59 protein-coding genes and 2 riboswitches (2 of these 61 only partly in view) are annotated in these 57,671 nt (G+C 37.6%); of the genes, 41 read left to right on the top strand and 18 right to left on the bottom strand.

All coding sequences use genetic code 11. The features are described from left to right. Together SCI76_RS11620 and SCI76_RS11615 are read left to right on the top strand one after the other, a co-directional pair. Positions 1 to 208, top strand: partial view of a general stress protein gene (locus tag SCI76_RS11620; protein WP_047751706.1) — the 3' end only. The gene continues 284 nt to the left of window position 1, outside the view; 208 of the gene's 492 nt are visible here — the last part of the coding sequence; the start codon falls outside the window, past its left edge; its stop codon occupies positions 206 to 208. A gap of 75 nt (positions 209 to 283) precedes the next feature. Next, the gene (locus SCI76_RS11615; RefSeq protein WP_028414355.1) at positions 284 to 511 is read left to right on the top strand and encodes a hypothetical protein; all 228 of its coding nucleotides are present in this window, start codon (positions 284 to 286) and stop codon (positions 509 to 511) included. Between the two features lie 232 nt (positions 512 to 743). On the opposite strand, the gene SCI76_RS11610 is transcribed toward SCI76_RS11615, so the two are convergent. Further along, entirely contained in the window at positions 744 to 953 is a 210-nt protein-coding gene (locus tag SCI76_RS11610; RefSeq protein ID WP_016762907.1) for an alpha/beta-type small acid-soluble spore protein, read from the bottom strand. A 266-nt stretch (positions 954 to 1,219) separates the two neighbouring features. Between SCI76_RS11610 and SCI76_RS11605 the strand changes: the two genes are divergently transcribed. Together SCI76_RS11605 and SCI76_RS11600 are read left to right on the top strand one after the other, a co-directional pair. Next, positions 1,220 to 1,714 (top strand): prolyl oligopeptidase family serine peptidase, encoded by a 495-nt coding sequence (locus SCI76_RS11605; RefSeq protein ID WP_231099221.1) that lies wholly within the window; start codon positions 1,220 to 1,222, stop codon positions 1,712 to 1,714. Positions 1,715 to 1,851: 137 nt separating this feature from the next. Then, complete coding sequence (locus tag SCI76_RS11600; RefSeq protein ID WP_028414353.1) at positions 1,852 to 2,850, top strand: LacI family DNA-binding transcriptional regulator; 999 nt, start codon at positions 1,852 to 1,854, stop codon at positions 2,848 to 2,850. A 61-nt stretch (positions 2,851 to 2,911) separates the two neighbouring features. Here SCI76_RS11600 and SCI76_RS11595 read toward each other — a convergent pair whose 3' ends face one another. Beyond that, the gene (locus SCI76_RS11595; protein WP_033580688.1) at positions 2,912 to 4,192 is read right to left on the bottom strand and encodes an MFS transporter; all 1,281 of its coding nucleotides are present in this window, start codon (positions 4,190 to 4,192) and stop codon (positions 2,912 to 2,914) included. Between the two features lie 424 nt (positions 4,193 to 4,616). Between SCI76_RS11595 and iolG the strand changes: the two genes are divergently transcribed. The 7 genes from iolG to SCI76_RS11560 all read left to right on the top strand — a co-directional run bounded on the left by iolG (position 4,617) and on the right by SCI76_RS11560 (position 13,294). Further along, a complete protein-coding gene (iolG, locus tag SCI76_RS11590; protein ID WP_407545212.1) occupies positions 4,617 to 5,639 on the top strand; it encodes an inositol 2-dehydrogenase in 1,023 nt (340 codons plus the stop codon). Between the two features lie 79 nt (positions 5,640 to 5,718). Continuing rightward, positions 5,719 to 6,726 carry a 5-dehydro-2-deoxygluconokinase gene (iolC, locus tag SCI76_RS11585; RefSeq protein ID WP_063247693.1) on the top strand — a complete coding sequence of 336 codons (1,008 nt, stop codon included), beginning with the start codon at positions 5,719 to 5,721 and terminating at the stop codon, positions 6,724 to 6,726. 73 nt (positions 6,727 to 6,799) lie between these two features. Further along, positions 6,800 to 8,257 (top strand): CoA-acylating methylmalonate-semialdehyde dehydrogenase, encoded by a 1,458-nt coding sequence (locus tag SCI76_RS11580; protein ID WP_407545211.1) that lies wholly within the window; start codon positions 6,800 to 6,802, stop codon positions 8,255 to 8,257. Between the two features lie 112 nt (positions 8,258 to 8,369). Next, positions 8,370 to 10,304: a 3D-(3,5/4)-trihydroxycyclohexane-1,2-dione acylhydrolase (decyclizing) gene (gene iolD, locus SCI76_RS11575; protein ID WP_063247694.1), complete on the top strand. Its 1,935-nt coding sequence runs from the start codon at positions 8,370 to 8,372 to the stop codon at positions 10,302 to 10,304. Positions 10,305 to 10,388: 84 nt separating this feature from the next. Next, positions 10,389 to 11,285, top strand: a complete 897-nt coding sequence (gene iolE / locus SCI76_RS11570; RefSeq protein ID WP_407545210.1) for a myo-inosose-2 dehydratase — start codon at positions 10,389 to 10,391, stop codon at positions 11,283 to 11,285. A 60-nt stretch (positions 11,286 to 11,345) separates the two neighbouring features. Further along, entirely contained in the window at positions 11,346 to 12,371 is a 1,026-nt protein-coding gene (locus SCI76_RS11565) for a LacI family DNA-binding transcriptional regulator (RefSeq protein ID WP_249887289.1), read from the top strand. Positions 12,372 to 12,505: 134 nt separating this feature from the next. After that, on the top strand, positions 12,506 to 13,294 hold the full coding sequence (locus SCI76_RS11560; RefSeq protein ID WP_034268093.1) for a 5-deoxy-glucuronate isomerase: 789 nt from the start codon (positions 12,506 to 12,508) through the stop codon (positions 13,292 to 13,294). A 242-nt stretch (positions 13,295 to 13,536) separates the two neighbouring features. On the opposite strand, the gene SCI76_RS11555 is transcribed toward SCI76_RS11560, so the two are convergent. The 3 genes from SCI76_RS11555 to SCI76_RS11545 form a co-directional block, all read right to left on the bottom strand. Further along, the gene (locus SCI76_RS11555; RefSeq protein WP_013055227.1) at positions 13,537 to 13,755 is read right to left on the bottom strand and encodes a hypothetical protein; all 219 of its coding nucleotides are present in this window, start codon (positions 13,753 to 13,755) and stop codon (positions 13,537 to 13,539) included. Positions 13,756 to 14,104: 349 nt separating this feature from the next. Beyond that, entirely contained in the window at positions 14,105 to 14,971 is an 867-nt protein-coding gene (locus tag SCI76_RS11550; RefSeq protein ID WP_028414344.1) for a YitT family protein, read from the bottom strand. A gap of 383 nt (positions 14,972 to 15,354) precedes the next feature. Next, complete coding sequence (locus tag SCI76_RS11545) at positions 15,355 to 15,765, bottom strand: Lrp/AsnC family transcriptional regulator (protein WP_028414343.1); 411 nt, start codon at positions 15,763 to 15,765, stop codon at positions 15,355 to 15,357. 195 nt (positions 15,766 to 15,960) lie between these two features. Beyond that, a riboswitch (PreQ1 riboswitch) is annotated at positions 15,961 to 16,005 on the top strand. Between the two features lie 9 nt (positions 16,006 to 16,014). Between SCI76_RS11545 and SCI76_RS11540 the strand changes: the two genes are divergently transcribed. From SCI76_RS11540 to SCI76_RS11525, 4 genes are all read left to right on the top strand, one after another. Beyond that, positions 16,015 to 16,503: a QueT transporter family protein gene (locus SCI76_RS11540; RefSeq protein ID WP_407545209.1), complete on the top strand. Its 489-nt coding sequence runs from the start codon at positions 16,015 to 16,017 to the stop codon at positions 16,501 to 16,503. Positions 16,504 to 16,939: 436 nt separating this feature from the next. Then, positions 16,940 to 17,389, top strand: a complete 450-nt coding sequence (locus SCI76_RS11535) for a hypothetical protein (RefSeq protein WP_407545208.1) — start codon at positions 16,940 to 16,942, stop codon at positions 17,387 to 17,389. 69 nt (positions 17,390 to 17,458) lie between these two features. Beyond that, positions 17,459 to 17,704, top strand: a complete 246-nt coding sequence (locus SCI76_RS11530; RefSeq protein ID WP_028414340.1) for a hypothetical protein — start codon at positions 17,459 to 17,461, stop codon at positions 17,702 to 17,704. Positions 17,705 to 17,731: 27 nt separating this feature from the next. Then, positions 17,732 to 18,079 carry a hypothetical protein gene (locus SCI76_RS11525; RefSeq protein WP_028414339.1) on the top strand — a complete coding sequence of 116 codons (348 nt, stop codon included), beginning with the start codon at positions 17,732 to 17,734 and terminating at the stop codon, positions 18,077 to 18,079. Positions 18,080 to 18,135: 56 nt separating this feature from the next. Here SCI76_RS11525 and SCI76_RS11520 read toward each other — a convergent pair whose 3' ends face one another. After that, positions 18,136 to 18,669 carry an MFS transporter gene (locus SCI76_RS11520; protein ID WP_257042061.1) on the bottom strand — a complete coding sequence of 178 codons (534 nt, stop codon included), beginning with the start codon at positions 18,667 to 18,669 and terminating at the stop codon, positions 18,136 to 18,138. A 276-nt stretch (positions 18,670 to 18,945) separates the two neighbouring features. Between SCI76_RS11520 and rluF the strand changes: the two genes are divergently transcribed. Then, a complete protein-coding gene (rluF, locus tag SCI76_RS11515; protein WP_014461744.1) occupies positions 18,946 to 19,662 on the top strand; it encodes a 23S rRNA pseudouridine(2604) synthase RluF in 717 nt (238 codons plus the stop codon). Between the two features lie 37 nt (positions 19,663 to 19,699). Here rluF and SCI76_RS11510 read toward each other — a convergent pair whose 3' ends face one another. Further along, complete coding sequence (locus SCI76_RS11510) at positions 19,700 to 20,653, bottom strand: TRM11 family methyltransferase (protein WP_033580681.1); 954 nt, start codon at positions 20,651 to 20,653, stop codon at positions 19,700 to 19,702. Positions 20,654 to 20,913: 260 nt separating this feature from the next. Between SCI76_RS11510 and SCI76_RS11505 the strand changes: the two genes are divergently transcribed. The 5 genes from SCI76_RS11505 (at position 20,914) to SCI76_RS11485 (ending at position 25,469) form a co-directional block, all read left to right on the top strand. Continuing rightward, complete coding sequence (locus SCI76_RS11505) at positions 20,914 to 21,072, top strand: hypothetical protein (protein WP_013081614.1); 159 nt, start codon at positions 20,914 to 20,916, stop codon at positions 21,070 to 21,072. A 167-nt stretch (positions 21,073 to 21,239) separates the two neighbouring features. Then, positions 21,240 to 21,629: a tautomerase family protein gene (locus SCI76_RS11500; protein ID WP_063247697.1), complete on the top strand. Its 390-nt coding sequence runs from the start codon at positions 21,240 to 21,242 to the stop codon at positions 21,627 to 21,629. 359 nt (positions 21,630 to 21,988) lie between these two features. Continuing rightward, entirely contained in the window at positions 21,989 to 22,993 is a 1,005-nt protein-coding gene (gene ftsZ, locus SCI76_RS11495) for a cell division protein FtsZ (protein WP_014461739.1), read from the top strand. A 2-nt stretch (positions 22,994 to 22,995) separates the two neighbouring features. Then, a riboswitch (cobalamin riboswitch) is annotated at positions 22,996 to 23,186 on the top strand. 144 nt (positions 23,187 to 23,330) lie between these two features. Further along, positions 23,331 to 24,872 carry a nickel ABC transporter substrate-binding protein gene (gene nikA / locus SCI76_RS11490; protein ID WP_407545207.1) on the top strand — a complete coding sequence of 514 codons (1,542 nt, stop codon included), beginning with the start codon at positions 23,331 to 23,333 and terminating at the stop codon, positions 24,870 to 24,872. Between the two features lie 69 nt (positions 24,873 to 24,941). Then, the gene (locus tag SCI76_RS11485) at positions 24,942 to 25,469 is read left to right on the top strand and encodes a GNAT family N-acetyltransferase (RefSeq protein WP_053074075.1); all 528 of its coding nucleotides are present in this window, start codon (positions 24,942 to 24,944) and stop codon (positions 25,467 to 25,469) included. Positions 25,470 to 26,043: 574 nt separating this feature from the next. On the opposite strand, the gene SCI76_RS11480 is transcribed toward SCI76_RS11485, so the two are convergent. Beyond that, positions 26,044 to 26,487 carry a YfmQ family protein gene (locus SCI76_RS11480; protein ID WP_028414332.1) on the bottom strand — a complete coding sequence of 148 codons (444 nt, stop codon included), beginning with the start codon at positions 26,485 to 26,487 and terminating at the stop codon, positions 26,044 to 26,046. Between the two features lie 187 nt (positions 26,488 to 26,674). On the opposite strand from SCI76_RS11480, the gene SCI76_RS11475 reads away from it, so the two are divergent. Then, complete coding sequence (locus tag SCI76_RS11475; RefSeq protein ID WP_013055244.1) at positions 26,675 to 26,812, top strand: lmo0937 family membrane protein; 138 nt, start codon at positions 26,675 to 26,677, stop codon at positions 26,810 to 26,812. A 32-nt stretch (positions 26,813 to 26,844) separates the two neighbouring features. On the opposite strand, the gene SCI76_RS11470 is transcribed toward SCI76_RS11475, so the two are convergent. After that, positions 26,845 to 27,615 (bottom strand): TatD family hydrolase, encoded by a 771-nt coding sequence (locus SCI76_RS11470; protein WP_063247699.1) that lies wholly within the window; start codon positions 27,613 to 27,615, stop codon positions 26,845 to 26,847. Positions 27,616 to 27,677: 62 nt separating this feature from the next. Then, positions 27,678 to 28,598 carry an EamA family transporter RarD gene (gene rarD / locus SCI76_RS11465; protein ID WP_063247700.1) on the bottom strand — a complete coding sequence of 307 codons (921 nt, stop codon included), beginning with the start codon at positions 28,596 to 28,598 and terminating at the stop codon, positions 27,678 to 27,680. A 335-nt stretch (positions 28,599 to 28,933) separates the two neighbouring features. Between rarD and SCI76_RS11460 the strand changes: the two genes are divergently transcribed. After that, positions 28,934 to 29,329, top strand: a complete 396-nt coding sequence (locus tag SCI76_RS11460) for an SET domain-containing protein (RefSeq protein ID WP_028414329.1) — start codon at positions 28,934 to 28,936, stop codon at positions 29,327 to 29,329. A gap of 35 nt (positions 29,330 to 29,364) precedes the next feature. Here the strand turns inward: SCI76_RS11460 and SCI76_RS11455 are convergent, their stop codons facing one another. Then, the gene (locus SCI76_RS11455) at positions 29,365 to 30,507 is read right to left on the bottom strand and encodes an AI-2E family transporter (RefSeq protein WP_013081622.1); all 1,143 of its coding nucleotides are present in this window, start codon (positions 30,505 to 30,507) and stop codon (positions 29,365 to 29,367) included. Positions 30,508 to 30,634: 127 nt separating this feature from the next. Between SCI76_RS11455 and SCI76_RS11450 the strand changes: the two genes are divergently transcribed. Continuing rightward, complete coding sequence (locus SCI76_RS11450; protein ID WP_048020643.1) at positions 30,635 to 30,904, top strand: hypothetical protein; 270 nt, start codon at positions 30,635 to 30,637, stop codon at positions 30,902 to 30,904. A gap of 248 nt (positions 30,905 to 31,152) precedes the next feature. Here the strand turns inward: SCI76_RS11450 and SCI76_RS11445 are convergent, their stop codons facing one another. Beyond that, positions 31,153 to 31,683 carry an IseA DL-endopeptidase inhibitor family protein gene (locus SCI76_RS11445; protein WP_407545206.1) on the bottom strand — a complete coding sequence of 177 codons (531 nt, stop codon included), beginning with the start codon at positions 31,681 to 31,683 and terminating at the stop codon, positions 31,153 to 31,155. A gap of 414 nt (positions 31,684 to 32,097) precedes the next feature. Between SCI76_RS11445 and SCI76_RS11440 the strand changes: the two genes are divergently transcribed. Beyond that, positions 32,098 to 33,090: a zinc-binding dehydrogenase gene (locus SCI76_RS11440; protein WP_063247702.1), complete on the top strand. Its 993-nt coding sequence runs from the start codon at positions 32,098 to 32,100 to the stop codon at positions 33,088 to 33,090. 97 nt (positions 33,091 to 33,187) lie between these two features. Here SCI76_RS11440 and SCI76_RS11435 read toward each other — a convergent pair whose 3' ends face one another. Both SCI76_RS11435 and SCI76_RS11430 read right to left on the bottom strand, forming a co-directional pair. Further along, complete coding sequence (locus SCI76_RS11435) at positions 33,188 to 34,768, bottom strand: lactate permease LctP family transporter (protein ID WP_407545205.1); 1,581 nt, start codon at positions 34,766 to 34,768, stop codon at positions 33,188 to 33,190. A 62-nt stretch (positions 34,769 to 34,830) separates the two neighbouring features. Further along, a complete protein-coding gene (locus SCI76_RS11430) occupies positions 34,831 to 35,787 on the bottom strand; it encodes an L-lactate dehydrogenase (RefSeq protein WP_013081626.1) in 957 nt (318 codons plus the stop codon). A 332-nt stretch (positions 35,788 to 36,119) separates the two neighbouring features. Here SCI76_RS11430 and SCI76_RS11425 point away from each other — a divergent pair, with 332 nt between their 5' ends. Then, on the top strand, positions 36,120 to 36,995 hold the full coding sequence (locus tag SCI76_RS11425; protein ID WP_407545204.1) for a cation diffusion facilitator family transporter: 876 nt from the start codon (positions 36,120 to 36,122) through the stop codon (positions 36,993 to 36,995). Positions 36,996 to 37,136: 141 nt separating this feature from the next. Beyond that, the gene (locus SCI76_RS11420) at positions 37,137 to 39,155 is read left to right on the top strand and encodes a methyl-accepting chemotaxis protein (protein ID WP_407545203.1); all 2,019 of its coding nucleotides are present in this window, start codon (positions 37,137 to 37,139) and stop codon (positions 39,153 to 39,155) included. A gap of 37 nt (positions 39,156 to 39,192) precedes the next feature. Here SCI76_RS11420 and SCI76_RS11415 read toward each other — a convergent pair whose 3' ends face one another. Continuing rightward, a complete protein-coding gene (locus SCI76_RS11415) occupies positions 39,193 to 40,104 on the bottom strand; it encodes an RluA family pseudouridine synthase (protein ID WP_048020635.1) in 912 nt (303 codons plus the stop codon). A gap of 155 nt (positions 40,105 to 40,259) precedes the next feature. Between SCI76_RS11415 and SCI76_RS11410 the strand changes: the two genes are divergently transcribed. From SCI76_RS11410 to SCI76_RS11360, 11 genes are all read left to right on the top strand, one after another. Continuing rightward, positions 40,260 to 40,652, top strand: a complete 393-nt coding sequence (locus tag SCI76_RS11410) for a YhcU family protein (protein ID WP_407545202.1) — start codon at positions 40,260 to 40,262, stop codon at positions 40,650 to 40,652. 61 nt (positions 40,653 to 40,713) lie between these two features. Beyond that, positions 40,714 to 40,911: a hypothetical protein gene (locus SCI76_RS11405; RefSeq protein ID WP_165635921.1), complete on the top strand. Its 198-nt coding sequence runs from the start codon at positions 40,714 to 40,716 to the stop codon at positions 40,909 to 40,911. A 168-nt stretch (positions 40,912 to 41,079) separates the two neighbouring features. After that, on the top strand, positions 41,080 to 42,072 hold the full coding sequence (locus SCI76_RS11400) for a Gfo/Idh/MocA family protein (RefSeq protein WP_028412595.1): 993 nt from the start codon (positions 41,080 to 41,082) through the stop codon (positions 42,070 to 42,072). Positions 42,073 to 42,331: 259 nt separating this feature from the next. Next, entirely contained in the window at positions 42,332 to 43,126 is a 795-nt protein-coding gene (locus tag SCI76_RS11395) for a SurA N-terminal domain-containing protein (RefSeq protein WP_033580669.1), read from the top strand. A 189-nt stretch (positions 43,127 to 43,315) separates the two neighbouring features. After that, complete coding sequence (locus SCI76_RS11390; protein WP_033580668.1) at positions 43,316 to 44,086, top strand: L,D-transpeptidase; 771 nt, start codon at positions 43,316 to 43,318, stop codon at positions 44,084 to 44,086. Between the two features lie 340 nt (positions 44,087 to 44,426). Further along, positions 44,427 to 45,965, top strand: coding sequence for a carbon-nitrogen hydrolase family protein (locus SCI76_RS11385; protein WP_013055260.1), 1,539 nt, complete (start codon positions 44,427 to 44,429; stop codon positions 45,963 to 45,965). Between the two features lie 113 nt (positions 45,966 to 46,078). After that, positions 46,079 to 46,633, top strand: a complete 555-nt coding sequence (locus tag SCI76_RS11380; protein ID WP_033580667.1) for a glycerol-3-phosphate responsive antiterminator — start codon at positions 46,079 to 46,081, stop codon at positions 46,631 to 46,633. 178 nt (positions 46,634 to 46,811) lie between these two features. After that, positions 46,812 to 47,639, top strand: a complete 828-nt coding sequence (locus tag SCI76_RS11375; RefSeq protein WP_048020631.1) for an MIP/aquaporin family protein — start codon at positions 46,812 to 46,814, stop codon at positions 47,637 to 47,639. A 67-nt stretch (positions 47,640 to 47,706) separates the two neighbouring features. After that, positions 47,707 to 49,197: a glycerol kinase GlpK gene (gene glpK, locus SCI76_RS11370; RefSeq protein WP_048020629.1), complete on the top strand. Its 1,491-nt coding sequence runs from the start codon at positions 47,707 to 47,709 to the stop codon at positions 49,195 to 49,197. A 186-nt stretch (positions 49,198 to 49,383) separates the two neighbouring features. After that, entirely contained in the window at positions 49,384 to 51,063 is a 1,680-nt protein-coding gene (locus tag SCI76_RS11365) for a glycerol-3-phosphate dehydrogenase/oxidase (RefSeq protein WP_048020627.1), read from the top strand. Positions 51,064 to 51,228: 165 nt separating this feature from the next. Further along, positions 51,229 to 52,983, top strand: a complete 1,755-nt coding sequence (locus SCI76_RS11360; RefSeq protein ID WP_407545201.1) for a phospho-sugar mutase — start codon at positions 51,229 to 51,231, stop codon at positions 52,981 to 52,983. A 34-nt stretch (positions 52,984 to 53,017) separates the two neighbouring features. Here the strand turns inward: SCI76_RS11360 and SCI76_RS11355 are convergent, their stop codons facing one another. After that, positions 53,018 to 53,626 (bottom strand): biotin transporter BioY, encoded by a 609-nt coding sequence (locus SCI76_RS11355; RefSeq protein ID WP_014461709.1) that lies wholly within the window; start codon positions 53,624 to 53,626, stop codon positions 53,018 to 53,020. 210 nt (positions 53,627 to 53,836) lie between these two features. Next, on the bottom strand, positions 53,837 to 54,088 hold the full coding sequence (locus SCI76_RS11350; RefSeq protein ID WP_013055267.1) for a YhdB family protein: 252 nt from the start codon (positions 54,086 to 54,088) through the stop codon (positions 53,837 to 53,839). 321 nt (positions 54,089 to 54,409) lie between these two features. On the opposite strand from SCI76_RS11350, the gene SCI76_RS11345 reads away from it, so the two are divergent. From SCI76_RS11345 to SCI76_RS11335, 3 genes are all read left to right on the top strand, one after another. Beyond that, positions 54,410 to 55,819 carry a SpoVR family protein gene (locus SCI76_RS11345; protein WP_033580662.1) on the top strand — a complete coding sequence of 470 codons (1,410 nt, stop codon included), beginning with the start codon at positions 54,410 to 54,412 and terminating at the stop codon, positions 55,817 to 55,819. Positions 55,820 to 55,945: 126 nt separating this feature from the next. Beyond that, positions 55,946 to 56,275: an antibiotic biosynthesis monooxygenase family protein gene (locus SCI76_RS11340; RefSeq protein WP_407545200.1), complete on the top strand. Its 330-nt coding sequence runs from the start codon at positions 55,946 to 55,948 to the stop codon at positions 56,273 to 56,275. A gap of 66 nt (positions 56,276 to 56,341) precedes the next feature. Next, positions 56,342 to 56,773 carry an Rrf2 family transcriptional regulator gene (locus tag SCI76_RS11335; RefSeq protein WP_013081642.1) on the top strand — a complete coding sequence of 144 codons (432 nt, stop codon included), beginning with the start codon at positions 56,342 to 56,344 and terminating at the stop codon, positions 56,771 to 56,773. A 52-nt stretch (positions 56,774 to 56,825) separates the two neighbouring features. Here SCI76_RS11335 and SCI76_RS11330 read toward each other — a convergent pair whose 3' ends face one another. After that, on the bottom strand, positions 56,826 to 57,671 hold the 3' portion of the coding sequence (locus tag SCI76_RS11330; RefSeq protein ID WP_028412585.1) for an acryloyl-CoA reductase. It continues 150 nt past the right edge of the window; 846 of the gene's 996 nt are visible here — the last part of the coding sequence; the start codon falls outside the window, past its right edge; its stop codon occupies positions 56,826 to 56,828.

Here is a 57,671-nt window from a genome sequence, read left to right as displayed (position 1 = left end):
TCAATTAACCGAATATGGTGTACCTGCTGCGGAAGCTTCCTCGTATGTATCTGATCTTAAAAACGGAAAAGTTTTGCTGATGGTAGACGCAGTTGAGCATGATAAACACAATTCAGCTCTAGGACAAACCGTGACACCTGCTGAAAAATCAGCTGACCCAATGAATGAAAAAATGTTATACGGCAATCACGAAAATAAAATAAGGTAATGTTGAAGGAACTAAATAAGATAATAAAAGACTGCGTTCTTAAATAAAAGCTAGTTAACGAAAGGAAGGGGACCGATGAGAAATCTAGAAAAAACGGAATATGAACTTGACTATTTAAAACAGCAGCAAGAAGTTAATCAAGAGCTCATCAAAGTTTCACAGTCTCTTGTCGCTACGTTAAAACAGTATGAAGAAGAACCGACCAATACAGAAGTGTTAGCTGTAATCGCTGATTTAGAAGGTCAGCAAGAACAGCTCAAAGCAAAGACCGAAAAGATATCTGAAGAGCTTGCACATTTATAAAGTGAGATAAAAGAAGTTCCTATAAAAGGAACTTCTTTTTATGTTTTATTATACACAGTCTATTGTGAGAGAAAGAGAATCTTATATAACCGGATGTGAACGTTATGGGGGTAGTGATTTTGTTTTAGATACATATAGATGAGAAGAAACGCGATAAGACATTATATAAAAATGGGAAAAAGGAAGAACGGTCATTCGCTCTTCCTCCAGCCGTATTGCTTATGATAGTGATTTAGAAACGTCCGCCGCCAAGTTGCTGTTCAGCCATTTGCACAAGGCGTTTTGTGATTTCTCCGCCTACTGAGCCGTTTGCGCGTGCAGTTGTGTCAGGACCAAGAGTTACGCCAAATTCGCTAGCGATCTCATACTTCATTTGATCGATTGCTTGTTGAGCACCGTGTACTGCTAATTCGTTGCTGCTCTTATTTCTGCTGTTTGCCATCATAATCAACTCCTTTTATAAGGTTAAGATTATGATTTGATTAATAGATAGTTTTTATACATAAAATAAAAAAATTTTTTCAAGGACTTATAGAATATGCTTATTGGAATATAGTTACAAAGTTTTCCACTAGGTAACGGAAAATAATTATGTGTAGAAAGAGAGAGAGGTCACGTAAAATAGAACACAAGTAAGTAAGCGGTTACATATTATTCGAAATAGAATGAGAATGTTAATATTCCTATTCTATTTATAAAGAATCACTGATGGCACTAATTCAAGAATATGTTGCTAAAAATCCTGATATTGATCCCAATAGAATCTATATCGGAGGAGCATCTAACGGCGGATATATGACTATGCTTATGATTCGTGATTATCCAAACTATTTTGCAGCAGCATTTCCAGTATGTGAAGGACTAAATGATAGATTAATTACGGATCAAGATCTTGAAAAGATGAAAGAAACGCCTATTTGGTTCGTAGCCGCTAAAAATGATACGGTTCTTCCACCAACGATTAACACTCTTCCAACTTATGAACGGTTGGTGAAAAGCCATGCAAATAATGCTTATTTATCACTATTTGAAGATGTGCATGACACCACGGGTTTATACAAAAATAATGATGGTTCGCCCTATCAGTATAACGGGCATTCATCTTGGATATATCTGTATAATAATGAACCCAACGCTAAAATAAATGGAGCTACAACAACCATAATGAAATGGATGAGCAAGCAATCGTTGAACAACAATTAATCATTTATAAAAAAGCTGTTTCAAGTAGAGCAGCTTTTTTATGTCTCTTTTAAAGCTAAAGCATATATCTAAAATAAACGATTGAATACTTTCGTGATAAAATAAGGAAAGAGATCACGAAGAAAGGAACAGTGAAAGTGAAACCAACCATTTACGATGTTGCGAAAAAAGCAGGGGTATCGATAGCCACTGTATCCAAAGTAATCAATCAGACAGGCCGTATTAGTGAAAAAACGATAAAAAAAGTAAATGAAGTAATGATGGAATTAGATTATCAGCCTAGCAGTGTTGCAGCTGCGTTAACTGGGAAAAAGACATACACAATTGGCGTGCTAGTTCCTGACATCTCTAATCCTTTTTTCGCAGAGGTAGCAAGAGCTTTTGAGAATAGTGCCAGAGCAGCGGGATACACGCTTTTTTTATGCAGTACGGATCATCAAACAGAACGTGAGCATGAATACATAGATCTTTTATTCAAAAAGCAAGTAGATGGAATTATTATCGCAACCGAACTAAATGATACGAAGCTCGTAAAGAAAATTGTGAAGCATGATGTACCACTTGTATTGTTTTCAGTTGATCATCCTTCTATCTCAACGCATGTAGTGACAATTGATAACGTTCGCGGAGGATATATCGCAGGTACGTATTTAATAGAAAAAGGTCATCAATCGGTAACGATTATCACTGAAAAAGATAGAAAAAGCAGTGAGGGGCGATTAGCAGGATTTAAACAAGCGCTCACAGAGGCAAATTTATCACTAGAAAATCAGTCCATTATCAGCTGTTATTCAACAGTAGAAGATAGCAGAAGAGCAAGTAAACAGCTGCTTTCTTTGCCTAATAGGCCGACAGCAGTCTTTGCATGTACGGACTTAATTGGAATATCCCTCATAAATGAGGCAAGAAAGCAGGGGCTTTCAATTCCAGGAGATCTGTCGGTAATTGGATTTGATAATACAATTTATGCCGATATTGCTGAGCCTGGTTTGACAACGATTGAACAACCTATTTCGCAGATGGCAACTAGTACGTTCGAACAGCTGTTAAAGTCTATGAAAAAAGAAGAGCATGCAAAGCAGCGAATAACAATTATTCCAGAACTAGTAGAACGTGCGTCGGTAAAAAAGCTATAAAACAGAGAAAAGAAAAAGCTGCATGTGCCCAGGCACATGCAGCTTTTTTACTTAATAATATTTATAGAGAGACCGGATTTTTGACTTCGTTTATTGTTTCGCCTTTGACTGTTGTTTCTGTTGGAATTGTAAGGAAACCCGTTAAAAAAGCTCCAAAGAAATATAGGCAAGCAAAGATCCAGATTACGCCGCCCGTGCCTAAAAGACCTATGAAAATAGTTACAATTAAAGGGCCTACAAAAGCAGAAAGTCCAGATCCTAAATTCAATACGGACATCGCAGCTCCTTTATTCTCCGGAGCTAAGGAAGGCACTAACGCTGTAAGAGGGACATATCCTGCCAGTGTTGCACCGTAACAGCATGCGACAATCATCATTACCCAATAATTATGTCCTACGAATTGAGGTACATAGTAAAGAGCGAGTGTTACAATTCCGCATCCTACTCCACCAAACCATTTGATTGTATTTACCCAGCCAAATTTATCTCCAACAATACCAAAAATAATATTAAAAGCCATATTCACAAAAAACAGAGTGCCCCAGATTTGAAGCCATTCGCTCATTGTGAAATCGTGTTTCATCATATAGGTTGGCAAGAAGACAACAAATCCAAATTGAGCAGCGGAGTTAATAATCTTTACAACTCCACCGATTCCTACTTTAGGGTTCTCAAATGCAATTGTAATCCCTTTCATTAATTCTTTTGTTTTGTTATCGCTTACTTTTTGAACGGTAAATCTGTCTTTATTCATGATAATTGAAAAGATTCCGCCGATCAAAACAAAAAGTAAACCACTCCACAAGGTAGCAATTTCGCCGATTTTAGGAACCATGTAACTGGAATAAAAAGCTCCGATTACGCTTAAACCAAGCTGGAAGACAAACCAAAACCACCCTACTGCTTTTGAAAGCATTTCCTGGGGCGTGCGGTAAGACACCCAGACCAAGAATGAGTAAGCAAATAAAGGGTAGCCAAATCCTCTAAGAGCATAACAAATTAATATAATTGTGTAATTCATAATATGAAGTCCTATACCTATAAATCCAATTGAACCAATAATAAAGGATATCAAGCCGAATGCCATTGCTTTTCTAGGACCCCACAGCTGAACCAGTACGCCGGAGAACCAGGAAGAAATAGAGACCGTAATACCGTAAACGGTAAAAAGTAAAGCAGCATGTTCAATGGTTAAACCTCTTTCTACAAGATAAGGAGATAACCATCCTTGTTCTAAGCCATCGCCAATCATAAAAACAATAATACCTATGTATCCCCACGTTAAATGAGAAGGGATCCCAATCCTGTCAAGAGCTGTTTTTCTGGAAATAAATTCATTCATTTTTCCACACCACCAGATCGATTATTTTGTTGAAAACATCAAACTAATTTGGTTAAGCGCTTAATCTATTTGATAAAAAGTATACGCTTACATTTTTTAAACGTCAATTAAAATTTTAAATATATCTAATTTTCAATTAAATGATTTCGACAGTGGAAATAATAGTAGATAAGATTATAATAACTTTCCCTTATTATAAGAATACTTAAATATAGAGAATTCCCTTAATTTTAAGCATAAATAGATAAAAATAAGGTTTTTCATACTGTACAATCAGATGAATAAAAAACAAATATTCTAAATAATCTATAAAAAATGTTGCATTTCAAAAAACAGTATGTATAATTGGAAATAGGAAAGCGCTTAACCTAAAAATAGGTTTGAGCGAATGTTTTCTTAACTTTTAATTAAAGGGGAAAATAAGATGGGGATTCTTACAATTGGAATAATTGGTGCTGGACGAATAGGTAAATTACATGTTGATAATTTAAAATTAATGCCGCAAATAAAAATTAAAGCGGTTTCAGACGTAGTGGTAGATCATTTGCACGAGTGGGCTGCAAGTAAAGGAATTTCAACGTTAACAACAAATTATCAAGATTTATTAGCAGATTCAGAAATTGATGCCGTTTTCATTTGTTCGCCAACGAATACGCACGCATCGATTATTGAAGAAGCTGCTCGAGCGAAAAAGCATATTTTCTGTGAAAAGCCCGTTAGTTTTTCAGTAGAAGAAACAATCCAAGCGTTAGAAGTAGTAAAAGAACACGGCGTACAGCTTCAAGTTGGCTTTAACCGACGATTTGATCCCAACTTTAAAAAAGTGCATGATCTTGTACGGCAAGGAGAAGTAGGACAGCCGCACATTTTAAAAATCACCTCCAGAGATCCTCAGCCTCCGAGTCCAGAATACGTCCGCGCTTCAGGAGGATTGTTCATGGATATGATGATTCATGATTTTGATATGGCTCGTTATGTAATGGACAGTGAAGTAATTGAAGTATCGGCTTACGGGACGACGCTCATCGATCCTGCTATTGAAGAAGCAGGGGATATAGATACGGCAATTGTGTCATTAAAATTTGCAAACGGAGCTTTAGGCGTGATTGATAACAGTCGTCAAGCTGTCTACGGTTACGACCAGCGCCTTGAAGTTTTTGGTGAAAAAGGTTCCGCTACTGCTGATAATTGCCGTCCAACTACAGTAGAAATATCAACAGGCGAAAGTGTAGTGAAAGAGAAGCCGCTATATTTCTTCCTTGAACGCTATACACAAGCATATATAGATGAAGTAACACAGTTTGCAAGAGCAATTATGGAAAATCAAAGCGTAATTTGTACAGGTAACGATGGATTACAGGCAGAACGAATTGCTAAAGCAGCAAAAAAATCTTTACTATCAGGGCAGCCAGTGAAGATTGAACATAAAAAATACGCAGTGAATTAATGATAGAAATGTGGGCTGAAAGAGAATATCTTGCTCTTTTCGCCTTTTTAGGAAAGCGCTTAACTAAGGAGGAGTAAAGATGAATCCGCTTGTTTTTAAAGAAAATCGTGAGTTAGATTTTATCGCTATCGGTCGCTTATGTATTGATTTAAATGCAAATGAAACACAGCGTCCAATGGAAGAGACTAAAACATTCACTAAATATGTAGGAGGCTCTCCAGCTAATATTGCGATTGGAGCAGCAAGGCTAGGCTTAAAAACCGGTTTTATCGGAAAAGTATCAGATGATCAAATGGGCCGCTTCATTACTGGGTATCTTCAAAAAAATAAGATTAATACAGATAGTATTGCTGTCGATAAAACAGGGGCTGTAACGGGGCTTGCTTTTACGGAAATCAAGAGCCCTACAGATTGCAGCATCTTAATGTATCGAGATAACGTAGCGGATTTAAAACTAGATCCTACAGAAGTATCAGAAGAATATATTAAGAAGTCAAAGGCTCTTTTAATATCTGGAACCGCTCTTGCACAAAGTCCTTCTCGTGAAGCTGTATTTCTAGCATTAGAATACGCACGCAAGCATGAAGTTGTAGTGTTTTTTGATATTGACTATCGTCCATATACATGGGAATCGGAAGCTGAAACGGCAGTCTATTTTAATTTAGCTGCTGAAAAATCAGATGTGATTATTGGTACGCGAGAAGAGTTTGACATGATGGAAAAACTTTTAAATTATGAAGAATCTAATGATCAAGTAACAGCAGAGCGCTGGTTTTCTCACCATGCTCAAATCGTCGTGATTAAGCATGGTGGAGAAGGATCTATTGCCTATACAAGAGATAGTAAGTCTCACCGTGGAGGAATATTTAAAACAAAAGTTCTGAAAACGTTTGGTGCTGGTGATTCCTATGCTTCAGCCTTTATTTATGGATTGATGCAAGGACTGGAAATTCCACAGGCAATGCGATTGGGGGGTGCCTCCGCTTCGATTGTCATTTCAAGACACAGCTGTTCAGATGCTATGCCGACAAGCGTTGAGCTCTTCAACTTTATGGAGACAGCAACTGAAGTTTTGCAGGAAGCCTAATAAACAAAGGGAAAATCTTGAGAGATTAAAGGAATAGAAGCTTATTAAAATCAGATAAAGGGAGAGATATTCTATGACGCAAACAGCAGTAAAAACAGTAAAAAACTATATTGGTGGACAATGGATTGAATCAGCTGCATCAAAAACGGAACCTGTGTATAACCCAGCAACAGGTGAATTAATCGCACAGGTACCTCTTTCTACAAAAGAAGACGTAGATCAAGCGGTGCAAGCAGCAAATGAAGCGTTCAAAGGGTGGGCAAAAACAGCTGTGCCTAAACGTGCACGAATTTTATTCAAGTATCAGCAGCTATTAGTAGATAACTGGGATGAATTAGCAAAGTTAGTGACAGTTGAAAACGGAAAAAGCTTTAACGAAGCGCGAGGTGAAGTGCAGCGTGGAATTGAATGCGTAGAATTCGCGGCAGGAGCTCCTACGTTAATGATGGGGAAACAGCTTCCTGATATTGCAACAGATATTGAGTCTGGCATGTACCGTTATCCAATTGGCGTCATTGGAGGAATTACACCGTTCAATTTTCCAATGATGGTTCCTTGCTGGATGTTCCCGCTTGCGATTGCTTGCGGCAATACATTTGTGTTAAAGCCTTCTGAGCGTACGCCGCTGTTAGCTGCAAGATTAGCTGAGCTGTTTGAAGAAGCAGGTTTGCCAAAAGGTGTATTAAATATTGTAAACGGCGCGCATGATGTGGTAAACGGTCTTCTTGAACATAAATTAGTGAAAGCTATTTCGTTTGTAGGTTCCCAGCCTGTAGCTGAGTACGTGTACAAAAAAGGTACGGAAAACTTAAAGCGTGTTCAAGCTTTAGCCGGTGCTAAAAACCATTCAATTGTATTAAATGATGCAGATTTGAACGTAGCAACAAAACAAATTATCGGAGCCGCTTTTGGTTCAGCAGGTGAACGCTGTATGGCAGCATCTGTTGTTACTGTACAAGAAGAAATTGCGGATCAGCTAATTGAAAGATTAGTAGAGGAAGCAAATGATATTGTAATTGGCGACGGCTTAGAAGAAAACGTCTTCTTAGGACCAGTCATTCGTGAAAATCATAAAGAGCGTACGCTCAGCTATATTGAATCAGGCGTGCAAGAAGGAGCGGAGCTTATTCGTGACGGTCGCACAGATGCAGCAGTAACTGGCAAGGGCTACTTTGTCGGACCAACGATTTTTGATCATGTTACGCAAGAAATGAAAATTTGGCAAGATGAAATTTTTGCACCTGTGCTGTCTATTGTACGTGTGAAAACATTAGAAGAAGCTATTGAAGTAGCTAATAACTCTCGATTTGCAAACGGTGCTTGTATTTATACAGATAGCGGCGCAAGCGTACGTGAGTTCCGTGAAAATATTGAATCTGGTATGTTAGGAGTAAATGTAGGGGTACCGGCACCTATGGCATTCTTCCCATTCTCTGGCTGGAAAGATTCTTTTTACGGTGATCTTCATGCAAATGGTACGGACGGCGTGGAGTTTTATACAAGAAAGAAAATGGTAACAACGCGCTGGTAAGTGATTCATTAAAAATCGCATTCCATTTTAAAAGGAGGTATCAGGAATTAAAGATATTCCTTATGCTTCCTTTTTTAAAATCGCAATCTAGTATTAGAAGGGAGAAAGAAGCATGGAAACAGTTAGAATGACGACGGCACAAGCATTAGTGAAGTTTTTAAATCAGCAGTATGTTGAATTTGATGGAAAGCAGCATCAGTTTATTAAAGGGATTTTTACAATTTTCGGGCACGGAAATGTAGTAGGTCTTGGGCAAGCTTTGGAAGAAGAACCAGGAAATCTAGATGTATATCAAGGACGTAATGAACAAGGAATGGCCAATGCAGCGATGGCTTTTGCAAAACAAAAACATCGAAAGCAGATTATGGCTTGCACATCTTCAGTAGGACCAGGTTCGGCAAATATGGTTACAACGGCAGCAACAGCTTCAGCTAATAACATTCCAGTTTTGTTGCTTCCCGGCGATGTATTTGCAACTAGACAGCCTGATCCTGTTTTGCAGCAAATTGAACAGTCATATGATTTATCTATTTCTACAAACGATGCTTTCCGTCCAGTGAGTAAGTACTGGGATCGCGTAAGCCGCCCTGAACAATTGATGACAGCTATGATTAATGCGATACGTGTGTTAACGAATCCTGCAGATACGGGAGCTGTAACTATTTGTTTGCCTCAAGATGTGCAGGGAGAAGCATGGGACTTTCCAGCTTATTTCTTCCAAAAGCGCGTTCACCGCATTGAGCGTCGCCTTCCGACTAGGGACAGTCTAGCAGATGCAATTCAAGCAATAAAAACAAAGAAAAAGCCAATCATCATTTGCGGAGGAGGCGTTCGGTATTCAGAAGCTGCAAAAGAGTTAAAACAATTTGCTAGTGAGTTCCATATTCCATTTGGAGAAACTCAAGCTGGGAAAAGTGCCGTTGAAAGCGACTATCGCTATAATCTTGGCGGAATAGGTGTAACAGGAAACTCAGCTGCTAATACAATCGCTAAAGATGCGGATTTAGTAATTGGAGTAGGCACTCGATTTACTGATTTTACAACAGCATCTAAACAGCTTTTTCAACATCCCGACGTGCAATTTCTTACTATTAACACGTCTGAATTTCATGCAAATAAACTGGATGCCGTGAAGCTTGTAGCTGATGCAAAAGAAGGGTTGTTTGCTCTTAGGAAAGAGCTCATGTCAATTGGCTATCAGTCTGGTTACACGACAGAAATTGCAAGTGCAAAAGACGCATGGGAAGCAGAATTAGAGCGTCTACATAGCATACGTTTTACAGGGGCAGATTTTATTCCAGAAATAAAAGGTCATTTAGATGAAAGCTTAGCTGAATATGCAGAATCACTTGGTACTCAATTAACGCAAACAGAAGTAATTGGAGAGGTGAATAAGCTCCTTGATGACAACTCCGTCATTGTTGGTGCAGCTGGAAGTCTTCCAGGTGACTTACAGAGAATGTGGAAGTCTAATAAACCCAATACCTATCATATGGAATATGGATATTCATGTATGGGATATGAAGTATCAGGTGCACTTGGAGTTAAGCTGGCTGAACCAGCTAAAGAAGTGTATGCGATGGTTGGAGATGGAAGCTATCAAATGCTGCATTCAGAGCTCATTACAAGCCTTCAAGAAAGAAAAAAGATAAATATTTTACTGTTTGATAACTCCGGATTTGGATGTATTAATAATCTTCAAATGTCAAATGGAATGGGGAGTTTTGGAACAGAGTTTCGCTATCGAAACGATGAAACAGGAAAATTAAACGGAAACGTGATGAAAATTGATTTTGCAGCCAGCGCCGCAGGCTACGGTGTAAAAACATATCGTGTAAGCTCTCTTGAAGAACTAAAAACGGCAATGAAAGATGCACAAAAACAAGAGACTTCTACATTAATTGATATTAAAGTGCTACCCAAAACTATGACAAACGGTTATGAATCGTGGTGGCATGTAGGAGTAGCAGAGGTATCTGAAAATCACCAAGTACAAGAAGCCTATAAGGATAAAGTGAAAAATCTTGAAATGGCCAGAGGTTATTAACAAGCAAGAGAAATGGCCGATGTTGAGGGGAAACATTCGGTGAATATAATAGCGTTCTCAATTTGATATAGGGGAGAGGAAGACATGTTCAAGGAAAACACGGTTAAACTGGGGATTGCTCCAATCGCTTGGACAAATGATGACATGCCTGAACTAGGAGCTGAAAATACATTTGAACAGTGTATCAGTGAGATGGCTTTAACCGGTTTTAAAGGAAGTGAGGTAGGAAACAAATATCCGCGAAATGTTTCGATTTTAAGGAAGGCATTATCACTTCGGAATTTAGAAATTGCAAGCGCATGGTTTAGTACATTTTTAACGACAAAGCCGCTGGAAGAAACGGTGACGCCATTTATTGAACATCGCGATTTTTTATACGAAATGGGAGCAAAAGTAATTGTTGTATCTGAACAAGGACACAGCATTCAAGGGATGATGGATGTACCTTTATTCAAAGAAAAGCCCGTGTTCACGCCAACAGAGTGGAGCAGCCTTATAGAAGGCCTGCACTATCTTGGGAAACTAGCAAGAGAGAAAGATATGCATATTGTCTATCATCATCACATGGGAACAGGCGTCCAAACAACAGAAGAAATTGAGCAGCTAATGGAGCTTACCAATCCAGAGCTTGTTTCGCTCCTATTTGATACCGGTCATCTTGTTTTTTCAGGCGAAGAACCTCTTTATATCTTAAAAAAATATCTTCATCGTATTAAACATGTTCATTTAAAAGATATTCGCCAAGAAGTAGTTGATCGAGTCAAACAACAAGACCTGAGCTTCTTGCAAGCGGTAAAAGAAGGAGCCTTTACTGTTCCAGGCGACGGAGTTATTGAATTTGATGAAGTATTTACTATGCTTGCCGCTTCTGATTATAACGGCTGGTTTGTCGTAGAAGCAGAACAGGATCCAGCGCTTGCTAATCCTTTTGAATATGCGTTAAAAGCAAGAAACTTTATTAAAGAAAAAAGCGGTCTTTAATTTCTATTGTAAAAGGTTTTACGCCTTTTATATGTTTATGAAAGGAAAGGAGGAGATGAAATGAAGCCAACCATCTATAGTGTGGCTGAAGAAGCAGGTGTATCAATTTCCACCGTATCAAAAGTTATCAATCAAACCGGTCACATTAGTGAAAGAACAAGACAAAAAGTAATTGAGGTTATGGGGCAGTTGAATTACCATCCAAGCGTCGTAGCATCTGCTTTAACAGGAAAGCCTACTAAAACGATTGGGCTTCTCGTACCCGACATCTCCAACCCTTTTTTTGCCGATTTGGCAAGAAGCATAGAAGACCGAAGTCATGAGCGAGGTTTCCATGTTGTAATGTGTAATACCGATAACAATGCGGAAAAAGAGAAAAAATATCTATCGCTGTTAATTCGTCAGAGAATCGACGGTTTAATTGTAGCATCTGCTTTTCGCAATGCTAATCTTTTAAAAAATATGCTGAAGCAAGATATACCCATTAGCGTTATTGCTTCAGAAATCCCTCACATATCTGTTAATACAGTGACAGTGGATGACTATAAGGGAAGCTATTTGGCGACTGATTATTTGCTATCTTTGCATCATAAAAAAATTGCGATTATTACAGAAAATGCAAAAAGTAATCACGCCCGTTTAGATGCTTTTCGAGATGCCATGCAAGAAAATGGAATCACTGTGTTACCTCAACACGTTATTACGACCGAAGCAAGTATTCAAAAAGGATATGAAAGTGCTAAGCAAATTTTTTTAATGAAGGAGAAAGTGACGGCTATTTTTGCTTGTAACGATTTACTGGCTATTGGCGTCATACAAGCGGCAAAAGAATTCAACATTGATGTGCCGAATGACTTATCAGTGATTGGCTTTGATAATACCGTTCTTTCTACTACCATCACGCCCATGTTGACGACGGTAGCACAACCGACAAAAGAAATGGCTGTAAACGTAGTGGATTTGCTGGTTAGAGAAATGGAATACTCAACGATGCATAAAGAACATTTACTTCTTGAGCCGAAATTGATTGTCCGGAAATCGACGGCTCCGTTACGAAGAAACGCCACAGCATCTGCAAATAATTGAATACAATCAAGAGTATTGCTGTTAATAAAAACTCTTCACAGTCACATATTCAAAAGAATGTATAAAGTCTATGAAGAAAAAATGAGTGATTAGTAAATTCTGATTGCGCTACTACATAAAGGAGGAAGTTAAACATGCTAGGTAAATTAGGTGAATTAAATAAAGGATACAACGTACTTACAGAAATGGCCGGTCAGCACAAAGATATGCTGATGGATATTGGGATTTATAATATGTCTCAAGGAAAAGAGGAAACTTTACTAGACAGCAGCAATGAAACGGCTATTCTTTTACTAGAAGGAAAGGTAAAGCTAGAGTGGGAAGGACATTCGAAAGAAATTCAGCGTGAGTCTCTTTTTGAAGAAGAGCCTTGGTGTTTGCACGTTTCGAAAAATGTGGAGGTTAAAATTACCGCGCTTGCCAATAGTGAAGTACTAGTTCAAAAAACGGATAATGAAAAAGAATTTTCATCAAAATTATATACGCCTGAAGACTGTCAAAATACAGTAGCTGGTGAAGGAGTATGGGAAGGTACCGCTCAGCGTGTCATTCGGACAATCTTTGATTATAATAACGCTCCTTATTCTAACCTTGTTATTGGAGAAGTTATTTCTTATCCAGGAAGATGGTCGAGCTATCCGCCTCATCATCATGATCAGCCTGAAGTATATTACTATCGTTTTGACAAGCCGCAAGGATTTGGCTGTGCAATGGTTGGAGAAGATGCATACCGTGTAGTTGATAATAGTTTTATTACAATTCCAGGTGAATTAGATCATCCTCAAGCAACGGCTCCCGGCTATGCGATGTACTTCTGCTGGATGATTCGCCATCTTGACAATAATCCATGGACAGACCGTATTATGGAAGAAGAGCATAAGTGGTTATTAGAGCCGGATGCAAAAATTTGGCCTGAAAAATAAATAAAACTCTTTATACGAAATGGGTTTCAAATGTTGAAAAACCTCGAATGAAAAATAATTATGCGTAAAATAATAGTTTATTTTTGTAAAATTTGTTTTTATATGTTAAAGTATAGCTTGTATTAATATTCAGGCGATGATATCGCTCTTTTTGGCAGATTCCTTTTTTAGGAGTCTCTTTTTTTCTAAACAGAAGCAAGAGATCGTATGTCAATCAAAAAAAAGGAGATAAGCGTAGCCGCTTATCTCCTTTTCTTTTTAGCATTATCTAACGCTAAGTTCTTTTTCACTACTTTTTCTAAAGCAACTTCCACGTGAACATTTTTTTCATCGATGTCATTCACAAGCACGACGGTTCCTTTTCGTCCCTTAATCTTTAAATCATCACCCGTAGAAGGAATGTTTTCCCTCAGCTGGCTTAATAGAAGCTTTCTGTTTTCAAAAAAGTGGACAGCCACCATTTTATCTCACCTAATTTCATATGATATGTGTGATACAAAGATGTGTATATGAAATCCTTCCTATACGTTATGTCGTCAGGGGTGGTTTTAGAACACGTTGAATAGACAATTGTTGCATCGATATATGAAATAAATAGGGTGGCATAGTTATAAATCTTCTATTCTTGGACATACTTATACTACTAATCTAAAAAGGGATGTGGATGAAAATGAAGGTGGCTATCGGATTAAGTGTATTTACGGTCGTTACAGGAGCAATTGCGTTAGGGTCAGTTTACTTTTTAGCAGGGATCTTTTCGTTTTTCTTAACGGTTTTTTCATAAAAAAATCCACCAAGAGGTGGATTTTTTTATTTAGCAGCGGCTTTTGTTTCATGAGGCGAATTGCCGATAAATCCAAATTTTCCGCCGACAACTTCTTTTACTTCGTGGATGACAATAAAAGAATTCGGGTCAATTTGCTGGATTTTCTTTTTAATTTTTAATAACTCGTTCTTTTTAATAACAACGTAGATAATGCGTTTATCTTTGTTGGCGTAGTAGCCATATCCATAAAAGATGGTAGCTGCATTTCCAAATTCACTGGTGATAACTTGCGCAATGTCTTTGTACTGATCAGACATAATCGTCATTGCTTTTTTGTTGTGGAAACCTTCGATAACAACATCGACGATTTTAGCACAAAGATAGACGAATATAAAAGTATAGAGGGTATTGTTGACGCCAATAGCAAAAACCGATGCTAAAATAATGACGCTGTCCATGTAGAACATGCTTTTCGAGATATTGTAGCCTTTTGTGTAGTTTAATAAGTAAGCTAAAAGAGTTGTGCCGCCGGTAGATCCATCCGCGATAAAAATGAGTGCCAGTCCTGTTCCCATTAGTAAAGCCCCGAATACAATTCCTAAAATCATGTCGTGAACGTGAAAAGGAATATAGCTGACTAGACCTAAGAAAACGGACGTCATGACAGCTCCTAGAATCGTATAGAGAATGGTTTTTTTAGTTAGAAATTTATAAGCTAAGGCAATGAATACAAGGTTCACAAGAAATGTGCTGATACTTGTAGGGATATGAAATAAATAATATAAAACAAGAGCAATACCAACCGTACTTCCGTCACCTAATTTATTTGGAATGACGAAAAAATCAATGGATGCAGCAACTAAAAGCGCTCCGGCAATAATTAAAATGATGTCTTTATAGATTGTTTTCAATATGCAAACCTCCCTGATCATTAGGATATTTTCACGTGGAATTTTGTTTTTACTAGTGTTTCACAAATGATAAAATAAAAAACGTCTTAGAAATTGTCTAGTTATAAAACTGATCAACTTCTAAGACGAAGAATTACGATACGTGTATAATGTCTTGAGTCTGCTTTTCTATGCTTCGATGTCACCGATTATATAAACCTCTGACCGCTATGTCAACGCTATGAGAGATGTTCAACTTTTCAAAAAATAGAAGGCGGTTTCCTATATAAAAAAAGAATCCTTTGCGACGGCGCAAAGGATTTTCAAATTTATTGGAATAGGGGGAATACGTTATTAGGATTACCATTTTCATAAATTAATATACCTTTATTTTTAAAAAAAATTTATTTGTTAATGACGATTGAAAGTTTGTAATTCACATGCTGATTTAGCTCTGTCAAAAAATCATTTAGTTCTTCATTTGAATGAAATTTGCATTCTAGTAAGTAGCAGCCATCGCCGCTAATTTTAAAGTTGTTGATAACGTACTTCTTCTGACTTTCTACAAATGTAAGGTAGGGGTGGTGATGAATGCTCTGCGTATAGATATTTAAAAATGCATGGACGGTGTAGCCAAGTTTTCGTTCATCAATGTTAATTGTATAGCCTTTGATAATGCCTTCATCTTCTAACTTTAATACTCTAGCAGAAGCGGCTTGTCCGGTTAAATGCACTTTTTCTCCTAATTCTTTCATCTTCATACGTCCATTTTTTGATAGCTCTTCTAGTATGCGCTTATCTGTATTATCTAACATCGCTACAAATCCTTTCGTATTTCAAATCAAAAGGGTTAACTACTTTATGTCACCTATGTATACGGATACGTCTTCTATTTTATACTAAAGAAAAGTAAGAAAAAAGAGCAGTCAATATGGAAGACATGAAAGCAGCAGTAGTTTGCAAACAGCTAGATTGACGAAAGCTTGAGCTTGCTGTATGATTCTTTGAGTGTTTACGTGGTTCGTAACCATCCCACGTTAAAAAACTAAGGAGAGAATAGTAAGATGAATATAAGAACACTTTGCGTCAACGGTCTTTTAGCAGCTATGTATATTGCTGTTAGCATGTTAATTCAGCCGTTTGGCTTCACCAATATCCAATTTCGTATATCAGAAATGTTCAATCATTTGATTGTATTTAATAAAAAGTACGTGTACGGCATTGTACTAGGGGTATTTCTGACGAATTTGTTTTTTTCACCAATGGTCGCTTATGATCTGGTGTTTGGGGTAGGACAATCTGTACTATCATTACTCATTACCATTTTTTCTATGCGCTACATTAAAAATATGTGGGCTCGTATGCTTATTAATACAATTGTGTTTACGTTTACGATGTTTATTATTGCGTTTGAACTGCACCTAGCATTTGATTTACCATTTTTCTTTACATGGTTAACAACAGCTGTTGGTGAGTTTGTGGTTATGCTTGTTGGAGCACCAATTATGGCGGCTATTAATAAACGTGTACAATTTAATAAGCTAGTTGGATAAAAAGATGCGGCTGTGAGATTTATCACAGCCGCATCTTTTTTTCTTTGTTATTCTATAAGTGTAGTGATAAACCCCTTATTATTGAAGAGCTTTTCACGCATGGACAAATTACCCATATCTAGCATGTAAAAAGAGCAGGCCGCTATTGCGTTCTGCTCTTTTTGCGTAAGGCAATAGCGAGTATTCAATTAGATTATTTTGAAAGAAGAAGTGACAAATCTCACAGCGCGTTCTTTTTTCTTTTGTTACGATATACATATAGTTGGCAAACTCCTTATCGAAAAGTTTTTCGTACAACAACACATTACCTATGCGTAGCAATTAAAAAAGCAGACCGCCAAGGTTTGCTTTTTTAATTGTGTATTTTTTACCGTTAAATAACTTTTTTGAGTTATAATTGTAAAATAATCTTTGTTACGAAAGAGGGGATTATTTTTTGAATAGAAAGTTAGGAATTTTTGTTTTATTAGCGTTAGCTATCTTATTTGCCGGGTGTTCAAAAGAAGAAGACAACGTTCCTTTAAGAGAACTAGAAAAGATCCATATTAACGTCATCAAAGAACAAAAGATGAAGCAAGGGATTTCGTATGAATTGGAATTCGTAAACAAGAGCGATTTGACCATCAAACAAAACGACGTATTTTTATCGTATCCACTAAAAATAAAAAACGGTTATTCTGAAAATAAATTTAAGGTGTTAGCAGAAGGCAATAAGTTAAATATTAAGCCAAAACAAAAGGTAAAGTTGACTGCATTTCTTCCTTATAAAGGAATTAATAAAGAAGCGTTAGCTATTGATGAGCCTGACGTAAAGTGCATAGGATATTGGAATAAGATCGATGACTACCATCAATTTTCTTTTGGAGGATCTTTGAAGCGAGAATAATACATGGATTTGTTAAATAATGGAACTTATGAAGCGTGAAATCGTATATAAATCAAGGGGGAGATTTTATTGAAGAGATATGGACTATTTATCATTAGTTTCATCGTTTTCTTGGGTAGCTTTCAACTGCTATCAGGAATGATTCTTACGCTCTTATATGTTCCAGAAAGTTCGACTATGTGGAGCTCAATCGAAGGATTATCAAGTAAAGTAACGTTTGGCAGTTATTCTGGTAGCTTTGCTTTTATGATTCCCGCTGTAGCAGCTACAGCCGCTTTTTTTATCTCTAAAAAATGGGTTAGGAAAAGTGTATAAGAAACTAATAGCGGTGGTGAATAAACAGTGAATGTAGACACGGATAGATTAGTTAGCTTCTTTATTTTATGGGGAACACCCGCTGCTTTTAGTATAATAGAGTACTTTAAACTGAGTAAGACTGAAAAACAAGAAGCTATACGAGACTTAACATCATTAAAATCGATTATAACAACAGGCTTTATATTGATTGGAGGAGTGATGGCGAGTTTAGGTAGAGTATTATCGCTGCTGCCTCTGCACATTATAGGTACTTTTATTTTAGTCATTGGTGGTATCGCGGGCGCTATTGAAGCATGGAAAACAGAAAAAAAGAGAGGTATTATTATTCTTGCTTTCATAGTATCTATGATTGCTTTTACATTTGTAATATAAATTCGGCATGTAACAAGAGCTGCTCATGACTTGAGCAGCTCTTGTTAGTTTCTTATTTATTGCGTCTCCAGCTGCTGGTCTTTTTTCTTTAACGTAAGAGCGAGCAGGAACGAAACGATAGCGAAAGCGATGGCTACATAATAGACGGTATGGACCCCGCTTGTCATACTTTTTATTTGTAACAGCGTTTTATTCGTTTCATTTGATTGTTGAATAAAGTGCTGAGAAGCCATTGTCATAATACTTGTATACAAAGCGGGTCCAATTGCGCCTGAAACTTGGTTAATCGTATTTGAAATGGCTGAACCGTGAGCGTGAAGCGGCTTAGGTACTTGATTTAAAGCAAGCGTCATTACGGGTCCTATGCTTAAACCTACGCCAATTGTAAAGGCAGCGTATAAAATAGCTGCAGTCATCGTAGTTGTTTCTCTTGAAATGGTAGTGAACAAACTTAAAATAAACGTTAAAAGAATTAAACTTGTTAAAAGCAGCGGTTTAAATCCAATTTTATCAAACAAACTTCCTCCGACCATAGCTGTTAGAGCCAGCGTTACTCCTCCTGGAAGCATAAGAAAACCTGATGGTAGCAACTCTATACTGATCAGTCAATCTAGACGTTTAGGTCTTGCATAGAAGTGGAGATTGACGTTAGTTTGACAGGTGTAAGCATTGCTTGAAATGTTAAGAATAAGATTACAAAGTATTTTGGATCTATACTTCTATTGCTGTTAAAAAAATATAGTCAAGTAATGAAATTAAAAGAAGACGAGAAGCGTATAGCATGTTACGATAGGGACGGTATAGAAATTGACACATATCGGTTTCTAATAGAAGAGACAAATTTTAAAATTTTTAAATGTAAGGTTGTGATTCACCTGAGACTGAATAAATTTATTAGCGAATCTGGCAAAGCGTCAAGACGCGGGGCAGATAAGTTAATTAGTGAAGGAAGAGTAACCGTTAATGGAAAGGTTGCAAAAATCGGAGATCAAGTTAAGCCTGGCGATGATATTCGAGTAAGTGGCCAACAGCTTCGGATTGCTCGAAATAATGTATATATTGCACTTAATAAACCAGTCGGCATTACAAGTACGAGTGAGAAAAAAGTAAAGGGAAACATCATTGACTTAGTCAATCACCCTTTGCGTATTCATCATGTCGGACGACTAGATAAGGATTCAGACGGCTTAATTTTACTTACAAATGACGGCGATATTATTAACGAAATTTTACGTGCAGAAAACAAGCATGAAAAAGAATATATTGTTGCAGTAGATAAGCCGATTACACCCGAGTTTATCAAAAACATGTCTGAGGGAGTAAAAATTTTAGGTACAAAAACGCTTCCTTGTAAAGTGACACAGCTGTCTAAGTACGAGTTTCAAATTATTTTAACACAGGGATTAAATCGTCAAATTCGCCGTATGTGTGAAGTGCTCGGATATGAAGTATATCGACTTCAGCGTACGCGTATTATGAATATTCACTTAAACAACTTGCCTGTTGGGCAATGGAGAGATTTAACGAAAAAAGAGCGTACGCAGCTATTCAAAGAATTAGACTATGAACCTAAAGAGTGGTAAATCAAAAGACACCAGCCTGTTAGACTGGTGTCTTTTTTTATTCGCATACAACTACTTGTCTAGAAAATACGCTTTTGCGCGCTACGCAGCGATCTGAAATAGAAAAGCCAGCTTCATGAATCATATGGTCAATCGTGTCTACTGTAATCACGACTACTTTATCCGCAAAGCGGCGAGCGTGTTTTAAAATAGAAAGCTGATCTTCAGGCGTCGCGTGGGTGTAGAGATTGTAAGGCATGTCGATGATCGCTACGTCATAGTGAGTGGTAACATCCGAAATCGGTCCGGTTTTGACATCACCCTTTAAGCCGAAATGCGCAATATTTTCACGAGATCCGTCGGTCACAAGTGGGTTGATATCGCGTCCTACAATATCAATGCCCATTGAAAGAGCTTCTACGAGGACTGTACCAATACCACAGCATGGATCAATCGCTTTGATTCCTTCAGGCTTTGGAACGGCAATGTTAGCTACAGCTCTTGCAAGGCGGGTACTGAGTGCCGTAGAGTATTCACGCGGTTTCTTCAAATGATGCAGCCATACAGCTTCGCTTTTTTGATATTTTCCAAAATACCAGCGTCCTTCAAATGGAACAATTCCAAACAAATGGTCAGGGTTATGCAAGTCTGCTTCTGCTACAAAATGCCAACCCACATCACGTTCAATCGCACGCTGACCTTTATAGCTTATTTTTTGATCTTTTTCTAAGTCATTAATTTTCATAAAAATGAGTTTAAATGTTTGATCTCCAAGGTCAATATCTTCTACTTGTTTGCAAATATCTGCAAGGTCATCTGATTCATACATAATATCTAATCGCTCTTTGATAAAAGGGCTTCTGCTTGGATCAAGTTTAACGGCGCTTCTTATGATAGGTTTCTCAGTTTCAATTTCAAAAAGAGAGCGTCTCTCTAATTGACATAGTGAGAGTTCCTCTTCGCTGCATGCGTATGTGTAGATATACTGAGGCAGCTGCGTATGGTTATTCAATATCGTATCATCCTTTATCGTATCTAATTATCCTTCTTCTCAAACAATAGCGAGAAAAGAAGAGAAAAGCAACGAATTTAAATATATTTGGCTGTGAATACTAAATTGAAGCGCTACATAGTCCACTTATTTGACAAAACATGCTAAAATAACTGATGATAACCTGCATGTGCTGCTGTTTATACAAAAGAACTGGATCAAGGTTTCTCAAAAATCATTTATACACTGCTGACATTTTGATGAATAGGAGAGGCTACGTGATGTCTAAAAGTGATCATGAAAAGCAACAGATGAGTCGGGCTGATATGAAAAAACAAGCTAAAACATCCTCGCAAAACCTTGTGATGAACGTACTCATTGCCATTGTATCTGTATGTATTTTAGCTCTTATTATAAATATTTTTGTACTAATGAAATGAGCCGTTATGCTGCTCATTTCTTTTTATTAGGTTCAGCTTTTATTGAAGAGTTTGAGGTCTCTTTCACTAGAGAGCACATTGTGAATAGCATATCTTTTTTTTACAAATGATAGTTGTGATATGATAAAGCAATAATACATTAGACAAAAAGCTGGAGGTTACTTAGTATGCCATTACTTAGATTTGATGTAATAGAAGGAAGAGACGAAAAAGAGTTAAAAGCATTACTAGACGCTACTCATCGAGCGATGCTAGAAGCCTTTGGCGTCCCAGAACGCGATCGTTATCAAATTGTACATCAGCATCCTGCTCATGAAATGATTATTGAAGATACAGGTCTTGGCTTTGACAGAAGCAAGGATTTGGTTATTATAAGTGTGACGAGCAAACAGCGAACAGAAGAGCAAAAACAAGCTCTTTACAAATTAATTGTAAAAGAGCTGGGAGAAAGCTGCGGAATTCAGCCAAGCGACATTATGATTTCAATTGTTGAAAACGGTAATGCTGACTGGAGCTTTGGTATGGGAGAAGCTCAATTCTTAACTGGGAAATTATAAAATGGTTTATTATCTAGAGAAGCCCTTATTTCTAAGGGCTTTTTCTCATTTTGTCTATAAAAATATTATTCTCTTAGTCACATCTTACTCAAAATTAAATACAGACATCTGTCAAATGAATGATACAATAAGCTTATATGCCGTTTTGAGTGGGAAAACCAAAAAAGAGTTCGGCGTACTAACTTCAGAACAACAATAATTTTACATAAAGATGTAAAGATTTAAAGGTTAAAAGAGAAATGTATAAAATCTGTAAAACAAAAGAACAGTTACGCGTTAAATATAGGAGTAAAAGGTTCTTCACGTGTTTTTTCGGATAATAAGAGAAAGTAATTTTGATCATTGAGGAGGAACTTAGAATGTTTGGATTTGATGCAGATGTATCGCCATTAGTGCGAATTAAAGTAATTGGAGTCGGCGGTGGAGGAAATAACACCGTTAACCGTATGATTGAACATGGTGTACAAGGGGTAGAATTTATCGCCGTTAATACGGATGCTCAGGCGCTTAATTTATCTAAAGCAGATGTGAAAATGCAGATTGGTGCGGCATTAACGCGAGGATTAGGTGCAGGAGCTAATCCAGAAGTAGGAAGAGAAGCTGCAGAAGAAAGCAGAGAGCAAATTCAAGAAGTACTGCAAGGCGCAGATATGGTATTCGTAACAGCTGGCATGGGGGGAGGCACTGGTACTGGAGCAGCTCCGGTTATTGCCCAAATTGCCCGTGAACTAAATGCTTTAACAATTGGAGTAGTTACTCGCCCTTTCAAGTTTGAAGGAAATAAACGTACCAAGCAAGCAGTAGGCGGTATTACTGCGATGAATGAATCGGTAGATACCCTTATTGTCATTCCAAACGACCGCTTGCTTGAAATCGTTGATAAAAAGACACCTATGCTTGAAGCATTCCGTGAAGCAGATAATGTTCTTCGCCAAGGTATTCAAGGTATTTCAGATTTAATCGCTGTTCCGGGGCTGATTAACCTTGACTTTGCTGATGTAAAAACAATTATGTCTAATCAAGGATTTGCGCTTATGGGTATCGGACGAGCTTCGGGATCAGATCGAGCAATTGAAGCAGCGAAAAAAGCGATTTCTAGTCCGCTGCTAGATGCATCGATTGATGGAGCAAGAGGCGTGCTGCTGAACATTACGAGCGGCAGCAGCCTGAGTCTTTACGAAGTACAGGAAGCAGCAGATATTGTCACGTCCGCTTCTGATCAGGACTTAAATATGATTTTTGGATCTGTGATTAATGAAGATTTAAAGGACGAAATGATGGTAACCGTTATTGCCACTGGATTTGATGATGAAGATATTTCACCATCAGCTTCCACTTCTAGAGTTTCAAGAGCACGCTACTAAATTAAATAACCAGCTTTTATGGTGGCAATTGTTTTTCAATTGCCTTAAAAGGGAATCCGGTGAAAATCCGGAGCGGTCCCGCCACTGTAACAAGGAGCCTTATGTCAAAAAGCCACTGTCTATTTAGAGACGGGAAGGCGGTATAAGGCAATGACTTGAAGCCAGGAGACCTGCCATAAATCGCAGCACACAATAACCTACGAGGATAGGGAGGTGTTTTGGCAGAATCAAAAATACGATAAACAAGGGATACGTTTATCTGAATTTGTTGTGAAGGCAAGCACTTCTTTTTAGAAGTGCTTTTTTTTGTGTATTAAAATAGAAGGTGGAAAAATGAATGATAAATAATAAAAAACTTGTATCTATGATATTTCTCGTGTTACTTTGCCTCACTGCTTGCGCTCCTAATGAAGAGAGCGTAAGTATAAAAGAAAGAAAGAAAACGGATAAAAGTGTGACGTTTTTATTTAATTTTACATCTGCAACGCTTGATCCTCATACGGACGATAATTATACAGCAGTTCGTGGGGGAGTAGGGGAGACGCTTGTTAAAATCAACGACGATTTAAAAATAAAGCCTTGGCTTGCTGAAAAGTGGGAAACGAAAGATAACGGCCTTATATGGACATTTATGATAAGAAAGAACATCATGTTTCAAAACGGAAAAGCGCTGGATGCAAATGCCGTTAAGTCTTCTCTTCAAAGAACGATAGACCAAAGTTATGCGATGAAAAACGCTTTAAATATTAAAGAAATGAAAGCGAACAGTCATGCGCTGACAATTACATTAAAAGAACCAATGCCTAAATTTCCTTCTGAATTAGTGCATCCAAATACAGCTATTATAGATGTTGATGCTTCTAATATAGCTAAGAAGCCCATTGGTACGGGTCCATTTCGCGTCTTGTCTTTTGATCAAGGAAATCAAGTAAAATTAGAAAGATATGAAAATTATTGGGGTGGAAAAGTGAAATTGAAAAGTGCGATCTTTGGATTTAACGAAGATGCTAATGCGCGAGTTGCTGCTCTTCAATCTGGAACAGCCGATATTATTTATCGCCCGCCTTTAGAAAGCTTGGGCACTTTACAAACAGATCCGTCTTTTAAAGTAAGTGGAGTACCTAGTGTGCGCACCCATTTATTGCTTTACAATCAAACCAATGACGCATTAAAAGACGAAAATGTAAGAAAAGCTATCGATACCTTATTGAACCGAAAAGAAATTGTTAGCAGCATCATGAACAATCAAGCGGCAGCGGCTCGAGGTCCATTTTTACCCCAATTTCCTTTTGCTGATAGTACTGCTAATGAGCAAAGAGGTATGACATCTGCTAAAAAATATTTAGAGAAAGCAGGCTATCAAATCAAAAATGACAAAGCAATCAAAAATGGAAAGCCACTATCGCTCTCTCTTGTCACATACAGTTCTTTGCCAGAACTGCCTTTAATTGCTCAGCTTCTACAGTCTAATGCCAAAGAGTTAGGAATTACTATTAAGATTCACCTAGTTGAAGATAGCGATGAATATGTAATGGCAAAAGATGATTGGGATTTAGCATTGTACAGCCTTATCACAGCACCTAGAGGAGATGCCAGCTATTATTTAAGTACGAACTATTTGCCCGGCGGTGGTTTAAATGCCAGCCGGATTAATGATGATACGCTAACAAAAATGATAGAACAGTTAAATTCAACAGTAGATGACGCAAAACGAGATCAGTTAGCCAAACAAGCAACCGCTTTGATTAATAGAAAAATGCTGACGTCATCGATTGTACATCCAAACATTGTTGTTGCTTATAATCAAAAAGTGAAAAACTGGACAACAAATCCAAGCGAGTATTATATGCTGACTCAGCATTTAGACGTAACGCCGTAGTTAACATTGCAGCATAAGCAGAGAAAAGAAAAAGTATACAATGATCGCTAAAAGGATGTGACAGTAAACGTGCAAGAAGTACAAATGTATCAAATTAAAGAAGTAAAAGAAAAGGATGCTGAAGTGTTTCAGTTTGTCATGAATATGCGGAATGAGCTATTTCCTATGCTGGAAAAAAATCAGCTTCCTGTGGATTTGCTTCATTTTAATGAACATTACGTTCAAGCGAAAGACGCTGCTTTTTTTGCAGCTGTTACGGAAAATCAACAAGTAATCGGAACCATTGGTTTATACGCTTACGATGGACGGTTTCATGCATTAAAAGAGCGATATGAACATAGAACTGCAGCTGAGGTTGTAAAATGCTATGTCGATCCAGCGTACCGGCGTCTAGGCATTGGACAGCAGCTGTTAAAAGCAGTTGAACAATTTGCCCAAAGTCATTTTTATGACACGCTGTATCTGCATACTCATCCTTTTTTACCTGGCGCTATTCCTTTTTGGGCTTCACAAGGCTTTATCAAAAGGCTAGCTGAACAGGATGAACCATGGAATACGCTGCACATGGACAGAAAAATACAACGAGTCGTAACGTAACGAGATCATACAGTAATTACCATGGAATCTGTATATGGGCTCATGCTATAATGAACGTAACTTACATTTATAGCCTGTAGGGCAAGTCCTTACAGAAAAGAACCACGTTTCGAATTGGCTGAAACGTGGTTCTTTTCTGTAAAAAACAAGTAACAAAATATTTTTAAAAATATATATGAAATCGCTTTCAAAATAATGAAATATATTATATAATTACTAGTGTTGTGTTGTACTTTGTTAGTGTTAAATCAATATCCTACATGTGTGAGCCGATTGCCTTATGGTAGTCGGCTTCCTTTTTTTATAGTAGAAGTCTAAAGGGAAACAGCGTTCGTTAAAATGGCTGTAATTGTCGTGATAATAGTTGTCCCAAAGGCCCACTTGAAAAGAAAGAAAAGTAGCAATCATTCCAAACCCTAACAAAGAAAGCATTATCCATCACCTCTTAAAAAATTAGAAAATTCTATTAATTTATGTTATAGCATTAGAATTAATGTTAAAGTTTGGTATTTTTAAATAAGGTAACTTCAAACTAAACCTAAAAACTAAAAAAGCCGCCTTGTAGGCGACTGGTTTAAGCTAGGTCAGCTGTTATGGACTGCTTTTGAAGGTGATCAGACAGCAGGCTGTAGGCGATAATCTTCTTTTTGTATTGTTTCACGACGTCGACATGATCATGATAGCTATATACGCATAGTCGAACATCGTTTTTCCCTTTTTTCGTATCGATAACAAGTGGAGTTTCACTGTCTTCTAGGTGTTTATAATAGTCCTTATTTCCTTCATGGACATAATATTGTTTTAAAAATGTTGCTTTATTAAAATAATCAATCACTTGCATTTTGTCTTTGCCTTCTAAATGTTTCCCATCAACTGTGACAGTAGCGTTTTGATCATCAAGTGTTGGGTGTAATTGAAATTTAGTCATAAGCCATTTGACCACTGGAGTTGGAAGACACGTTATTAATATTTTGAGTGCACTTACAAGAATGATGGAAAGTAATACAATCCATGTCATAGTTAATCATCTCCGCTTAAATTAAATAAGATTACATACTTATTTTACCACAGAGAACGTGATTGCTTTTTGTACATTATGTGAACCTTCTTTAGTGAAAAGATGTATATGAAATGCGTTTATTTATGCACATTTAGGGAAATATAAAATTATAACAAATACTACATATAAAAAAGGAGAAAAAATTATGTTGTGGACGATTATTGGACTTTTATTTATTTTTTGGTTATTAGGATTAGTTTTTCATATTGGCGGCGGCATCATTCACATTCTTCTTGTCATTGCAGTGATTGTGCTGATCGTAAAACTTGTGAAACGAATTTAGATATAAAAAGCCTTTCCTTAGGGAAAGGCTTTTTATGTGGAGAGATTATAAAAATGAGCTGTATTTCGATATAAAAAATCATATGTCTCCGTTACAGAAACCCTTTTGAGAAGTGCTATTTCCTGAACGGACTGATGCATCATTGATGGAACCGTTGTCTGGTTTTGAAAAGGTCCTTCAAATGGCCACGGACCATCTGTTTCGACCATCAAGTAGTCAAGAGGGTAATCTGTGGCAAGCGCTTGGATTTTAGGTTTATATACAATATCAGGTGTAAGGGAAATATAGTAGCCGTTGTTTTTCATTCGTTCAACGGTTTTTTTAGCTCCTTTGAACCAGTGGAAGTGAGCTTTAGGCACAGAATGTTTTTCTAGTAAGTCGCACACGATCTCAGCATCTTCATATACAGCGTGAAGAATTAACGGTTTCCCCCATTTTTTTGAATGAATAATAAAAGCTTCAAGCAGCTCCAAATAGGGCTCTAGAGAAAGAGTATAGGTCTGACTTAAGTAATAAGGTAGACCAACCTCCCCAACAGCGATCATTTCTTCATTGTTTTGATCAATCCAAGCAAACAGCTCCGCTAATTCATTTGAAGAAGGCAGCATTTGTTCAGGGTGAAATCCGTAGGCAGGTTTCACGCAGGAATATAACTTGCTGATTTTTTGATTAAGTTGGCAAGAGTGTAATGTAGAAGATACAGAAATAAGCGCTTGTAACGAAGGATCCTGCTCAACTATGTCTTTCCAGCTTTTCTGTTCATATTGATCTAGATGAATATGCGAGTCAATAATGCGTTTCATAAATAATGCTCCTCCCAGCCTATTTTGTTTAAAAATAATACGTAAGAGAGTGTATGATTCTGTTAAGCCTCCACTTTATTTCTTATTTGTTTTCTGTTCCCCCATTTAGTAATAGATGAGAACGTATAAACAATAAGAGCTAACCAAATAAAACTAAAAGCAATAACATGAGCTTTTGTTAGCGATTCATGGTATAGAATGACTCCTGCTAGTAAAGACAAGGTTGGTGAAATATATTGAAGAATACCAAGCATTGATAATGATACTTTTTTAGCACCTTTTGTGAATAATAGGAGTGGTAAAGCTGTAACTACTCCACTGCCCATTAATAAAAGACTTGTTGAAAAAGAATCAAAAAACTGCAAGTGTGATTGAAACGTAAGGTAGCCTATGTATGCTAATGCAATAGGGGAGATGACCATCGTTTCAAGAGTTAATCCAATCGTTGAATCAGCTTTAATCTTTTTCTTTGCCAAACCATATAATCCGAAGGTAACAGCTAAGCTAAGCGAAATCCAAGGAACCACACCATAATGAAGACTAAGCGTTAAGACGCCGATTCCTGCTAGTATAAATGCAAAAATTTGAGCCCCGCTTAATCTCTCTTTTAAGAAAATAACACCTAATAAAACACTTGTTAGGGGATTAATATATTGTCCAAGGCTCGCTTCTACTATTTTTCCATTAATGACAGCCCACATAAAAATGCCCCAATTTGCACTAATAAGTACAGACGCAGTAAAAAGGGACCAGAATAAGGATGGTTTTTTCACTATTTCTTTTATAAACGTAATGTATGTACGCCATTTCTTTGTCATTAATAAAAGAATAAGCATAAAAATAAAAGACCAAAAAACGCGCTGAGCTAAAATCTCACCTGGTGCTACGTGGTGAACCAGCTTCCAATAAATTGGCGTGAGCCCCCACATAAGATAAGAAAGGACCGCATATATCACACCATCTCTGTCGGGATTTAAGTTCATGTGAAACCTTCTTTCTAACATAAGATAAAATCAGTAATAAAAGTCATAGATTAACATAAAAAAGCAGCATAAACGATTATATCACAGAGAAAAACGATTCTTCACATGTTGAATGGCTCAAAAAAGCGCTATGCGCCAGGTCATTGCTTTTCTATGTCTAAAATAAAATCAAATTGCGTGTTTCTAACAAGGTAAGTGCTTACACAAGTGTGCATGATAAGCACTCTTTCAGCTTATATTCAAGTGGTTATGAAAAACAGTTGATTTCCCCATTAGAAACTGTCAAGCTTAGGGAAGAAGAAAATCTTAGATGAAAGAATATATAGGTGACGAATATGATCGAAATAAAAATGTCTACGATAAGCGATGGAGAATTTAACAGAGGTGTATTTGCTAAGCAAGATATTAAAAAAGGAACGCTTATTCACGAAGCTCCTGTTATCGCTTATCCTAATAAAGAGCATGATTTTATTGAGAAAACAACACTAGCGGATTATGCTTTTGAATATGGAGTGAATCATACGGCTATTCTTTTGGGATACGGTATGCTGTTTAATCACTCGTATACACCCAATGCTACGTATGAAATTAATTTTGACAATCATACCTTTGATTTTTATGCATATACGGATATCCAAGCAGGAGAAGAAATTCTCATCAACTATAATGGAGATGAAGATGATCAAGAGCTCCTTTGGTTTGATCGTGAAGATGAAGAAGAACAAAAGTAAAAAGTTAAGCCCATCGAAAATCGATGGGCTTTTTATTATGCTTTTTTATCTGGATACATAGTAGAGTTCAAACGGATGAATTGGTAAATATGCGTAATAATAACTTTTAAAACGGCATATCCAGGAACGGCTAAAATAATACCGATGATTCCGAATAAGTTTCCGGCGGTTAGAATGACAAAAATGACCGTAATCGGGTGAATATCCAGGCTTCTTCCCATAATTTGCGGAGAGATTACTTTGCCTTCAAGCAATTGAACAACTGCCCAGACAATGGCCAGTTTTACAAGCATGAAAGGAGACGTAATAAACGCAATAATAATGGCTGGAATAATGGCGATAATCGGACCAAGGTAAGGGACAACATTGGTTACCATGGCGATAATCGCTAGAAGTAATGCATAATCTAACCCAATAATCAGATAGCCAATGAAAAGCAGTACACCTATACAAATCGCAACAAAAATTTGCCCGCGAATATATGCGCTTAATGCATGGTTCATGTCGGCTAAAATGAATTTAGCTTCAGAACGAGAGCGGTTTGGAAGCAGTTTTACAATGTAATTAGGTAAGTTTTTCCCATCTTTTAATAAGTAGAAAAGAATAAAGGGTAAAACGGCAACCGATAATATAATTTCTGTAATGGTGCCGACAAAGTTCACAATACCGCTTGAAAATCCAGAAACATATTTGCTCAAGTGTTTTGATGCATCTTTTGAAATCTTATCTAGGTCCGTGTTAGCCGACTGAAGACCTTGTTCGACATATCGGTTATTCGAAAGGTTCGTCACCGCATGCTGAACGTCATGCGTCAGCTCTGGGATATTATCAATAAGACGGTCAACTTGATTTTTTAGAGGCGGAATAACCGATGAAATAATAATGGCTAATGCGCCGATAATCACTATGTATAAAACAAGAATGGAAATAATTCGTTTTACACCTTTTCGTTCTAAAAAGTCAACAAGCGGATTAAATAAATAAAAGCAAATTCCTGCTAAGATAATCGGCAGTGCGATTGTTTTAATAAAAATAGAGATAGGAATTAAAATAAATCCGATTTTTGATAACGAAAAAATAGTCATGCTGAGAATAAAAATAATAATTGTATATACAACAAATTTATTATTTAAGATTTTTTCTCGGAAAAAAGTTCCTTTCTGAGGTCTAGGTTCCAAGCTGTTCAACTCCTTTAAAAAGTAAATGTATAGTTATCATACCCTGATTTAGACTAATTTAAGAGGGTTTTTTACAAAGAAGTGTGCATACTAGTAGAAAATCTTCTAGAAAGAAGGGGTGAAATCATTGAAAGAAGACAAACAGCCCTCGTATCGTGATTTCTCTACAGTAGAAAAAAGCCACGAGTATATAACCGCTGAAGAATTTCCAGACGGTCCCTTCGGCTCTCCGGTTAATCAAAAACTGGGGAAATCTACTTCATGGGAAGAAGGGCAGCGAACGTATAGCGCATTTAATTATGAAAACAAAAATCTTCATGAAAAAGCGCAAAGATTATTTCCAGGCGCTCATCCTGTACATGATAACCCAGAGGAACATGAACAAAATCCAAGTTAATGTCTTTATTATGCTCTGAATATATTGCCCTATCTTTTTGCTGAATTATGTTGACAATAAGCAATTTAGCCTGTAATATAAAACGTAACTTATCACTATTTCTACAGAATTCGACAAAATTTGATTTACTTAAACTTGTGATCTCAACTTCTATTTACAGCTATTAGAGCGCTGTAAGTAGAAGTTTTATTTATGTTATCGATCAAAAAGAAAAAAGCAGGTCTGCTCAAGCAGGCCTGCTTTTTTTATTATTGAACAGCGTCAAATTTATTTACTTTCCACTGAGAATTAGATTTATAGAATGTGACAGTTCGTTTTACACTGCCGCCATCTACAGTTGGAACTGTGAATTCATAAGAGCGAACTGTTGCTGTTTGATACACAAGCTTTGTTCTTGCTTTTGACCACTCTAACATGCTGAATCCGTCGCCGATTGGATGTGCAAGTTTACCGTTATATGTGATATAGCCGTAATTTGTTAATCCTTTTTCTACTGCACTATTTGTAAACGTCTCAGATAAGTAGCTTGATAGCTTAGCTTTTGTATCAAATTCAGGGCAAAGGTACACGTACTCAGTTCCTTTATATTCAAATGTACGTTCTGTACATGGTTTGTTTTTATAACCGTGCAGAGCACTCCAGAAATGATTGCTGGCACTAGCTGCAATTTTGACAGCATTTGCATCCGTTAGTGTTGAAGATGTTGTTTGTGCTGTAACTCCAGTGCTTAGTGTAAAGAAAATAGCGATTGATGATAAAACTAGTCCAATTTTTTTCATTTCTAACTCACTCCTAATTAATTAACCTTATTTATGTAACAATTATGTGTTTTATATTTCTTTTGTTACATTTATATTACAATAAATCTGTAATAAAAGAAAGTGTTTTGTCTTTTTTTCTTAAATTTTTTTAGATTTTTACTAGTTTCTGAAATAGATATAGTAAATAAATTGCGGATAAATGTTGATTTATTAGGATTTTCAAACCGATTTTTCTATTTTATATTCGTTTTGTTACAAATAATCTTTTTTGTAACAAAAATGTAATAAAAGAAGCTGAATACTTTTAGGATACAGAAAAATAAAGATAAAACGGTGAAAAAGCGATTTTAAAAGTTTATTTTCCTTTTTTTGGGCATATTTCTTTTTCGGTTTTGAGCTTTTTAGTAGAGTAGATTAAGAGGAGGCGAAATCATGAAAGTCATTATACATAGTGAGAAAAGCGGTATAGAAGGCATGAATTACAGAGATCTTCAGGAGATGCCCCCTGAAAGAGGAGAAGTAAAAGTAAGGTTAAAAACAGCAGGTTTAAACCGGAGAGATTTATTTGTTATGAATAATAGAGGCAAAGGAGATAAGCCGTTTATTCCCGGTTCAGACGGTGCAGGTATTATAGAAGAAGTGGGAGAAGGCGTAAAAGGTTTAAAAATTGGAATAGAAGTGATCATTAATCCAAGTCTGGAGTGGGATCGTATAGAGGACATTCCGTTTACGCCTAAAATTTTAGGTGGTCCATCGAATGGAACGTTTGCAGAGTATGTAATCATAAAAGCGGATAATGTTGTGCAAAAGCCGCCTTATCTATCTTGGAAACAAGCGGGAGTTCTTTCATTATCAGCTTTAACTGCGTATAGAGCTCTCTTTACAAAAGGGCAGTTAAAAAAAGGAGAACATCTACTTATTCCTGGTATAGGGAGCGGAGTCGCGACTTATGGCTTGTTATTCGCAAAAGCTATCGGAGCTGACGTAACGGTTACTTCTAGAAGTGATGAAAAAAGAAAGCAAGCCCTAAAGTATGGAGCTGATTATGCATTAGACAGTGGAAGTAACCTAAAAGAAGAAATCAACGATAGAAAAGTAGATATCATACTTGATAGTGTGGGGGCAGCTTTATTTCCGACGTATTTTGAAATACTAAAGCCAAATGGAAGAATTGTTAATTTTGGTGCGAGTTCTGGAAATGAAGTTGAATTGCCTCTAAGAACTATTTTTTATCCTCAATTCAATATACTTGGCACATCTATGGGAAGTCAGGAAGAATTTGTGGACATGATGGATTTTATAGAGAAACATCAAATTAAACCAATCGTCGATAGATTCTATCCGCTTTCAGAGGCAGCTGCAGCTTGCGAACGATTAGATAAAGGAAAACAATTTGGCAATATAGGTTTACTTATTTCAGAATAAAAAAATCCCCGGCGCTAACTGGGGACTTTTTTATATAATCAAACGTTTGTTTAAATGAAAGAAACAAGGTAATAACAGGATTTTTAGCAGTTTTTTATCATAACCACCAAGCCAATGAAAAGGTAACAAATCCTCCTAGTATCAAAAATCCCATGCTGTATTTGAGCGTGTATTTAAACAGTTCACCCTCTTTTCCGGCTAAACCTACTGCTCCAGCAGCGACAGCAATTGATTGAGGAGAAAGCATTTTAGCCATCACGCCGCCGGCAGTATTAGCCGCTACAAGAATAATTGGCAAGACATTAATTTGCTGAGCAGTAGTTAGCTGCAAGTTGCCGAACAGCGCATTATTCGATACGACAGACCCCGTTAGAAATACGCCAATCCAGCCAAGAAATGGAGATAAAAATGGAAAATAAGCAGCTGATGTAGCGAGTGCCAATCCAAGTGTAGAGGACTGTCCTGAATAATTTGAAATAAAAGCAAAAGCAATGACCATCATAATCGTCATAATAGGTCTTGATAGTTCTTTTACGGTTTCCAAAAGAGTGGTCCATGCCACTTTTGCCGATACGTTAAGCAAGAAAACTGAAAGGATACAAGCGATAAGAATTGCCGTACCTGTTGCTGCAAATAAGTCTATTTTTAAGACAGCAGCGTAAGGCGTAGGATCTTTTACTAAAGGCGCTGCTTTAATTACGTGATTGTGTAAAAATGGGACGTTAATAAGCAGGTTCAGATGTTCAAGCGCCGTTTTGACAAAAGAAATGCTCCAAGCCGTAACGAGTATCGTTAATAGAATAAAAGGAGACCAAGCCTTTAAAATTTGTTTTGGTGACAGGCTGAAGCTTTTAGCTGCTGCCGGGCTTGTTCTTTTAATATAAAAAGCAAGAGCAAGCAAACTCACAATAGAAGATGTGATATTTGGAAGTTCAGGGCCGATGTATGTAACAGTTAAATACTGCGTCAGTGCATAGGAAATGGCTGTGATGCTCGTTGCTTTCCATACGTCTTTTAATCCTTTTATCCCATCCATAATAAAGACAAGTAAAAAAGGGATAAGAAAAGAAATAATCGGAAGCTGCGTGCCAAGAAAATGAGCAATTTCTTTTGGATCAATGCCAGATACTTGTCCTGCGACAATGACAGGAATCCCCATGGCACCAAAAGCTCCTGAAGCTGTATTAGCAATTAAGCATAGCGCCGCTGCTTTTAACGGTTTGAATCCAAGTCCAACTAGAAGCGCTGCTGTAATGGCAATTGGAGCTCCAAATCCTGCTGCTCCTTCTAAAAAAGCATTAAAGGAAAAAGCAACAAGCAGCATTTGCAAGCGGGGGTCATCGGTTATTGAAATAATAGATTGCCTAATGGTAGTAAACTGTCCGCTTTTGACAGTTAGCTTGTATAAGAACACCGCGCCGATAATAATATAGCTGATGGGCCAAAGTGCATACAAAAACCCATAGCCTGTGGCTCCTAAAACCATTGAGGCAGGCATATCATAAAAATAAATAGCAATAATCATAGAAAGAAGTACCGTAATACCAGCAGCAATGTGTCCTTTTAATTTCCAAAGAGTTAAAGCAATAAAGAAAAAGATGATGGGGATGAGTGCAATTAGTGCAGAAAGCCAAATATTATTTAACGGATTATATACTTGAGTCCACGTCATATTCATACACCTCTACTACATATTTAAAACAAGGGAGCGGGGGAGTCCCCCGCAAAAATCTTTTGATGTTACACAAAAGCTCTGTCGCGAGTTTGCTTAAGAATGCTAGCAGAGTGCTCGAGCTGCTGCTGTTCGTGAGGAGTTAAATTCAATTCAATAATTTGGCGCACGCCGTTTTTATTAATGATAGCCGGCACGCCGATATACACATCAGAAATACCGTATTGTCCTTCTAATAAAGCAGATACCGTTAAAATAGAATTTTCATCATCTAAAATAGCCTTGGTTATGCGTACAAGTCCCATCGCAATTCCGTAATAAGTCGCTCCTTTTCGATTAATAATATGGTAAGCCGCATCGCGTGTTTGTTCGAATAGATGCTGCATATCCGGCTCTTTTTCAATAGCAGCAGTATTGATAAAATGTTCGAGCTTCACACCGCCAATTTGCGCGTGGCTCCAAACAGGAAATTCCGTATCTCCATGTTCCCCCATAATATAAGCGTGGACGTTGCGAGAATCTACTTCGAAATAGTCGCTTAACAAGTAGCGGAAGCGAGCTGTGTCAAGAATCGTTCCTGAACCAATTACTCGTTCGTTTGGTAATCCTGATACTTTTTGTGTAACGTGTGCGAGAATATCAACTGGATTTGTTGCCACTAAAATGATGCCGTCAAATCCGCTGTTCATAATATCTTTTACAATGCATTCAAAAATTTTAACGTTTTTTTCAACTAGATCTAAGCGCGTTTCCCCTGGAGCTTGATTAGCGCCCGCTGTAATAACTACTAAATCAGCATCAGCGCAGTCTTTATAATCTCCAGCCCAGATTTTCATCGGTGTGGCAAATGGCATTCCATGATTGATATCGCGTGCTTCGCCTTCTGCTTTTTCTTTGTTCATATCGATTAACACTAATTCATTGGCAATACCTTGATTCACCATTGAAAAAGCGTAGCTTGAGCCAACAAAACCAGTTCCGATAACGGCAACTTTTCGTGTCTTTGGTGTAAATTGTGTTTTCATTTGTATCATCCTTTGAATTTTATTTTGTGATGTTTTTCACAATGTTAGTGTAACAAGAATAAATACCCTCGGCTGTGATAAAAATCACACCCTTAAAAAAATAGTAAACAATTTTACAGGGCGATTTAAAAAAGGGTTCTTCTACATGAAGTGCCACATTTAGAAAGATCTTAAACGTTTAAAGTGTTGAGTAAAGGCAACTTGTTTTGCAGAAAGCTAAAGAGTTTAACATTCTCTATTTGTATGTTAACAGCCAATAATGTTTCTATAGACCCACACGAAATCCATTTGTTACACTAAGTTTGCTTATTTTGAATAAAGGAGTGGAAGGGATGGAGAACTACTATGAGCAAGCCCAAAAAGGCGCTTGGGTTAGTATCTTATCATATATCTTTTTATCAGCATGTAAACTTATTATTGCGGGTGTCACCGCTTCCTCTGCTTTAAAAGCCGACGGTCTTAATAATGTTACAGATATTATTGCATCAATTGCCGTCTTAGTCGGCTTAAAAATCTCTAAAAAACCTCGCGATAATGATCATCCCTATGGACATTCCAGAGCGGAACATATCTCTTCACTTATTGCTTCTTTTATCATGATGGTCATCGGACTAGAAGTATTGGTCGACGCGGGTCAGTCATTATTTATGGACAAATCTGAAGCGCCTAATTTACTGGCTGCTTGGGTAGGTCTTGGAGCGGCTGCTGTTATGGGTGGTGTCTACCGGTATAATATTAAGCTTGCTAAAAAACTTGATAGCCAGTCTTTATATGCGGTTGCTAAAGATAATTTGTCTGATGCACTTGTGAGTATAGGGGCTGTTGTGGGAATTTTCGGCTCACAATTCGGCCTGCCCTGGCTGGACGTGGCAGCTGCTTTTGCTGTGGGAATTATTATTTGTAAAACAGCCATCGAGATTTTTAAAGAAGCGGCTCACTCCTTAACGGACGGATTTGATGAAGAAAAGTTAGGGCACTACAAAGAAAGCATTGGGCTTGTAGAAGGTGTAAAAGAAGTAGAAGATGTGAAAGCGCGCAAGCTTGGTAATCAAGTCGTGATTGATGTAACTGTTAAAGTAGATCCCCATTTAAATGTTATTAAAAGCCATGAAATTGCTGATCAAATTGAACATATGATGAACGATGAGCATCAGATTAAAGATACGCTTGTTCATATTGAACCTGATGCATACGAAAAGCAAAAATAAAACCAGCACGTTCTTTCGTTATGAAAGGATGGGCTGGTTTTATTTTTGGAGAAATTTGAAATAAATCACAAAAACTTCTTCAAAAATGAAAATGAAAAGCCGTTATTAGTAATATAAAGATTTTTGTAGAAGGGTGAGGGAATGAAGAGGTTAAGTGCAAAGCTCGTAGTATTTTTTAGTATTTTTATAGCTATTTTATTATTAGTTGTTTCAGGGGCTGTTTATCAATTTACCAAAACACAAATAGAAAAAGATGTAGAGAGTCAGTCTCAAAGTCAAGTGAAAGAGTTAAAAGAAACGATTCATACGTACTTAGACATGTATAGTCGTTCTTTGCTGACGTATAGTGAAAATGATGTAATCGTTAATTTTGTTAAGCAGGAAGGAAATCAAACAAACCAAGAGAAAAATCCGTATTTTACATGGAATACGGTTCAAAAAGAGTTTACGCAGTTTAAAGAAAAATATCCAAACCTGGCACTTGAATACATAGGCACTAAAAATAAGGGAATGTATTCTGTTCCCAAGCAAGAGTTTGGTTCAAACTATGATCCGACTTCCAGGGTGTGGTACAAACAAGCAGTAGAATCACCTGAAGAGGTTGTTTACACGGATCCATATGAAGATGCAGCAACGAAAAAGACGGTTGTGACGATTGCAAAGGCTATTTTAGATCCAGATACTAAAAATGTGCTGGGCGTTATAGCTACTGATTTAGACTTAGATGCATTAAAAAACATTGTAGGTAAAGCAGAAGTAAATCACGGTGGATATGCATTTTTATTTGATCAAAATGGCACAGCGCTCGTTCATCCAACAGAAGCTGGAAAAAATTTAATGAATCAGCCATTTATGAAAAAAATGTACGAAGCAGACCGGAATAAAGATTTCATGAAGTATACCTTTCAAGGTGAAGAGAGAGTGATGGCATATGATACTCTCGAAGGAACAAATTGGAAGATAGGAAACGCCTTTATTTATAATGAAATGCTCTCAAGCGCTCATCATTTACTGAATGTGATTGTCTGGATTGCGTTAATTGGCATCTTATTATCAGTGGTGTTAACCATCTTTTTCTCAAGAATCATTACGAATCCAATTCGCCGCTTGAAAAACGAAGTAGCCAAAGTAACAGCTGGCGATTTAACAGTTCAGGTTCAGACGAAGTCAAAAGATGAAATTGGTGAACTTACTCATTTATTTAACGATATGGTAGCTAAAATGAAAACATTGATTGGCACGGTTCAGACGTCTGTTGAGACAGTAAAAACGTCTGTTGAAGACTTGAGTGCTGTATCTGAAGAAGCAACTGCATCCAGTGAAGAAATTGGCCGGGCTATCCATGAAATTGCCAGCGGCGCCACGCAGCAGGCTTCTGACGCTGACTCTACTAATCACAAAACGATGAGTTTATCTTCACAAATTGAAGAAGTCATTGAACAAAACGCCGAGATTAATAAAATGACGATTGAAGCTGTAACCATCAATGAAAAAGGCTTAAAACAAATGCAGCTGCTTCGCAACCAAACTACCGAATCATCTCAGACGATTCACGGTGTTCAAACGGTAATGGAAGAGTTAACAAGTAAGATGAAAGAAATTGAATCTATTATTTTTACAATTAATAGCATTTCAGATCAGACAAATTTACTTGCACTAAATGCTAGTATTGAAGCAGCTCGTGCAGGAGAACATGGCAAAGGATTTGCGGTAGTAGCTGAAGAGGTACGAAAACTTGCTGAACAGTCCTCTCAGGCTACTGAACAAGTTCGCCACACGATTGCAGCGATTCAAGGGGAAGTCGCAGCTGCTCGTGAAGAATGCAACCGGACAGAAGAACTTTCAAAATCTCAAGACTTTGTGGTAGGAGACACAGAACAAGCTTTTCGTGAAATTGCTACTACCATTGAGCAGGTGGCAGCGGCTGTCGAACATGTAACAAGCAGCATGGACAGCATTGATGAGCATAAGGAAGACGTGGTAGCGGCCATTCAAAGTATAGCAGCTATTGCACAGCAATCAGCAGCAGGAACGGAAGAAATTACGGCTTCTACAGAAGAACAAATTAGAGCTATTTCTACTGTTTCTCAATCGGCTGAACATTTGCAAGAGATTAGTGAAGAATTGGCGAACTTGATTCGTCAATTTAAAATTAAATAAAAAAGAGCGCCAATAACATATTGGCGCTCTTTTTTATTTAATAGGAAAACAAGTTGCTGTACGGTAAAAAAACCTGCTGATCTGGAGGTGCAACAGCTGACACGCGCTGATGTGTAAACGGGTGTATAAAAGAAAGCTTAATGGCATGTAAAGCTTGCTGCTGATCTTTTAATCTCTTTCCGCCATAAAGCGTATCACCAAGTAGTGGATGGCCGATGTGACTCATATGAACACGTATTTGGTGAGTGCGTCCGGTCTCGAGCGAAAGTTCAATAAGCGTTTCATTTTTTGCCATATTGCGCTTTAACACGCGATAAGATGTTTTGGCAGCTTGTCCCGTTCTAGATACTCTTCTTCTCGTAGCGTGATGGCGATCGCGTCCAATAGGTTCATTAACGATTCCTTGCTCTTGTTTCATGAGTCCTTGGACAAGAGCAACATAAGTCCGGTCAATTTTACGTTCAGCCAGCAGCTGGTCAAACACAGAGCTTGCTACAAAATGCTTCGTGAATAAGATAGCACCTGATGTATCGCTGTCCAAACGGTGAACGTGTCTAGGCTTTGTTTTGAGGCCTATTTTTTGAAAATAAGCAGCTACAGCATTTAAAAGAGTTTTTTGGTCCTGCTCTGATGAAGGATGAGTATTTAGGTTTATTGGTTTGTTTACAATTAGCACGTGTTCATCTTCAAACAAAATCTCTATATTAACATTGTAAGGTGTTATTTCATCAGGTTCTGCTTCAAAAAAAGGGAGTGACACTCTATCATTTTCCTTAAGAGTGTTCCTCCATGGTAAAGGTTCACCGTTTATAAGCACATTTTTATTCATCCGAAACTGATGCAGCGTTTTTTTAGGAATACGCCATTTCGTTTTTAAATAATCTTCAATTGTTTGCCCTGCATCATTTTTTGCGATTTTATCTTCTAGCCATTGGCCGTGTATACTCATATTTAATCCCTTCCTTACATACTAGTAAATATCCTTTAATCTTTAAAAAGAACTTGTAAATAATTAGGAGGAAATAACTACCTGAAGTTCTCGTTTTATGTTTATGTTATGCTAAATAAAGAGACATAAGTTAAGAGAAAAAAGGGGGGGTAACCATGAAAATTGCCCAAGCAGCTCCGCCAGAAATGGAGAATTACATAGAAGAGTTGACTGAACAGCTTCGCTATGACTTGTTACCTCGGTATGTATCTGTAGATAAGCTTAATCCTGATGGATTATTAAATCCAGATTATTGTACAGACCATTTATATAATGGCTTACTCGATGAAGCATTGCAAGTCATTAGTAGCCTTCAGACAATAATTGCCGTAATTGAAGCGATTCAACATCGGCCGATTGAAGAAAGCGACTGCGAGCAATTCGAAAAAAATATTGCAATTTTAAAAAAATACGGGTTTTTATTTCCTGTTTCCATTGAGTGTTTTGCAAAAGAAAACAATTTGATTACGTATTCGTATGAATCGTTTTATAATTCATACATAAATTAAAGAGGCTGGGAGAAAAGTATTTTAGCCTAAGTGAAAAACGAACTATTGATCAGCAAGTTTGATGAGTGGTTCGTTTTTTTTTATGGTGAATACAACTTCATCTGTTTCGTCCTTCCAGCAGTTGATTGAAGGGCAAGGCGAAGACTCTTGCGGAAAAAGCGGGACAGATGAGACCCCGCAGGAGCGTAAGCGACGAGGAGGCTCAGCGCCCGCCCGCGGAAAGCGAAGCCTTGCATGGAAATCAACGGCGGTGTCATAAGCGGTTCAGTTCATGTATCTGATTTGTTCGTCTTTAGGTTGGATTCATTTAGTTCTGTACCGGCCTCTTTTTAATCATATATTTCAGACTTCTATTGGACATTCAAAAAGAGCTTGTGATATGGTCAAACTTGTATAAATCCATCAAAAAATAAATAGGAGCGAAAACATGACAAAAGCAAAATTATGTTTTATCGGTGCAGGCTTTCACGCATCAACGAACATTTACCCCTCTGTTATTGAAGCGGGAGCAGAAATTAAAGCAATTTCCACACGCAGTATCGAAAGATCAAAAACTGCTCTTCAACGATTTGGGAGCAGCGGTACGCCGTACGATGATTATAAGAAAATGCTAAAGCAAGAAAAGTGCGATGGAGTAGTGGTTGTGGCACAGCCTGAAGATCATCCTGCTTTGGTGCTGGATTGCATTCGAGCAGGACAAAATGTTTATGTGGACAAGCCTTTGGGGATGAATGAAAGAGAAGCAAAAGAGATTTCAGATGCTGCTAAGCAAGCTGGCGTAAAAGTTATGGTAGGTTTTATGAAGCGCTATGCGCCTTGTTATATGAAGTTAAAAGAATTAATTGAAGAAGGTAGCCTAGGAAGTGTCCGTTCATTTCAAGCAAGATTTGCTGTAGACAGTACCCCTTTTTGTAAAGATGAAGAGCAGTTTATGAAGCTTGCTGCCATACATATTGTTGATCTCGTCCGTCACTTGTTCGGCGAAGTCGTTCACGTGACAGGGTTCAGAAATAATCATGGTGAATATATTTCAAATAGTATTTCGCTGAAGTTTGACAATGGCACTGTAGGGAGCCTGTATTTTACTGGCATGACAGCATGGTCTCGAGAAAGTGAAAACTTATTAGTGACATTTGACGATGGCTTTGCTTTTGTTGACGAAATAAATTCATTAACTATTCACGAATCCCAGACTTTTGATGAATTACCGTGGAAATCATTAAAAGAAAACGATCGTGTGTTTACACCTTCTGCTTCACCGATGTCGGGAGCTTATCGAGATCTTTACCTTCGTGGTTTTGTTGGAGAGATGGCTCATTTTATTGAGTGTTGTACAAATGACCAAGAACCTCTTTCCAGTGGGAGCGACAATGTAAAAACGATGAGATTATGTGATCAAATACTGTCATCTTTAATGTAAAGAAAGCTTTAAAGAAAAGAATGTATGATGAATAGCTTACTGTAAATTATGTAAATCATACTAAATAATGTTATGATTAGACAGGTCGTATAAACGAAAGCATTTACCTTTCATAAGATTACAAAACGTTTCAATCTTATTACATATGTTTAAAATTAGCCTAAATGGTTTCTTTTTACGCCTATATCATATACAATGCCCCCTAGATGATTTTTTCGAATAGCTAATAATCGTTTGGGATTACGAAAGGAGATTAATCATGAGAAAACTGATGTATACATTGCTCATTGGGTTAATTGCTGCAGCTTTAACAGCTTGTGGTTCAAACGATGATGCAAAGCAATCAAAGAACGATGATCAAAAAACTGCACAAACTGAGAAGCAAAAAGAGGCTCAGGAAAAGCAGGAAAAGCAAGCAAAAGAAATGCAGAAGAAATTAGATAAACAAAAAGTAGATGAAAAGAAAACCGTAGCAGTTGTAAACGGTAAAAAAGTTTCGGGTGAAGAATATAATGCAGCCCTGGCTACATCACAAAATCAGTACCAACAAATGGGACAAGACCCAACTTCTAAAGAAGCAGCTAAACAAGTAAAGCAGCAAACAATTGACAATTTAGTAGGTCAAACGCTGCTATTGCAAGAAGCTGAAAACAAAGGCTATAAAGCAACTGATGAAGAAGTAAATAAAAAGTTAAAAGAAACGAAAAAGCAGTTCAAAACAGATAAACAGTTCAAAGCGGCTTTAAAAGATGCAGGAATCACTCAATCACAATTAAAGTCTGAGCTGGCTGACAGCATTAAATATCAGCAGTACGTAGATAAAGATATTCAAACACCTGAAGTAACAGATAAGGAAATTCAAGATTATTACGATCAATTTGCAAAACAAAGCCAAAGTCAAGCAAGCGGCAGTAAAGAACAATCTCAAATGCCAAAGCTTGAAGACGTAAAGCCTCAAATTAAGCAGCAGCTTGAACAACAAAAGAAACAAGAAGCATTACAGAAAAAAGTTGAAGAACTTAAGAAAAATGCAAAAGTTGAAGTGAAGCTTTAAATACAAATGAAACGGCCCTTTAAAGGGCCGTTTTTTTGTTATGTACATTTATTGCTTCTTGTCAGTAAAAAGGGGTGCGTGAAAGATTTTAATGTATTTTGACTTATAAGGTAAAAAGTGTTCTGATGGTTTGCCTTTCATCCTATACTTTTCTTATATAGATATAAGAGAAATGGGGGGAGTCGATAAATGAAAAAGGTGGCTGTTTTTTTTGTTGGGCTTGTTTTTTTACTCGCAGGGATGGGTCTGACAGGCAATGCTTCTGCGGCGTCAAATCAACTTATTATCATTAATAAATCTACTAACACCCTTGCTTTTTATAATGGAGGGAAATTAGTAAAGACGTTCAAAGTTGCGACAGGGAGGCAGATGAGTTATACACCAGAGGGTACTTTTAGCATTGTGAATAAAATTAAAAACCGACCTTATTATAAAGACAACATTCGGGGAGGAGATCCTAGGAATCCACTAGGTGATCGCTGGCTAGGATTAAATGCGCGCGGAACGTATGGCACCACGTACGCTATTCATGGAAATAATAATCCAAGTTCTATCGGGACCTACGCAAGTTCAGGGTGCATTCGTATGTATGATGAAGAGGTACGCTGGCTGTTTGACCGCGTTCAAACCGGTACAAAAGTGGTTATTGGTCAATTTCATTCTCAAAGTTTTGATTCAATCGCTATGAAAAACAAATACAAAATAAGCAGTACTCCAGTTGCCCAGAATCTTTGTAAAACGAAAAAGCTCTCAAAAGGCCAAATTGGTTTTGTAACGATTCAATCACCGATGGTTTTGTTAAAAGAAGAACAAGGAAAATGGGTAAAGATTCGTACGTTAAATCGAGGTGAACGTTATAATGTATATAAAATAGATGGCATTAAAGTCTCTTTAGGACCAGGATTTATTGAAAATTATCCTAATAAAAAAACATCCATAAAATTAGATATTTGCAAATAGAAAATGAGGCTGGGACAAAAGTATTATAGCCTAAGCGAAAAACGAACCATTGATCAGAATTTTGATTCTTGGTTCGTTTTTTTTATTATGGTGAACGCCGGTTTCATCTGTTTCGTTCCTTCTAGCAGTTGATGGGAGCTGCGGCAGCCCGCGGAAAGCGAAGTCTTGCACGGAAGTCAACAGTGGTGTCACAAGCTAATGTATCCATTTGTTCGTCTTTAGATTGGATTTATTTCGTTATGTCTCACCCTCATTTTTTGAATTTTTAATAATGTTTATTATAATAAAAAACAGGGAAACTAATTGCCTAATGAAGAGAGAGAAAGGGTTGTTTGAGCGTATGTCTACAATAGACTTATCAAAATTCGAGAAAAAAATGATTATTCGTAACATCAAACCGGACGATATAGATGAAATTTTAGCACTTCAAAAGCTATCATTCCCCGGAATGGATCCGTGGAAAAAAGAACAGCTTGAAAGTCATCTGGCCATTTTTCCAGAAGGACAAATATGTGCAGAGTACGACGGGGAAATTATCGGATCTTGTTCCAGCTTGATTGTGAACTTTGATGAGTACGATGATCAGCATACGTGGGACGATATTACAGACGAAGGATACATTACAAATCATAACCCGGAAGGCTACAATCTGTATGGAATTGAAGTAATGGTTCATCCAAAGTATCGCGGCATGAAAATAGGACGCCGCTTATATGAAGCGCGTAAAGATTTAGCACGTGAATTGAACCTTAAAAGTATCATCATCGGAGGAAGAATTCCTAATTATCATAAGCATTCAGCTGAAATGTCGCCTAGAGAGTATGTAGAGCAAGTTATTCATCATAAAATTTATGATCCAGTACTATCTTTTCAGCTAATGAACGGATTTACGCTTATGCGTATAAACCCTGGTTATCTTCCTGATGACCTAGCTTCTAATAAGTATGCAACGCTGATGGAATGGAACAACGTAGATTATGTTCGCCGTTCAAAACGCCATTTTAAAACATCATTCCCAGTGCGTATTTGTGTTGTTCAGTATATGATGAAACAGATCAATTCATTTGAAGAGTTTGCAACACAGGTAGAATATTATACAGATGTTGCTTATGATGCAAAAGCCGACTTCTGCGTATTCCCGGAAATTTTCACAACTCAGCTCATGTCTTTCTTGAATGAAAAGATTCCAAGCAAAGCGGTTCAGCGCGTAGCAGAATATACGGAAGAGTACATTGAGTTATTTACTAACTTAGCGGTTAAATATAACGTAAATATTATTGGAGGATCCCACTTCGTCGAAGAAGATAATGGAGATATCTTTAATATTGCCTATCTATTCCGCCGAGATGGAACAATTGAAAAGCAGTACAAAGTGCATATTACACCTAATGAAAGAAAATGGTGGGGAATTAGCCCAGGAGATAAAGTTGAAGTGTTTGATACAGATTGCGGGAAAATTGCGATCCAAATTTGCTATGACATTGAATTTCCTGAGCTTGCTCGTATTGCTACAGATAAAGGTGCAAATATTATTTTTACACCATTCTGTACGGAAGATCGTCAAGGCTATCTGCGCGTAAGATATTGCTCTCAGGCTCGTGCGATCGAAAACCAAATTTATACGGTTATCGCAGGTACGGTTGGAAACCTGCCTGAAACAGAAAATATGGATATTCAGTACGCTCAGTCTGCTATTTTTGCACCGTCTGACTTTGAATTTGCACGAGACGGTATTGTAGGAGAATGTAACCCTAATATTGAAATGGTGGTTATTGGAGATGTAGATTTAGAAATTCTTCGTCGCCAGCGTCAATCAGGAACGGTTCGTCAATTAAAAGATCGACGCCATGACGTTTACAATATTAAATATAAAAAATAACGCAGTTTCTAAAAACATCATGCAAATGCATGGTGTTTTTTATTTCAACTTTTGCCATAATAAAAACTATTACAATGAATTTTGTGGACTAACCATGGAAAAGAGGGGAAAACATGAGTTTTCATGGACAATCGGTATTACCCGCTGTTCGAGATATGAAGCAATTGGAAAATTTTTTAGTAAGCAATTACGAGTACGGAGTTCTTTTAGACAATCAAGTGGGCATGCTAAAAGGAATTATGAGAGAGGTTCATAAGCATGAAAAAAAGCTAATCATTCATTTAGACTTAATTCATGGCTTAAAGCACGATGAGTATGCGGTTGATTTTTTGTGTCAGGAGTTTAAGCCTGCGGGGATTATTTCGACAAGAACAAACGTCATTTTAAAAGCTAAACAAAGAGGAATCTATGCCATTCAACGGGTCTTTTTATTAGACAGCACGGCTTTGAAGAAAAGCTACGAGTTAATGAAGAAAGTAAAACCCGATTATATTGAGCTTCTTCCTGGAATTGTGCCCACTTTAATCCAAGAAGTCAAAGCTGAAACAGGCATTCCGGTGTTAGCCGGAGGTTTAATACGAACCGAAGAAGAAGTTCGTAATGCTTTAGGAGCCGGGGCTTCTGCTGTTACAACATCAAATAGAGAACTGTGGAGTATTTCAACTTAAAAAAACTGTTTGACAACGCTTTCATCATCTAGTAAACTTCTAGATAAGTTAATAGATGTGAGGGAGAATAGGAGATCCACGATATAGCCTTTTAATGATTTTATTAGGGGCATGTATGGTGGATTTTCTTATTTTCTTGTCATTATAATTGTTTTCATACAAAGGGGAGGTTATTTATATGCAGGCATTCTTAGGAGAAATAATTGGAACAATGATTTTAATTATCCTTGGCGCTGGTGTATGTGCGGGCGTCAATTTAAAAAAATCGTTTGCTGCTAATTCAGGATGGATCGTTATCACAATGGGATGGGGAATGGCGGTAGCGATGGCGGCATATGCGGTTGGTAATATGAGTGGGGCACACTTAAACCCAGCGTTAACCGTAGCGCTTGCTATTACAGGTGATTTTCCGTGGTCACAAGTACCGATGTACATCTTAGCTCAGTTTATTGGAGCGATTCTTGGTGCAACAGTTGTTTATTTACACTATCTTCCACACTGGAAAGAAACAAAAGATGCTGGTACAAAATTAGGCGTATTCGCAACGGGACCAGCAATTGCGAACCCATTTGCAAACGTTTTAAGTGAGGCGATTGGAACGTTTGTATTAGTGGTAGGAATTTTAGCAATTGGAGCAAATAAATTTACAGATGGATTAAATCCTTTAGTAGTAGGATTTTTAATCGTAAGTATTGGTTTATCATTAGGAGGAACAACAGGCTATGCCATCAACCCTGCTCGTGATTTAGGGCCTCGTATTGCTCATGCTATCTTGCCGATACCGGGTAAAGGCAGCTCAAACTGGAAATACGCTTGGGTGCCAGTAGTGGGTCCTTTATTAGGCGGATCAATTGGCGCAGTATTTTATCAAGCAGCATTCTTAAATAAGATGTCTAACAGCTTATGGATTGTCTTAAGCATTGCGGTGATTGTTTTAGCTGTTATCTACGCTGTTTCTAAACAAAAAGCAGCACAAATTCAATCAGCAGTAGTACCAAAAAAATGAATGCGCTTTACCATCTAACTATGTACAATAAAGAAACGACACTATACAGAGAATAGGGGATATTGATATGGAAAAATTTATTTTATCTTTAGACCAAGGAACAACGAGCTCACGAGCAATGTTATTTAATAAAAAAGGTGAAGTTGTGCATGTAGCTCAAAAAGAGTTTACGCAGTACTTTCCAAAACCAGGTTGGGTAGAGCATAATGCAAGTGAAATTTGGGGTTCTATCCTTGCTGTTATCGCATCTTGTTTATCTGAGTCAGGTGTTCATGCAAATCAAATCGAAGGAATTGGGATTACGAATCAGCGTGAAACAGCCGTAGTATGGGAAAAAGCAACAGGAAAACCCGTGTATAATGCTATCGTATGGCAGTCTCGTCAAACGTCTGGTATTTGTGAAGAATTAAAGGCAAAAGGATTAAACGATACGTTCCGCGACAAAACGGGGTTATTAATTGACGCATACTTCTCTGGAACGAAAGTAAAGTGGATTTTAGATAACGTAGAAGGTGCACGAGAAAAAGCGGAAAACGGTGAATTGTTGTTTGGAACAATTGATACATGGTTAATTTGGAAGTTATCAGGCGGAAAAGCGCATGTAACGGATTACTCAAATGCCTCTCGCACGCTTATGTTCAATATCTACGATTTAAAATGGGATGATGAACTACTAGATATTTTAGGAGTACCAAAATCTATGCTTCCGGAAGTAAAGCCTTCTTCTGAAGTATACGCTCATACAGTAGATTATCATTTCTTTGGTCAAAACATTCCAATTGCTGGAGCAGCAGGGGATCAGCAAGCCGCTTTATTTGGACAAGCGTGCTATGAAAAAGGAATGGCGAAGAACACGTATGGAACCGGCTGCTTTATGCTCATGAATACAGGTGAAAAAGCAGTTAAGTCAGATCACGGTTTGTTAACTACATTAGCATGGGGGATCAACGGCAAAGTAGAATACGCGCTTGAAGGCAGTATTTTTGTAGCAGGATCTGCTATTCAGTGGCTTCGCGACGGTTTAAGAATGTTTAAAAATGCGGCTGAAACTGAAAACTATGCAACAAGAGTAGAGTCTACAGACGGCGTATATATTGTGCCAGCTTTCGTAGGACTTGGAACACCTTATTGGGATAGCGATGTACGTGGAGCGATGTTTGGATTAACTCGAGGTACAAAAAAAGAACACTTTATCCGTGCAACGCTTGAATCATTAGCTTATCAAACAAGAGACGTATTAAGCGCGATGGAAGCAGACTCTGGAATTACATTAAAAACATTGCGTGTAGACGGAGGAGCAGTTAAAAATAATTTCTTAATGCAGTTCCAAAGTGACGTGTTAAACGTTCCTGTTGAGCGTCCTCAAGTGAATGAAACAACCGCTCTTGGGGCAGCATATTTAGCGGGTCTTGCGGTCGGCTACTGGAAAGATTGCAATGAAATTGCGCAACAGTGGAATATGGAAAAATCTTTCGAACCAAATATGGAAGAAGAAAAGCGTGAAGAATTATATAGCGGCTGGAAAAAAGCCGTACATGCAACAATGGCTTTTAAGTAATTATTTGATGAAAACCCTTTAATTAAAAGCGCATGTATGATATAATGTATTCAAGTTAATAAATTGGTTGGAGAATCGGAGAGACCACAGATCCATATGTAGGCATACTATATATGTGATTTGTGGTCTCTCTTTTTGTATATTGGAAAATTTTGATATCTTTGAAAAATGAAAGGGGAATGACGTATGTTTTCAAGTCAAACACGTTCGAATAAATTGGTAAACATGACACAAAATCAATATGATTTACTAGTAATTGGTGGGGGAATTACTGGGTCAGGTATTGCACTTGATGCGACTCATCGAGGCATGAAAACGGCATTAGTTGAAATGCAGGATTTCGCAGCAGGAACATCTAGTCGTTCAACGAAGCTTGTTCACGGCGGTCTACGCTATTTAAAACAGTTTGAAGTTAAAATGGTAGCCGAAGTTGGTAAAGAACGTGCTATTGTATATGAAAATGGCCCTCATGTAACGACTCCGGAGTGGATGCTGTTACCTTTCCATACGGGTGGAACATTTGGGAAATTCTCAACTTCAATTGGGCTGCGCGTATATGATTTCTTAGCAGGAGTAAAACGTGCAGAGCGCCGCAAAATGTTTAGCGCAGAAGAAACGCTTAGACGCGAGCCACTAGTGAAATCTAAAGAGTTAAAAGGCGGCGGTTACTACGTTGAATATAAAACAGATGATGCACGTTTAACGATTGAAGTAGCTAAAGAAGCTGCCGCAAGAGGAGCAGATTTAGTCAATTACACAAAAGTGGAAAACTTCATCTACGATAAAGGAAAAGTAGTAGGGGCTGTTGTTCGCGATCAGCTTACGAATAAAGAATATAATATCTATGCAAAAAAAATCGTCAATGCTGCAGGTCCATGGGTGGACACGCTTCGTGAAAAAGATAATTCAAAAAAAGGCAAGCAGCTTCAATTAACAAAAGGAATTCACTTAGTTATTGATCAAGAGCGCTTTCCGTTAAAACAAGCCATTTACTTTGATACACCTGACGGACGTATGGTATTTGCAATTCCGCGTGATGGAAAAACATACGTAGGCACAACAGACACGGTCTATAAAGAAGACGCTAGACATCCGCGTATGACTGTAAAAGACCGTCAATATGTTATTGATGCGATTAACTATATGTTCCCAACGGTTGATATTACAGTAGACGACGTAGAATCAAGCTGGGCTGGTGTTCGTCCACTTATTCACGAACAAGGAAAAGATCCTTCTGAAATTTCGCGTAAAGATGAAATCTGGACATCAGAATCAGGTTTAATTACAATCGCTGGAGGGAAATTAACTGGGTACCGTAAAATGGCTGAAATTGTCGTAAATCGCGTAGCTGAAGATTTTAAAGCAGAAGGACGCGAATTTGAAAGCTGTCAAACTAAACATTTACCGATTTCTGGAGGTAATGTAGGAGGTTCAGGCGGGTTCCCAACGTTTGTAGAGCAAAAAGTCAAAGAAGGCATCAAACTAGGGTTATCACGTGACGCTGCTGAAAAGCTTGTAAAACGCTATGGCTCAAACGTAGACAAAGTATACCGCTACATGATTGAACGTCCGGATCAGCTAAAAAACAGCGACCTTCCAGCTAGTGTATTTTTGCAAATTCAATATGGCATAGAAGAAGAAATGGTTTCAAAACCAGTGGACTTCTTCATTCGACGTACGGGCGCTTTATTCTTTGATATCAACTGGGTAAGAAGCTGGAAAAAACAAGTGATTGCTCATATGGCCGAAGAGTTAAAGTGGACGCCTGAGCAAACAAAAGCTTATACCGATGAATTAGAACAGCACCTTCATGACGCAGTTGTACCAGTAGATGAAAAAGTTAACCGTATGACAGGTATTTCATGATAAAATAAAAAAGTACCTCAAAATTTGTCAATACAGCCATAATATAATAGCAGGAAGTCAAATTTTGACGAAGAAATATAATATGACTGTTAAAAAAAGAGAAAGACGATTACTCGTTTTTCTCTTTTCATACATATTTACATTTATATAAGGGGGCTTTTTTTTATGAGTTGGAAAGAAACGTATACATCTTGGATTAATCACCCAAATTTGGATCCTGAATTACGTCAAAATCTGGATGCAATCAAAGATGATGAAAAACAATTAGAAGATAGTTTTTACAAAACATTGGAATTTGGAACAGGCGGAATGCGTGGAGAAATTGGAGCGGGTACAAACCGTATGAATACGTATACAATCCGAAAAGCTTCTGAAGGCTTTGCTGAGTACATTAAACAAGCTGGCGAAGAAGCTGTCAAGCAAGGCGTAGTCATTGCATATGATTCTCGCCACAAATCGCCTGAATTTGCGATGGAAGCAGCAAAAACATTAGCAAGTCAAGGAATTAAAACGTATGTATTTGAAGAGCTAAGACCAACACCTGAACTTTCATTTGCAGTGCGTGAGTTAAACGCATTTGGAGGTATTGTTATTACAGCGAGCCACAATCCTCCTGAATATAATGGATACAAAGTATATGGCCCAGACGGTGGTCAGCTGCCGCCAAAAGAAGCTGATGAACTAGTTGGCTTTGTAAATGCTGTGGAAAATGAACTTACATTAGCTGTTCAATCTGAAGCGGAGCTAAAAGAAAAAGGTCTTATTGAAATGATTGGTTCAGCGATTGACGAAGCATACAATGAGAAACTAAAAACGATTTTAATTAATCCAGAGCTAGCTTCTGAAACAGGTAAAGACTTAAAGGTAGTTTTTACACCTCTACATGGTACAGCTAATAAGCCAGTTCGCAACGCGCTTCAATCAATCGGTTACGAAAATGTCACGGTTATTGAAGAACAAGAACTTCCTGATCCGAATTTCTCGACAGTTAAATCTCCGAATCCTGAAGAGCCGGCTGCATTTGAATATGCTGTTCGTAAAGGAAAAGAAATTGATGCAGATCTCTTAATCGCAACGGATCCAGATGCAGACCGTTTAGGAATTGCTGTCAAAGATCCAAGCGGCGAATATGCGTTATTAACAGGAAATCAAACCGGTGCTTTATTGCTTCACTATTTGCTTTCTCAAAAGAAAGAAAAAGGCGTGCTGCCTGCTAATGGCGTTGTGTTAAAAACGATTGTAACGTCAGAAATCGGCGCACAAATTGCTCGTTCATTTGGATTGCAAGTTGTTGACACTCTAACAGGTTTTAAATTTATCGGTGAAAAAATTAAGCAATATGAGCAAACGGGCGAGTATACATTCCAATTCGGTTATGAAGAAAGCTACGGCTATTTAATTGGTGACTTTGCTCGTGACAAAGACGCTGTACAAGCAGCCATTCTAGCGGTAGAAGCTTGTGCTTATTATAAAAAGCAGGGCATGACGCTATATGAAGCGCTTCAGCAAGTGTTTACTAAATATGGTTTCTATCGTGAAGGTCTGAAATCTTTAACGCTTAAAGGAAAAGAAGGATCTGAGCAAATTCAGCATATTTTGGCTACATTTAGAAATGAGCCTCCTACTCACATTGCAGGGTTAAATGTTTCGGTTGTAGAGGATTATACATTAAGTGAGCGCCAGCATATTAAAGCAGGAAAAGTAGAAGAGATTACATTACCAAAATCAAATGTATTAAAATATATCTTAGAGGACGGTTCTTGGTTCTGCCTTCGTCCGTCTGGTACAGAGCCAAAGGTGAAGTTCTATTTTGGCGTTGTGTCAGAAGATGAAGCAACGAGCATTGCCCATTTAGAAGCTGTACAAACAGCTGTAATGGGTGAAGTGGAGCGTGTACTAGATAAAGTGAAAACGGTATAAAAATAAAGCCTGCTCAAACTTGAGCAGGCTTCTTTTATGATACTTTATTTGATTGTGTATTTGACAAATATGAAGAAGATCGTAGGGCTTTATAAATTCTCGGAGCAAGCATAGCCCCAAGAACAGTGAAAATAAGATCCTTTACAGCAAACCACGACATAATCTTCCAAGCAGCTGCATATGTCATTGCAGGAGCTTCAAGCCAGTAGTTAACCGCTATATACATATACGTAGTACCAATTAAATAAATAACGGCAATACCAACTAGGGATGAAATTAAAAAGATAGAAAAAGTCGGCTTGCCGCGCATTTCCATAATTTTTCCTGTGATAAATGCAGCGACAATATAAGAAAGCAAAAAGCCGCCGGTGCTTCCAAATAAAATACCAATTCCTGCTTTAAATTGAGCAAATACCGGAGCGCCGGCAATGCCAATTAATACATATACAATCATCGAAATAGAACCCATTCGGCTCCCAAGTAAAAGTCCTGCTAATATAACAAAAAAAGGCTGAAGCGAAAGAGGCACGCCGCCTACTTGTAAAAAAGGTGCCCAAGAAGTAATGTTTGCACCAATAGCCATAAGAGCTGCAAACATACCGGCTAATGTTAAATCTAATGTGCGAAACCTTTTAGTATTCATATATGTTCCTCCCAGTATGTACTGAAATATCTTAGCGTATGTACTGAAGATTGTACGTCGAATTCACTTTTATGTCAACGATAAAAATAAATATGTTTACATATATTATTTGATGTTTTTTGAAATGAAATATGCATATTTTTAGTGCAACATAAAAAAATAAAGAAGGGAATTCATCCCTTCTTTGTCCAAGTGTGTGTATCAAAAATACTAGTACAATGATTCTTCCAGAAGCTCCGGGTTGTGCTCCGAATATTCCGTTGCATGATCAATGTAGCGTAGTAAAGAATAAAGCTCTTCTTGAATGATGCGGTAGTTTCGTTCAAAATTGTAGGCGTGCAAAAAATGTTCAATCTTTTTTGAAAGAAAATCGTCGTCTGTTCGAACCATTAAAATTAATAAGTTATCCCATTGTGAACGGTGTGTGTAATATAAAGCTCGATCATAATCAATTACATCCATTAATAACGTTCCTCCTTTTGAGGAGTTGAAATTAGTGTATGATATTTGCGGGAATTCTTACGCTGTAAATGTTGGGCAAAAGACCAGTGCATAATTAAAAGAGGTTGTAGTCATTATGTAAGAAGAATAAACGTACAGCACCGGATAAATGATAAGAAAGGCAAAGAATAACGAAGCGTAACAGTTACATTACATCCATTATTTAAGACAACTAAATAAAAATCCCCTTTTCTTGAAAAAATAAAGCTTCTTTTTGATGAAAACACATGAATTGACATGTTTGTACATAGATTGAAGTAAGGAGTGAAAGGGGGAGCTGTCGTGAAAGAAGCAGATTATAAGCAATTATACCGTGCGATTGATGAAATTACGGAAATAGCTAGCGGTTTCGGTTTGGATTTTTATCCGATGCGCTATGAAATTTGCCCGGCAGATATTATTTATACGTTTGGTGCATATGGGATGCCAACTCGTTTTTCACATTGGAGCTTTGGAAAACAATTTTACAAAATGAAATTACACTACGATCTTGGATTGAGTAAAATTTATGAATTAGTTATCAATTCAGATCCTTGTTATGCATTTTTATTGGATTCCAATGCGCTTATTCAGAATAAATTAATTGTAGCTCACGTGTTAGCTCACTGTGACTTCTTTAAAAATAACAGCCGTTTTGCCAACACTAAACGGGATATGGTAGAAAGTATGGCAGCGACCGCTGATCGAATTAAAGAATACGAAGTAAAGCACGGTAAGCGTGAAGTAGAAAAGTTTTTGGATGCTGTCTTATCGATTCAGGAACATATTGATCCGTCTCTTATGCGTGCCAAGCTTTCTTGGAGCATAGATGATGTAGAATCATCGGAAGAAGAAATCACTTCTCCTTATGATGATTTATGGAATTTGGATTATAAAGAAAAGAAAAAACCAAAACCTCCAAAGTCTTTTAAAAAATTTCCGCCTCAGCCTGAAAAAGACATCTTATTATTTATTGAAGAATACAGTCCTTATTTAGAGGATTGGCAGCGGGATATTTTAACGATGATGCGAGAAGAAATGCTTTATTTCTGGCCGCAGCTTGAAACAAAAATTATGAATGAAGGCTGGGCTTCTTTCTGGCATCAACGCATTATTCGAGAAATGGACTTAACGAGTGATGAAGCGATAGAATTCGCGAAGCTAAATGCAGGGGTTGTGCAGCCGTCCAAGACGGGAATCAATCCATATTATTTGGGATTAAAAATCTTTGAAGACATTGAAGAACGCTACAACAATCCAACCGAAGATATGATTCGCCGGGGCGTCGAGCCCGGGTCAGGAAGAGAGAAGATGTTTGAGGTACGTGAGGTTGAATCAGATATTTCCTTTATCCGCAATTACTTAACAAAAGATTTAGTTATGCGGGAGGATATGTACTTATTCCAAAAACAAGGAAAAGACTATAAAATTGTCGATAAAGAGTGGACAGAAGTTAGAGATCAGCTTGTTAATATGCGCGTAAACGGAGGATTTCCTTACATCACAGTAACCAATGGAGACTATTTAAAAAATGGAGAGCTCTATTTAAAACACTGGTATGAAGGAATTGAATTAGATGTCAAATACTTAGAAAAAGTGGTACCTTATGTTCATCAGCTTTGGGGCCGCCCCGTTCATTTAGAAACGATGATGGAAGGCAAGCCAATTGCCTTCACGTATGACGGGAAAACAGTGCATCGAAAACATTTATAAAAAGGAGACCGCTTAAATAGCGGTCTTTTTGTGCTTCTGTAATTTTATTATCCATATAAATTGAAAAAATAAAATTACTATGCAATAATTTGGTGAGAATCATTTTCATTTAGAAAGGGAGATAAGATGTTTGTTGTAAACGCAAGTTTTGAAACAGAAAAGAAATTTGAAGAAAAGCTCAAGCAAAAAGCTAAGAAAAACAAAACAGAAATCGAGGAAGCCAAAGGAAATTTATCGTTCGAATGCTGGAAAAAAGATTCCGCGGATAAAGTCGAATATGTCTTTGTATCAAAGTGGGAAGACAAGCAGTTCTTTCAAGCGTGGATCTCAAGAGAAGAACATGTGAACGAACATAAAGAAGCGAATAACAAGAAAACGAAAGCATTTTCTGAAGCTATGGAAATCAAGAAAACGCTTCGTTTTTATGAGGCGGTAGAAGAAGACATTCTTTCCTAAAAAAGCACGCTTGACTTTCATAAATGTTGTAACTATAATGATTACAACAAAATAGGAGTGAGAGTAATGAAAATTAGCAGTCGATTCACCGTGGCCGTTCACATACTGTCTTTAATTAAAGTAGATAGCAGTCATCCTAGTACTTCAGAGTGGATTGCTAGCAGTGTAAATACAAATCCTGTTGTTATAAGACGAGTAATTGGGATGTTAAAGAAAGCTGGACTTGTGGGCGTAAAAGCCGGAGCTGGCGGAGCTTATCTATTGAAAGATTTAGAAGAGATAACGTTGTTAGACGTTTATCGAGCGGTAGCGGCTGTGGAAGAAGGAGAATTGTTTCAAATGCATGAAAATCCGAATGTGGAGTGTCCTGTAGGAGCCAATATTCAAAGTGTCCTTGAATTGATTTTAAAACGTTCTCAAGATGCCATGGAACAAGTCTTAGCCGATGTGACGATGAAAGAATTAGTGACGGATTTAATAGCAAAAATAGATGCATAATAACATGCGTCTGTTCGTAAAAAAACGGAGAAACCCAGGTTTCTCCGTTTTTTTATAGCTTCACAATTGTTCGTCCTCGAGCTTGTCCTTTTAATAAAGTAGGAAGAACCTGAGGGAGATCTTGTAAAGAAACTTCCTGCTGAATGAAAGGTTCGAAGCTTTCAGGTTTAAAGTCATTAGCGAGTCTATTCCAAATCTCTTTTCGAGTAGGCATTGGACAGTAAACAGAATCGATGCCGAGTAAATTAATCCCTCTCAAAATGAAGGGAAAGACCGTTGTTGGCACTTTGCCTCCAGCTGTTAGCCCGCTGACCGCTACAGAGCCTCCGTACTGAATTTGACTGAGGACAGAAGCTAGGGGCTCTCCACCCACAGGATCCACCGCAGCGGCCCATTTTTGCTTGCCTAATGCTTTTAATTTGCCGTTATAAACGTCTTCACGCGCTACAATAGAGGAAGCGCCAAGCTCTTTCAAATAAGCTGCTTCCGAGCTTTTTCCTGTACTTGCTTCCACTGTGTAGCCTAATTTTGAAAGAATGGCAACCGCAAAGCTTCCTACACCTCCCGTAGCCCCTGTTACAAGCACAGAGCCGTTAGATGGACTAGTATGGTTTTCCTCTAAGCGATGCACAGATAAAGCAGCTGTGAAGCCAGCTGTTCCGATAATCATTGCTTCTTTTAACGTCAAATTTTCAGGAAGAGGGACAATCCATTCGCTGCGTAAGCGCGCATACTCACTGTAGCCTCCAAAGTGTGATACGCCAATGTCATAGCTTGTTGCGATGACACGATCACCTTCTTTAAAATCAGGGCTGTCAGAAGATACAACGATTCCTGCTAGGTCAATACCTGGAACAAACGGATAGCTTGTCACAATATTGCCGTTTGCGATGCTGGC

Origin of the sequence: Priestia sp. HNGD-A6, assembly GCF_045784335.1 — a bacterium.
GTDB classification, from domain to species: Bacteria; Bacillota; Bacilli; order Bacillales; family Bacillaceae_H; genus Priestia; species Priestia zanthoxyli.
This window is presented reverse-complemented; position numbering and strand designations above follow the sequence as displayed.

Bases quoted from the DNA above. Each gene is read 5' to 3' on its own strand.
- SCI76_RS11560 (WP_034268093.1), top strand. From the start codon at position 12,506: ATGCTAGGTAAATTAGGTGAATTAAATAAAGGATACAACGTACTTACA.
- SCI76_RS11605 (WP_231099221.1), top strand. From the start codon at position 1,220: ATGGCACTAATTCAAGAATATGTTGCTAAAAATCCTGATATTGATCCC.
- SCI76_RS11505 (WP_013081614.1), top strand. From the start codon at position 20,914: ATGTCTAAAAGTGATCATGAAAAGCAACAGATGAGTCGGGCTGATATG.
- SCI76_RS11365 (WP_048020627.1), top strand. From the start codon at position 49,384: ATGTTTTCAAGTCAAACACGTTCGAATAAATTGGTAAACATGACACAA.
- SCI76_RS11545 (WP_028414343.1), bottom strand. From the start codon at position 15,765: ATGTTAGATAATACAGATAAGCGCATACTAGAAGAGCTATCAAAAAAT.
- SCI76_RS11440 (WP_063247702.1), top strand. From the start codon at position 32,098: ATGAAAGTCATTATACATAGTGAGAAAAGCGGTATAGAAGGCATGAAT.
- SCI76_RS11435 (WP_407545205.1), bottom strand. From the start codon at position 34,768: ATGAATATGACGTGGACTCAAGTATATAATCCGTTAAATAATATTTGG.
- iolD (WP_063247694.1), top strand. From the start codon at position 8,370: ATGGAAACAGTTAGAATGACGACGGCACAAGCATTAGTGAAGTTTTTA.
- SCI76_RS11595 (WP_033580688.1), bottom strand. From the start codon at position 4,192: ATGAATGAATTTATTTCCAGAAAAACAGCTCTTGACAGGATTGGGATC.
- SCI76_RS11420 (WP_407545203.1), top strand. From the start codon at position 37,137: ATGAAGAGGTTAAGTGCAAAGCTCGTAGTATTTTTTAGTATTTTTATA.
- rarD (WP_063247700.1), bottom strand. From the start codon at position 28,598: ATGAACTTAAATCCCGACAGAGATGGTGTGATATATGCGGTCCTTTCT.
- SCI76_RS11375 (WP_048020631.1), top strand. From the start codon at position 46,812: ATGCAGGCATTCTTAGGAGAAATAATTGGAACAATGATTTTAATTATC.
- SCI76_RS11340 (WP_407545200.1), top strand. From the start codon at position 55,946: ATGTTTGTTGTAAACGCAAGTTTTGAAACAGAAAAGAAATTTGAAGAA.
- SCI76_RS11580 (WP_407545211.1), top strand. From the start codon at position 6,800: ATGACGCAAACAGCAGTAAAAACAGTAAAAAACTATATTGGTGGACAA.
- SCI76_RS11610 (WP_016762907.1), bottom strand. From the start codon at position 953: ATGGCAAACAGCAGAAATAAGAGCAGCAACGAATTAGCAGTACACGGT.
- SCI76_RS11470 (WP_063247699.1), bottom strand. From the start codon at position 27,615: ATGAAACGCATTATTGACTCGCATATTCATCTAGATCAATATGAACAG.
- nikA (WP_407545207.1), top strand. From the start codon at position 23,331: ATGATAAATAATAAAAAACTTGTATCTATGATATTTCTCGTGTTACTT.
- SCI76_RS11475 (WP_013055244.1), top strand. From the start codon at position 26,675: ATGTTGTGGACGATTATTGGACTTTTATTTATTTTTTGGTTATTAGGA.
- SCI76_RS11480 (WP_028414332.1), bottom strand. From the start codon at position 26,487: ATGACATGGATTGTATTACTTTCCATCATTCTTGTAAGTGCACTCAAA.
- SCI76_RS11395 (WP_033580669.1), top strand. From the start codon at position 42,332: ATGAGAAAACTGATGTATACATTGCTCATTGGGTTAATTGCTGCAGCT.
- SCI76_RS11335 (WP_013081642.1), top strand. From the start codon at position 56,342: ATGAAAATTAGCAGTCGATTCACCGTGGCCGTTCACATACTGTCTTTA.
- SCI76_RS11430 (WP_013081626.1), bottom strand. From the start codon at position 35,787: ATGAAAACACAATTTACACCAAAGACACGAAAAGTTGCCGTTATCGGA.
- SCI76_RS11410 (WP_407545202.1), top strand. From the start codon at position 40,260: ATGAAAATTGCCCAAGCAGCTCCGCCAGAAATGGAGAATTACATAGAA.
- SCI76_RS11425 (WP_407545204.1), top strand. From the start codon at position 36,120: ATGGAGAACTACTATGAGCAAGCCCAAAAAGGCGCTTGGGTTAGTATC.
- SCI76_RS11540 (WP_407545209.1), top strand. From the start codon at position 16,015: ATGAATATAAGAACACTTTGCGTCAACGGTCTTTTAGCAGCTATGTAT.
- SCI76_RS11400 (WP_028412595.1), top strand. From the start codon at position 41,080: ATGACAAAAGCAAAATTATGTTTTATCGGTGCAGGCTTTCACGCATCA.
- SCI76_RS11445 (WP_407545206.1), bottom strand. From the start codon at position 31,683: ATGAAAAAAATTGGACTAGTTTTATCATCAATCGCTATTTTCTTTACA.
- SCI76_RS11615 (WP_028414355.1), top strand. From the start codon at position 284: ATGAGAAATCTAGAAAAAACGGAATATGAACTTGACTATTTAAAACAG.
- glpK (WP_048020629.1), top strand. From the start codon at position 47,707: ATGGAAAAATTTATTTTATCTTTAGACCAAGGAACAACGAGCTCACGA.
- SCI76_RS11415 (WP_048020635.1), bottom strand. From the start codon at position 40,104: ATGAGTATACACGGCCAATGGCTAGAAGATAAAATCGCAAAAAATGAT.
- SCI76_RS11460 (WP_028414329.1), top strand. From the start codon at position 28,934: ATGATCGAAATAAAAATGTCTACGATAAGCGATGGAGAATTTAACAGA.
- SCI76_RS11355 (WP_014461709.1), bottom strand. From the start codon at position 53,626: ATGAATACTAAAAGGTTTCGCACATTAGATTTAACATTAGCCGGTATG.
- SCI76_RS11385 (WP_013055260.1), top strand. From the start codon at position 44,427: ATGTCTACAATAGACTTATCAAAATTCGAGAAAAAAATGATTATTCGT.
- SCI76_RS11565 (WP_249887289.1), top strand. From the start codon at position 11,346: ATGAAGCCAACCATCTATAGTGTGGCTGAAGAAGCAGGTGTATCAATT.
- iolE (WP_407545210.1), top strand. From the start codon at position 10,389: ATGTTCAAGGAAAACACGGTTAAACTGGGGATTGCTCCAATCGCTTGG.
- SCI76_RS11380 (WP_033580667.1), top strand. From the start codon at position 46,079: ATGAGTTTTCATGGACAATCGGTATTACCCGCTGTTCGAGATATGAAG.
- ftsZ (WP_014461739.1), top strand. From the start codon at position 21,989: ATGTTTGGATTTGATGCAGATGTATCGCCATTAGTGCGAATTAAAGTA.
- SCI76_RS11500 (WP_063247697.1), top strand. From the start codon at position 21,240: ATGCCATTACTTAGATTTGATGTAATAGAAGGAAGAGACGAAAAAGAG.
- SCI76_RS11390 (WP_033580668.1), top strand. From the start codon at position 43,316: ATGAAAAAGGTGGCTGTTTTTTTTGTTGGGCTTGTTTTTTTACTCGCA.
- SCI76_RS11350 (WP_013055267.1), bottom strand. From the start codon at position 54,088: ATGGATGTAATTGATTATGATCGAGCTTTATATTACACACACCGTTCA.
- SCI76_RS11360 (WP_407545201.1), top strand. From the start codon at position 51,229: ATGAGTTGGAAAGAAACGTATACATCTTGGATTAATCACCCAAATTTG.
- iolC (WP_063247693.1), top strand. From the start codon at position 5,719: ATGAATCCGCTTGTTTTTAAAGAAAATCGTGAGTTAGATTTTATCGCT.
- SCI76_RS11555 (WP_013055227.1), bottom strand. From the start codon at position 13,755: ATGGTGGCTGTCCACTTTTTTGAAAACAGAAAGCTTCTATTAAGCCAG.
- iolG (WP_407545212.1), top strand. From the start codon at position 4,617: ATGGGGATTCTTACAATTGGAATAATTGGTGCTGGACGAATAGGTAAA.
- SCI76_RS11405 (WP_165635921.1), top strand. From the start codon at position 40,714: ATGAGTGGTTCGTTTTTTTTTATGGTGAATACAACTTCATCTGTTTCG.